This is a genomic window from Candidatus Nanosynbacter sp. TM7-076 (genome assembly GCF_022828325.1).
Classification (GTDB): Bacteria; Patescibacteriota; Saccharimonadia; order Saccharimonadales; family Saccharimonadaceae; genus Nanosynbacter.
Map to the genome: position 1 here is coordinate 287,216 of NZ_JAJQJS010000002.1, position 57,671 is coordinate 344,886.

General features: G+C 39.9%; 51 protein-coding genes, 1 tRNA gene and 1 pseudogene (2 of these 53 running past the window's edge). 18 read left to right on the forward strand and 35 right to left on the reverse strand.

The window, feature by feature from the left end; translation table 11 throughout:
* From LRM47_RS02180 to LRM47_RS02195, 4 genes are all read right to left on the reverse strand, one after another.
* Positions 1 to 1,181: the 5' portion of a hypothetical protein gene (locus tag LRM47_RS02180; RefSeq protein WP_243822651.1), read on the reverse strand. It extends 403 nt beyond the left edge of the window; only the first 1,181 of its 1,584 coding nucleotides appear in the window; the start codon lies at positions 1,179 to 1,181; the stop codon falls past the left edge of the window.
* Positions 1,182 to 1,306: 125 nt separating this feature from the next.
* Positions 1,307 to 2,296, reverse strand: a complete 990-nt coding sequence (locus tag LRM47_RS02185) for a sensor histidine kinase (protein ID WP_243822652.1) — start codon at positions 2,294 to 2,296, stop codon at positions 1,307 to 1,309.
* On the reverse strand, positions 2,293 to 2,964 hold the full coding sequence (locus tag LRM47_RS02190; protein WP_243822653.1) for a response regulator transcription factor: 672 nt from the start codon (positions 2,962 to 2,964) through the stop codon (positions 2,293 to 2,295). Before LRM47_RS02190 ends, LRM47_RS02185 begins: the two co-directional genes overlap by 4 nt.
* A gap of 38 nt (positions 2,965 to 3,002) precedes the next feature.
* The gene (locus tag LRM47_RS02195; protein WP_243822654.1) at positions 3,003 to 3,278 is read right to left on the reverse strand and encodes a MarR family winged helix-turn-helix transcriptional regulator; all 276 of its coding nucleotides are present in this window, start codon (positions 3,276 to 3,278) and stop codon (positions 3,003 to 3,005) included.
* A 140-nt stretch (positions 3,279 to 3,418) separates the two neighbouring features.
* On the opposite strand from LRM47_RS02195, the gene LRM47_RS02200 reads away from it, so the two are divergent.
* Positions 3,419 to 4,666 carry a glycoside hydrolase family 16 protein gene (locus LRM47_RS02200; protein ID WP_243822655.1) on the forward strand — a complete coding sequence of 416 codons (1,248 nt, stop codon included), beginning with the start codon at positions 3,419 to 3,421 and terminating at the stop codon, positions 4,664 to 4,666.
* A gap of 187 nt (positions 4,667 to 4,853) precedes the next feature.
* The gene (locus LRM47_RS02205; RefSeq protein ID WP_243822656.1) at positions 4,854 to 6,572 is read left to right on the forward strand and encodes a family 16 glycosylhydrolase; all 1,719 of its coding nucleotides are present in this window, start codon (positions 4,854 to 4,856) and stop codon (positions 6,570 to 6,572) included.
* 64 nt (positions 6,573 to 6,636) lie between these two features.
* Here LRM47_RS02205 and LRM47_RS02210 read toward each other — a convergent pair whose 3' ends face one another.
* The 6 genes from LRM47_RS02210 to LRM47_RS02235 all read right to left on the reverse strand — a co-directional run bounded on the left by LRM47_RS02210 (position 6,637) and on the right by LRM47_RS02235 (position 10,534).
* On the reverse strand, positions 6,637 to 7,068 hold the full coding sequence (locus LRM47_RS02210; protein WP_243822657.1) for a hypothetical protein: 432 nt from the start codon (positions 7,066 to 7,068) through the stop codon (positions 6,637 to 6,639).
* 29 nt (positions 7,069 to 7,097) lie between these two features.
* Positions 7,098 to 8,792, reverse strand: a complete 1,695-nt coding sequence (locus LRM47_RS02215; protein ID WP_243822658.1) for an ArnT family glycosyltransferase — start codon at positions 8,790 to 8,792, stop codon at positions 7,098 to 7,100.
* Positions 8,776 to 9,540, reverse strand: coding sequence for a dolichyl-phosphate beta-glucosyltransferase (locus LRM47_RS02220; RefSeq protein ID WP_243822659.1), 765 nt, complete (start codon positions 9,538 to 9,540; stop codon positions 8,776 to 8,778). The genes LRM47_RS02215 and LRM47_RS02220 overlap by 17 nt, the downstream gene beginning before the upstream one ends.
* A 65-nt stretch (positions 9,541 to 9,605) precedes the next feature.
* Positions 9,606 to 9,983 carry a hypothetical protein gene (locus LRM47_RS02225; RefSeq protein WP_243822660.1) on the reverse strand — a complete coding sequence of 126 codons (378 nt, stop codon included), beginning with the start codon at positions 9,981 to 9,983 and terminating at the stop codon, positions 9,606 to 9,608.
* A 102-nt stretch (positions 9,984 to 10,085) separates the two neighbouring features.
* Positions 10,086 to 10,160, reverse strand: a tRNA-Asn gene (locus LRM47_RS02230).
* Between the two features lie 41 nt (positions 10,161 to 10,201).
* Positions 10,202 to 10,534 (reverse strand): LexA family protein, encoded by a 333-nt coding sequence (locus LRM47_RS02235; protein WP_243822661.1) that lies wholly within the window; start codon positions 10,532 to 10,534, stop codon positions 10,202 to 10,204.
* A 34-nt stretch (positions 10,535 to 10,568) separates the two neighbouring features.
* On the opposite strand from LRM47_RS02235, the gene LRM47_RS02240 reads away from it, so the two are divergent.
* The 4 genes from LRM47_RS02240 to LRM47_RS02255 are packed head-to-tail and all read left to right on the forward strand — an operon-like array spanning position 10,569 to position 15,594.
* Positions 10,569 to 11,966, forward strand: a complete 1,398-nt coding sequence (locus tag LRM47_RS02240; RefSeq protein WP_243822662.1) for an O-antigen ligase family protein — start codon at positions 10,569 to 10,571, stop codon at positions 11,964 to 11,966.
* Positions 11,950 to 13,371 (forward strand): sugar transferase, encoded by a 1,422-nt coding sequence (locus LRM47_RS02245; protein WP_243816713.1) that lies wholly within the window; start codon positions 11,950 to 11,952, stop codon positions 13,369 to 13,371. The genes LRM47_RS02240 and LRM47_RS02245 overlap by 17 nt, the downstream gene beginning before the upstream one ends.
* Complete coding sequence (locus LRM47_RS02250; protein WP_243816712.1) at positions 13,371 to 14,513, forward strand: glycosyltransferase; 1,143 nt, start codon at positions 13,371 to 13,373, stop codon at positions 14,511 to 14,513. Before LRM47_RS02245 ends, LRM47_RS02250 begins: the two co-directional genes overlap by 1 nt.
* A complete protein-coding gene (locus LRM47_RS02255; protein ID WP_243816711.1) occupies positions 14,497 to 15,594 on the forward strand; it encodes a glycosyltransferase family 4 protein in 1,098 nt (365 codons plus the stop codon). The genes LRM47_RS02250 and LRM47_RS02255 overlap by 17 nt, the downstream gene beginning before the upstream one ends.
* Positions 15,595 to 15,596: 2 nt before the next feature.
* Here LRM47_RS02255 and LRM47_RS02260 read toward each other — a convergent pair whose 3' ends face one another.
* On the reverse strand, positions 15,597 to 16,034 hold the full coding sequence (locus LRM47_RS02260; protein WP_129631885.1) for an adenylyltransferase/cytidyltransferase family protein: 438 nt from the start codon (positions 16,032 to 16,034) through the stop codon (positions 15,597 to 15,599).
* A 47-nt stretch (positions 16,035 to 16,081) separates the two neighbouring features.
* Between LRM47_RS02260 and rfbB the strand changes: the two genes are divergently transcribed.
* The 3 genes and pseudogenes from rfbB to rfbA all read left to right on the forward strand — a co-directional run bounded on the left by rfbB (position 16,082) and on the right by rfbA (position 19,455).
* On the forward strand, positions 16,082 to 17,095 hold the full coding sequence (gene rfbB / locus LRM47_RS02265; RefSeq protein ID WP_243816709.1) for a dTDP-glucose 4,6-dehydratase: 1,014 nt from the start codon (positions 16,082 to 16,084) through the stop codon (positions 17,093 to 17,095).
* Between the two features lie 2 nt (positions 17,096 to 17,097).
* Positions 17,098 to 18,520, forward strand: a pseudogene (locus LRM47_RS04205) (sugar nucleotide-binding protein).
* Between the two features lie 89 nt (positions 18,521 to 18,609).
* Positions 18,610 to 19,455 (forward strand): glucose-1-phosphate thymidylyltransferase RfbA, encoded by an 846-nt coding sequence (rfbA, locus tag LRM47_RS02280; protein WP_243816707.1) that lies wholly within the window; start codon positions 18,610 to 18,612, stop codon positions 19,453 to 19,455.
* A 131-nt stretch (positions 19,456 to 19,586) separates the two neighbouring features.
* Here rfbA and LRM47_RS02285 read toward each other — a convergent pair whose 3' ends face one another.
* A complete protein-coding gene (locus tag LRM47_RS02285; RefSeq protein WP_243816706.1) occupies positions 19,587 to 20,036 on the reverse strand; it encodes a GtrA family protein in 450 nt (149 codons plus the stop codon).
* 32 nt (positions 20,037 to 20,068) lie between these two features.
* Here LRM47_RS02285 and LRM47_RS02290 point away from each other — a divergent pair, with 32 nt between their 5' ends.
* Complete coding sequence (locus tag LRM47_RS02290) at positions 20,069 to 21,025, forward strand: glycosyltransferase family 2 protein (RefSeq protein WP_243816705.1); 957 nt, start codon at positions 20,069 to 20,071, stop codon at positions 21,023 to 21,025.
* A gap of 9 nt (positions 21,026 to 21,034) precedes the next feature.
* On the opposite strand, the gene LRM47_RS02295 is transcribed toward LRM47_RS02290, so the two are convergent.
* Genes LRM47_RS02295 through LRM47_RS02315 form a run of 5 tightly spaced genes read right to left on the reverse strand, consistent with a single transcriptional unit; the run spans position 21,035 to position 25,746 of the window.
* Complete coding sequence (locus LRM47_RS02295; protein WP_243816704.1) at positions 21,035 to 21,691, reverse strand: HAD family hydrolase; 657 nt, start codon at positions 21,689 to 21,691, stop codon at positions 21,035 to 21,037.
* Positions 21,675 to 22,568, reverse strand: coding sequence for an NAD-dependent epimerase/dehydratase family protein (locus LRM47_RS02300; RefSeq protein WP_243816703.1), 894 nt, complete (start codon positions 22,566 to 22,568; stop codon positions 21,675 to 21,677). The genes LRM47_RS02295 and LRM47_RS02300 overlap by 17 nt, the downstream gene beginning before the upstream one ends.
* Positions 22,569 to 23,654 (reverse strand): ATP-grasp domain-containing protein, encoded by a 1,086-nt coding sequence (locus LRM47_RS02305; protein WP_129636461.1) that lies wholly within the window; start codon positions 23,652 to 23,654, stop codon positions 22,569 to 22,571.
* Between the two features lie 9 nt (positions 23,655 to 23,663).
* Positions 23,664 to 24,659 carry a Gfo/Idh/MocA family protein gene (locus LRM47_RS02310; protein ID WP_243816702.1) on the reverse strand — a complete coding sequence of 332 codons (996 nt, stop codon included), beginning with the start codon at positions 24,657 to 24,659 and terminating at the stop codon, positions 23,664 to 23,666.
* Positions 24,652 to 25,746 carry a DegT/DnrJ/EryC1/StrS family aminotransferase gene (locus LRM47_RS02315; RefSeq protein ID WP_243816701.1) on the reverse strand — a complete coding sequence of 365 codons (1,095 nt, stop codon included), beginning with the start codon at positions 25,744 to 25,746 and terminating at the stop codon, positions 24,652 to 24,654. The genes LRM47_RS02310 and LRM47_RS02315 overlap by 8 nt, the downstream gene beginning before the upstream one ends.
* 136 nt (positions 25,747 to 25,882) lie before the next feature.
* On the opposite strand from LRM47_RS02315, the gene LRM47_RS02320 reads away from it, so the two are divergent.
* Genes LRM47_RS02320 through LRM47_RS02330 form a run of 3 tightly spaced genes read left to right on the forward strand, consistent with a single transcriptional unit; the run spans position 25,883 to position 30,224 of the window.
* The gene (locus tag LRM47_RS02320; protein WP_243816700.1) at positions 25,883 to 27,886 is read left to right on the forward strand and encodes a DUF7657 domain-containing protein; all 2,004 of its coding nucleotides are present in this window, start codon (positions 25,883 to 25,885) and stop codon (positions 27,884 to 27,886) included.
* A gap of 53 nt (positions 27,887 to 27,939) precedes the next feature.
* Complete coding sequence (locus LRM47_RS02325; protein WP_243816699.1) at positions 27,940 to 28,530, forward strand: hypothetical protein; 591 nt, start codon at positions 27,940 to 27,942, stop codon at positions 28,528 to 28,530.
* Positions 28,527 to 30,224 carry an FG-GAP repeat domain-containing protein gene (locus tag LRM47_RS02330; protein WP_243816698.1) on the forward strand — a complete coding sequence of 566 codons (1,698 nt, stop codon included), beginning with the start codon at positions 28,527 to 28,529 and terminating at the stop codon, positions 30,222 to 30,224. Before LRM47_RS02325 ends, LRM47_RS02330 begins: the two co-directional genes overlap by 4 nt.
* 95 nt (positions 30,225 to 30,319) lie before the next feature.
* Here LRM47_RS02330 and LRM47_RS02335 read toward each other — a convergent pair whose 3' ends face one another.
* The 3 genes from LRM47_RS02335 to LRM47_RS02345 are packed head-to-tail and all read right to left on the reverse strand — an operon-like array spanning position 30,320 to position 34,110.
* Complete coding sequence (locus LRM47_RS02335; protein WP_243816697.1) at positions 30,320 to 32,128, reverse strand: glycosyltransferase family 2 protein; 1,809 nt, start codon at positions 32,126 to 32,128, stop codon at positions 30,320 to 30,322.
* A 6-nt stretch (positions 32,129 to 32,134) separates the two neighbouring features.
* Positions 32,135 to 33,295 carry an ABC transporter ATP-binding protein gene (locus tag LRM47_RS02340; protein ID WP_243816696.1) on the reverse strand — a complete coding sequence of 387 codons (1,161 nt, stop codon included), beginning with the start codon at positions 33,293 to 33,295 and terminating at the stop codon, positions 32,135 to 32,137.
* A gap of 5 nt (positions 33,296 to 33,300) precedes the next feature.
* Positions 33,301 to 34,110, reverse strand: a complete 810-nt coding sequence (locus LRM47_RS02345) for an ABC transporter permease (protein WP_243816695.1) — start codon at positions 34,108 to 34,110, stop codon at positions 33,301 to 33,303.
* A gap of 38 nt (positions 34,111 to 34,148) precedes the next feature.
* Between LRM47_RS02345 and LRM47_RS02350 the strand changes: the two genes are divergently transcribed.
* From LRM47_RS02350 to LRM47_RS04190, 3 genes are read left to right on the forward strand one after another with little or no spacing between them, the layout of a single operon-like run.
* The gene (locus tag LRM47_RS02350; RefSeq protein WP_243816694.1) at positions 34,149 to 35,162 is read left to right on the forward strand and encodes a glycosyltransferase family 2 protein; all 1,014 of its coding nucleotides are present in this window, start codon (positions 34,149 to 34,151) and stop codon (positions 35,160 to 35,162) included.
* 13 nt (positions 35,163 to 35,175) lie between these two features.
* The gene (locus LRM47_RS02355; protein ID WP_243816693.1) at positions 35,176 to 36,126 is read left to right on the forward strand and encodes a glycosyltransferase family 2 protein; all 951 of its coding nucleotides are present in this window, start codon (positions 35,176 to 35,178) and stop codon (positions 36,124 to 36,126) included.
* Positions 36,095 to 36,529: a GtrA family protein gene (locus LRM47_RS04190; RefSeq protein WP_353524826.1), complete on the forward strand. Its 435-nt coding sequence runs from the start codon at positions 36,095 to 36,097 to the stop codon at positions 36,527 to 36,529. The genes LRM47_RS02355 and LRM47_RS04190 overlap by 32 nt, the downstream gene beginning before the upstream one ends.
* Here LRM47_RS04190 and LRM47_RS02360 read toward each other — a convergent pair.
* Genes LRM47_RS02360 through rpmH form a run of 4 tightly spaced genes read right to left on the reverse strand, consistent with a single transcriptional unit; the run spans position 36,510 to position 38,458 of the window.
* Positions 36,510 to 36,971, reverse strand: coding sequence for a Jag family protein (locus LRM47_RS02360; RefSeq protein WP_129636891.1), 462 nt, complete (start codon positions 36,969 to 36,971; stop codon positions 36,510 to 36,512). The two genes, LRM47_RS04190 and LRM47_RS02360, sit on opposite strands and share 20 nt — an antisense overlap.
* A gap of 9 nt (positions 36,972 to 36,980) precedes the next feature.
* Entirely contained in the window at positions 36,981 to 37,889 is a 909-nt protein-coding gene (locus LRM47_RS02365; RefSeq protein ID WP_243822663.1) for a YidC/Oxa1 family membrane protein insertase, read from the reverse strand.
* A 24-nt stretch (positions 37,890 to 37,913) separates the two neighbouring features.
* Complete coding sequence (gene rnpA / locus LRM47_RS02370; protein WP_129631947.1) at positions 37,914 to 38,261, reverse strand: ribonuclease P protein component; 348 nt, start codon at positions 38,259 to 38,261, stop codon at positions 37,914 to 37,916.
* Positions 38,262 to 38,320: 59 nt separating this feature from the next.
* Positions 38,321 to 38,458 carry a 50S ribosomal protein L34 gene (gene rpmH, locus LRM47_RS02375; RefSeq protein ID WP_129635430.1) on the reverse strand — a complete coding sequence of 46 codons (138 nt, stop codon included), beginning with the start codon at positions 38,456 to 38,458 and terminating at the stop codon, positions 38,321 to 38,323.
* A gap of 223 nt (positions 38,459 to 38,681) precedes the next feature.
* Between rpmH and dnaA the strand changes: the two genes are divergently transcribed.
* Both dnaA and dnaN read left to right on the forward strand, forming a co-directional pair.
* The gene (dnaA, locus tag LRM47_RS02380) at positions 38,682 to 40,037 is read left to right on the forward strand and encodes a chromosomal replication initiator protein DnaA (RefSeq protein WP_243822664.1); all 1,356 of its coding nucleotides are present in this window, start codon (positions 38,682 to 38,684) and stop codon (positions 40,035 to 40,037) included.
* Positions 40,038 to 40,282: 245 nt separating this feature from the next.
* Positions 40,283 to 41,380: a DNA polymerase III subunit beta gene (dnaN, locus tag LRM47_RS02385; protein WP_243822665.1), complete on the forward strand. Its 1,098-nt coding sequence runs from the start codon at positions 40,283 to 40,285 to the stop codon at positions 41,378 to 41,380.
* Here dnaN and LRM47_RS02390 read toward each other — a convergent pair.
* The 11 genes in view from LRM47_RS02390 to LRM47_RS02440 are tightly spaced (at most 47 nt apart) and all read right to left on the reverse strand, a layout consistent with a single transcriptional unit that may run on beyond the window.
* A complete protein-coding gene (locus tag LRM47_RS02390) occupies positions 41,370 to 42,020 on the reverse strand; it encodes a hypothetical protein (protein WP_243822666.1) in 651 nt (216 codons plus the stop codon). The two genes, dnaN and LRM47_RS02390, sit on opposite strands and share 11 nt — an antisense overlap.
* Before the next feature lie 2 nt (positions 42,021 to 42,022).
* Positions 42,023 to 42,631 carry a hypothetical protein gene (locus LRM47_RS02395; RefSeq protein WP_243822667.1) on the reverse strand — a complete coding sequence of 203 codons (609 nt, stop codon included), beginning with the start codon at positions 42,629 to 42,631 and terminating at the stop codon, positions 42,023 to 42,025.
* Positions 42,631 to 43,851: a phage tail tip lysozyme gene (locus LRM47_RS02400; RefSeq protein ID WP_243822668.1), complete on the reverse strand. Its 1,221-nt coding sequence runs from the start codon at positions 43,849 to 43,851 to the stop codon at positions 42,631 to 42,633. The genes LRM47_RS02395 and LRM47_RS02400 overlap by 1 nt, the downstream gene beginning before the upstream one ends.
* Positions 43,844 to 44,302 carry a hypothetical protein gene (locus LRM47_RS02405; protein ID WP_243822669.1) on the reverse strand — a complete coding sequence of 153 codons (459 nt, stop codon included), beginning with the start codon at positions 44,300 to 44,302 and terminating at the stop codon, positions 43,844 to 43,846. The genes LRM47_RS02400 and LRM47_RS02405 overlap by 8 nt, the downstream gene beginning before the upstream one ends.
* On the reverse strand, positions 44,302 to 47,343 hold the full coding sequence (locus tag LRM47_RS02410) for a M15 family metallopeptidase (RefSeq protein WP_243822670.1): 3,042 nt from the start codon (positions 47,341 to 47,343) through the stop codon (positions 44,302 to 44,304). Before LRM47_RS02410 ends, LRM47_RS02405 begins: the two co-directional genes overlap by 1 nt.
* Positions 47,344 to 47,360: 17 nt before the next feature.
* Positions 47,361 to 49,220, reverse strand: a complete 1,860-nt coding sequence (locus LRM47_RS02415) for a VirB4-like conjugal transfer ATPase, CD1110 family (RefSeq protein WP_129631974.1) — start codon at positions 49,218 to 49,220, stop codon at positions 47,361 to 47,363.
* Positions 49,220 to 50,095 (reverse strand): TraC-like domain-containing protein, encoded by an 876-nt coding sequence (locus LRM47_RS02420; RefSeq protein WP_243822671.1) that lies wholly within the window; start codon positions 50,093 to 50,095, stop codon positions 49,220 to 49,222. The genes LRM47_RS02415 and LRM47_RS02420 overlap by 1 nt, the downstream gene beginning before the upstream one ends.
* A 9-nt stretch (positions 50,096 to 50,104) precedes the next feature.
* Positions 50,105 to 51,019 (reverse strand): PrgI family protein, encoded by a 915-nt coding sequence (locus LRM47_RS02425; protein WP_243822672.1) that lies wholly within the window; start codon positions 51,017 to 51,019, stop codon positions 50,105 to 50,107.
* Between the two features lie 29 nt (positions 51,020 to 51,048).
* Positions 51,049 to 53,586 (reverse strand): type IV secretion system protein, encoded by a 2,538-nt coding sequence (locus LRM47_RS02430; RefSeq protein WP_243822673.1) that lies wholly within the window; start codon positions 53,584 to 53,586, stop codon positions 51,049 to 51,051.
* A gap of 46 nt (positions 53,587 to 53,632) precedes the next feature.
* Entirely contained in the window at positions 53,633 to 56,557 is a 2,925-nt protein-coding gene (locus LRM47_RS02435) for a TrbL/VirB6 family protein (protein ID WP_243822674.1), read from the reverse strand.
* Between the two features lie 47 nt (positions 56,558 to 56,604).
* A protein-coding gene (locus tag LRM47_RS02440) for a hypothetical protein (RefSeq protein ID WP_243822675.1) crosses the window boundary here: on the reverse strand, positions 56,605 to 57,671 show its 3' portion. 142 nt of this gene lie beyond the right edge of the window; only the last 1,067 of its 1,209 coding nucleotides appear in the window; its start codon lies off the right edge, out of view; its stop codon occupies positions 56,605 to 56,607.

Consider the following 57,671-nt stretch of genomic DNA (forward strand, 5'->3'; position numbering starts at 1 on the left):
TATACACCGGTATTATTTAGAGAGAAACCTTCCAGTACAGTAATTTTACCTGGTGAGTTGCCCGGAGAAACAATACCTGATACATAAAGACCCTTTACCGTGGCATCACCGCCAAATACACCACCTTCACGAACGGTCACATGAGAGCGACTACCATTTAGTAAAACTGTTTCACCTTTTTTAACAGTCACAAACTCATCAGGCTTGTCGCCGTCTAATTGTATTGTTTTAGCCTCGTTAGTATGACCAATCTGACCGTTCGGGGTGCCACTAGTGTTATTTGAAGACTCAACCAGTACTGTACCTTCATTATCTTTATGAGCAACCAGTTTACCTGGACCACTAAGTTTACCAGTAATCTTCAATGTGACATTTGGTGCCAGCTGATACTCAACGTCACCATTAAGTGTAATGTCGCCAGACAGAACCGTCGTCACATTCTGATGACTTGCAACGTAATAACAACGTATTCCACTAGAAATCATCGAGCCATTTTCAAAAGTGATTTTACTGGAACTTGTCTCATCGCTATAATAACTAATGTCTAGTTGACCTTTGTTCTTAATAGTAACACTGTTAGCGTTTTTTGGCCACGCACCGGCGTTCTCTCCGACAATTATCTCTGAAGCTTTCACACCAGCTATGTCATTACAGCCAGAATTTGCAACCTCAAAACGATTTATAGTCGACCTATTTTTTTCTTCAACTCCCTCCTCAAGTCCACCATCAAATCCATTAGACTTCAAGTTTGATAAGCCATTAATAGTGCCAACAATATAAACTTTAGGGATTTTACGCTCATCTTTACTATCGCTACTGGTATGATCTCCAGTAAATTCAGCATCTGACGTAAACCGCATCGTATCAATATTATAGTCGGCGCACGACTTACCGTCAGGAAGACTATCCAGCTTTTTAACCTCTAAGCCTGACAGAGCTACCGTTAAATCGTTCTGAATATTTTCAGTAGGCCCATCAACACACTTAAATACCAACTTAGAGCCTTCTGTTGGTACTTGACCTTCTTTCCAGTTGCCAGCGGTTGACATTTTATGGTCACCAGCAGAGCCAGTCCACGTAAATGAAGCTGGCGCAGCACTTACCGGCGAATGAAGCGCCACTATGCCAACAATAGCCGCCACCGACGCGGCGCCGATTATTTTAGTATAAGAAACACCCATTTTGTTTCCCTCCCGTACACGTTTGTGTTTTTATTTAATTTGTGACCTCACAATATCATTACTAAATGAGCTTTACAAGCATAATTGTATAAAATACAACAAAAAACTATATATTCTATCTGTTATTAGTTTGGAATAACTAGTATAAATTCCGCGCCAGCTGACGGTTTACTTTTGATGCGAATAGTATAACCACAACGATCCGCCAGAGTTTTAGCAATTGCCAGCCCCAAACCATAGCCCGACGCGTCGGTTCGAGTCCGTGCTGCGTCTGCACGATAAAATCTCTCGAAAATGTGTTTTTGATCATTTGACGAAATGCCTGGTCCATTATCTTTAACTATAAATTCCACAGAATTTTTATTCAGCCTGACCCAAATCTTTACTTCGCCGACTTTTTGCGGCGCGTATTTAATAGCATTGTCCACCAAAATTGATAAAATCTGACGAGCCGCATTTACTTGCAAAGTTACCTTTTGACCATCTGGAATATCATGAAAAATCTTAACCTGCTTTGCTTTTGCAACCTGAGAATACTGTCTTATAACCTCTTTAATAATTTCAGAAATATCAATTGACTCTGGATCATTCAAAGCATTTTCCGACTTCGCCAAATCCAGCAACGAATTGCTAAGGTTAGTCAGTTTTTTAATTTCCTCAACGTTTTGGCTCAAAACCTGACGAGCTTTTTCGTCGGTCAGCACACGCTTACGCATCGCTATTTCATTGCTCAAAAGTAACGCTGCCAACGGAGTTCTTAGTTCATGGCTGGCATTAGACACAAATTGGGCTTGCTGCTCAATTGACCGTTCAATTGGCGCCAGCGTTCTTCGTGCCAACACTAGACTTAACCAATAGCCAAACGCCAACATCACACCATTTAACGCAATTAAAGATATTACCATCATTTCACGCGTTTCATTGTCGCGTCGCTCTAACCGATGATGAAATTGATATTCAATATCCGCAGATTGCTTAATATGGTCATCAGGTGGCAATTCTCGGTTAAGTTGCGTCGAGGTAACAGCATAAATAATCACACTAAATACCAACGATAACGTCATAATCACAGCCAAATAGCTCAGTGCTAGTCGCTTGACGCGTTGCTGTTTCATGATTTTTCCTCTAATTTATAGCCAAAACCAGAAACCGTGTGAATTAATTTCGACTTAAATGGCTTATCAATTTTTCGGCGCAAAAACATAATAAATAACTCAACATTATTCGGTAATACGTCCGCGTCAAAATCCCAAACGTGCGATATAATCTGTTCTTTTGATAAAACTTTACCTTTATTTCGCATCAAATATTCCAGAACACCATATTCCTTAGCGGTCAAGTTAATTTCCTGCGAAGCTCGCGTTACTTTTTTTGAGCTTGGATCAAGTTTCAAATCGCCCACCTGAAGAATTTCCTCCAATTTCTCATTCGGTCTACGAAGTAACGCCCTTATGCGAGCCAACAATACATCAAAGCTAAACGGCTTAGCTAAATAATCATCTGCCCCCGTGTCCAAACCTTCAACAATATCACGTTCTGTATCACGCGCAGTCAACATTAAAATCGGCGTTTTATCACCGTCATTCCTCAGGGTTCGACAAACTTCATAGCCATTCATTCCTGGCAACATTATGTCCAAAATAATAACATCATAATCATCAGCAGCAGTTCGATAGCCTTCACTGCCATCATTCGCCACATCAACTGCATACGACTCGTCTTCCAACCCTTCTTTTAATAGTCGAGCAATCGTAACGTCATCTTCAATCAGTAAAACTCTCACATATATATTATACCTTTATATCTCAATAATTTCATATACTAACACATCGATATCATTTGCGCTTCTGGCCAAATTTTCTGGACTAATCGTTTGCCGCGTGCTGTTAATCGCACCCACGCGTCACCGTATATCTGATCAATTGCCATCAAACCTTTACGACGCAAATCCACCAAAATATTCATTACTGTTCGACGCGACAAACCAACTTGCCCAGCTAAAACTACGACGTCATCACTACCATCTTCATAGATTTGTTGTAAAATTAACGCCTCGTTTGTTGTTAAATTAACTTCTTTTGCTTGAATTCTATTCATAATATTCCTTTCTCTGGTTAATGATAGTTATTATGATAAACGAGCATTCTTTAATTTTGCTGTAAAATTGACTATTCTACTTTTATTTTTATTATGCTTGTTGTTATAATTGGCTTCTAACATAAATTTAAGGGGAGTGTATGTTAATAAGAAAACGCTTTTTAAATACAAAAGTTAAAATATTAACTGGAGTGATAACCGCTGGACTAATCATTGGCGGGTCGCTACTTACCTTGCCGACTGGACAAGCTAAGGGTGTCGTCAGCGATGATTATCCATTAAATGATAGCACCCACTGGAACACAGAACCTGTTTGGCGTGACGAGTTTAATGGCACATCGTTAGATAAAGAGTCTTGGAATGTACGTAGCGGCGGATGGGGTGCAAACCACGTTCAAAGTTGCTATAGGGACAAGGAAGAAAACGTCAACGTTAAAAATGGTAGTCTAAATCTAGTTGGACTATACAAGCCAGGAGAAAGGTGTAGCGGCAATGAAAAAAGCGGCAACTTCACCTCTGGATTTGTAGAAACAAAGGGCAAAAGATTTTGGACTTACGGCTACATTGAGGCTCGTATAAAAATGCCAAATAATAAGAGTACTTGGCCGGCATTTTGGATGAGCCCTAACGAATCTACGTATGGCAGTTGGCCTCGCAGTGGTGAAATTGACATCGTAGAGACTAAAGGTTCTAATTTAGATTACGCGGCAGCAGATGCTCACTGGGGAATCTCACCAGGATACAAGAAGCATGCCCAAGGTAAAAAATTGCCAGCTGGATTTAAAGACACTACTCAGTGGCACACTTACGGCGTAAAATGGACTGAAGGAAAATTGGAATATTACATTGACGGCGTAAAATTCCATACAGTCAGTAGTTTTGGATGGCCAAACGCAGCAAATACACCTTATGGTCCGTTTGACAAGTCGTTCTTTCTACGACTTAACTTAGCAATTGGCGGTGATTACATTGACGGCCAAGGTAGTAAATGGTCAAACGCCTACAATGCCCTAGCTAAATATCCAGAGTCATTCCCAGCAACTATGTCAATCGATTACGTCCGCGTATACGAAAGACGAACAGCTAAAGAAGTCAATGTACCAGACAATAACTTGCGCGCTCAACTTAATAAAAACCTGTCAACAGCGCTTAGTACTGTTCGTAAAGACGATCAAAAAATTACTGACGTAGAGCTAGAAAAATTGACAGATCTTAACCTAGACGCAGCCGACAACGCATCAGAAGCAGAAAAAATTCACGATTTAACAGGCTTAGAGGCAGCTAAAAACCTCAAGTCCTTATCTCTTAAGAACAACTCTGTCTTCGACCTAAGAGCAGTCTCTAACATCAAATCTCTAAAATCAGTAAACTTAACTATTAATCGCTAACTAGCTTAGGCGTTTACAGAAAAATTGTCATCTCATTATGGGGTGGCAATTTTTTATTTCAACCTGAAACTCCAGCAACCAACACCTCTGTAATCATGTTGTTAAAATAGCTACATATTAAACTTTACTTTTATTCCGCTTATTGTTATAGTGGTGTTAAATATCAAAATATTGGGAGAGATAAAAAATGTTAATAAAAAAACGTTTTTTGAATACAAAGTTTAAGGCGGTAACTGGATTAATGATAGCTACAGCTATTATTAGTGGATCGATATTCACCCTGCCTATAGACAATGCCAAAAGTGCAGGAAGTCCATATCCGCCAACAGATAGTGAATATGAGAAAGTCTGGTCAGATGAATTTAATGGAGATTCACTAGATACGAACGTATGGTCTCCATACACAGGAGGCTGGAACGCTAGTGAGGTTCAGGGGTGCTATACAGAATCCGCGGAAAATATAAACGTCAGTGGAGGTAGCCTGAATCTGATCGGTCTATATAAACCAGGCGTAACCTGTAATAAGGGCAAAAATAAAGATTTTACCTCTGGATTTATAGAAACAAGAGACAAGAAAACCTGGACTTACGGATATTTTGAGGCTCGAATAAAAATGCCAAATAATAAGAGCACCTGGCCAGCATTCTGGATGAGCCCTAATGAAAAAAGATACGGCGACGGGTGGCCTATGAATGGCGAAATCGACATCGTAGAAACAAAGGGCTCTGATTTGGACTATGCTGCCGCGGATGCACACTGGGGAAAATCCATAACCAATAAGACACACAAGAACAGCCACAAATCGGACCTACCGGCAGGCTTTTCAAATACTACTGACTGGCATACATATGGAGTAAAATGGACCGAAGGAAAGCTAGAATACTTCATTGATGGAAAAAGCTATCATACAGTTGAAGGATTTGGTCAACCAAATGCCGCAAACACACCGCACGGACCATTCGACGTACCATTCTTCCTGCGTCTTAACATGGCAATTGGCGGTACTTATATCGACGGCCCTGGTGGTAAATGGTCGAATGCCTACAATGTCGTAGCAGAAGAACCAGGCACATTCCCTGCAACTATGTCAGTTGACTACGTTCGTGTATATCAAAAGCGAGAGCCTAAAGAGGTTGAAGTCAAAGACACGGAACTGCGCAAGCTGCTCAATGAAAAACTAGGAGAAAAACTTGGTACAACTCGTGCGGCAGATCAAAAAATTACTGACGTAGAGTTGGAAAAATTGACAGATCTTAACTTAGATAACTCAAACATTACCAACCTAACTGGAATAGAAGCCGCCAAGAATCTTAAGAATTTGTCGTTAAATCACAACTCAATCTCAAATCTAAGCCCACTGGCTGGACTGACTTCTCTGAAAACTCTATCACTTAAAGAAAACAAGATTACAGATATAAGCCCACTGGCTGGACTGACTTCTCTAACTTCACTGAATCTTGAAGACCAGCGAGCTAATGCTAAACCTAACGACAAATCGTTTGCTTCACCATTGAGAGATTTGGCAGGAAACGTAGTTTCCGTGACCAACTCAGCAGACGTTATTAACGACACAGCGACTCCTGGAAACATTCAGTTGCTATCACTGCCAGCCAACGGAGCATCCACTATCATGAATACCCCTTGGACAAGAAGCGTAACAATCGGGGCAGTTTCAGCTACGTTTAGCGGTACTCTAGCCATTGACACATCAGCAATCCCTAGAGCGGTTCAGCCACAACCTCAGCCACAGCCACAGCCTGCTAGTCCATCAGCTGCCGCCCACAATCCAGCTAATAAGCCTCAAAATGCTGTAAGTGGTCTACTCGCAAACACAGGATTTAATGTCTTCTTAGGTGTTGTCGCCACTCTAGCATTAGTTGCTGCAGGACTATTAATTCTACGCTAACCTGCAACTACATAAAATTACCACCCCGTGATGAGGTGGTAATTTTTTATTGAGGAGTTGGTTTTTATTGTCGAGAGGATTGAGAAGTTGGTTGCGGTGCTACGCCAGACTGTGAAGCGTCTGATGGCGGCGTGTTAGTTGTGTTATTTCGAGCTGACGGAGTTTGCCCAGCTGAAGATGAACCCGATTGTCCTGATTGATCAGATTGAGCTTGGGGCATACTGCCATTTCCGCCAGATTGTTGCCTAGATCCGCCAGGACCGCCTTGAGATTGGCTCATTCCTGGAGGACCGCCAGCTTGCCCGCCCATTTGGCTTCCGCTGGAGCCGCCAACTTGCATACCCGCAACAAATCCTAGTCCGCACAAAACCACGCCACCAATTGCTATTCCTATTGCCGCGCCGACGCTAATTGAGCGTTTTTCGTTCGAAGTGCTTTCCGAATTGTTAAAGATATTTTCTGGTGTTGTTTGAGATTCTTGGTCTAATCTTTTCATAATATTTCTCCTTTGGCTAAATTTATTTCCTATGCAGATAGTTCGTATAATGTTACATCACTACCTCCATAATTAACGACTTTACCGTTTTTCTTAATCCAATTTGTGATTTCGCTATTTCCACCGTTTGGACCACCGCCATGACCGTGCGAGCTGGCGGCGTAATATTTCAATTTGCCGTCCGCCACCAACTGCTTAAATTGTTCAAGCGTGAGTGGCGTGTCGCTGCCGTTGAATCCGCCAATTGCCATGACTGGCTGACCGCTAGTTAGCTGAATTGCCGCTGATTCATTCGCGCTATCCACCGCCACCAACCAAGTCGCACCATTTTGGTTTCGTAAAAGATATTGAACCAACGCGCTGTCTGCCTGAGATTTTTCATTATTGCTTCCCTGCATCGCTGTTGAACTTGGACCTGCCGTCGGAATACTGCCCGTATGCGTAACGTTGACGGTCGACAGAGTGTAAACAACCGGAGCGGTCATACACGCAGCCACGGAGGTGATAATTGCCAAGTTCTGAAGCCAACGTTTCGGCGTATATAGATTGACCAATAGCCCAATCATACCGATAGCCCCCAGAATGCCAACCGTCCACATTAGCCAAGTCATCGTACCAGCGTAGCTAAGAATAATTATCACAATCGCCGCCGTCACGCCGACCAGCATAGGCAAAATCCAAGCATACGATTTTCGTCTAATGTACGCGCCCCACAGAAATGGCACACCAATCCCAACCAGAGCCGCGACAGCCGGTGCCATAACCACCACGTAGTACGGATGAATCACGCCGCTAGTCATACTAAATATTACGATGTGAATGATCAGCCAAAGTATCCAGAATATAACCGCCGCTCGCCCGCGATTAGTCCGCGGAGTCTTGCGCAAAATCCATAAGAGTAGTCCGCCGCTCGCTAATGCTAAAATTAGTAGCCATGCGATGTTCGGTCCGAAATCATTATTGAATATCCTAAATACTCCCGTTTGCCCACCAAATCCAGTACCTCCAGGACCATGACCGCCACTGGGAGCGCCGCCGCCCATTCCGCCAGGACTTGCCATTGCCATACCAGTACTATTCGGAGGAGTTCCGCCACCTCCGCCGCCGTGGCTTCCTAATAGCCGACCAAATCCGTTATAGCCAAAAATCAAACTCCAAATACTATTGTCATTCGTACTACCAACCCACGGTCGATTACCAGACGGCGTCAGCCAAACAAGCACGCTCCACCATAAAGTCGACACCGTCGTAATCACACCCGCAAACATCAAATGTAGAAATCGCGTAACAATTGGCGGCTTAGCGAACGCTAGATAGACAATTACCATCGCAGGCAAAACCATCAAGCCCTGGAGCATTTTCGTGTTAAACGCTAGTCCCGTAAACAGCCCCGCCAGACCAAGCCATAAAAGCGGACGCCTACCTTCCAATGACCTGAGAAATGCGTAACCGCTGGCGGTGAGCATAAAGGTCAAGATAGCGTCTGGATTATTAAATCCAAACATCAACGCCGCAACAGGAGTTAACATTAGTGTAACTGCGGAAATCATCGCACTAGCAAAGCCGAATTGCCGTTTCACTGCCGCCGCGTAATAACTATTTGCCATGCCATTATGCATCGCGCCAAACATATACAATGCGCCCGCCGCAATCAACAGAATCGGAAGAGCCATTTTCTCAAGCCACGAACGATTGTCCAATTCTTTATTAACTCGATGAATCATCGACCGCAGTTTTTACAATCTTCACACGACTATCAGTGTCTTCAATCCAAGTAACGGGTTGCTCGTGAATCGGCACGCCCGCGCGCTCCGTTTTAATCAAAAGCTCTGTGTCGAAGAACCATTCATTGTCCTTAATTTTTGGCAAAAATCTCTTCGCCACGTCGCGACGAATTGCCTTAAATCCGCACTGCGCATCGCTAAATTTGGTTCGCGACGTCAATTTGATAATCTTGTTGTAACACCGTGAAATAAACTCCCGCTTAAAACCGCGGCTGGTCTTTGATTTTTTCATCAATCGAGAACCAATCGCCACGCCCGCTTCGCCCGCCACAAGCGGCTGAATCATCGGCAGAAAATCATCCAGGCTAGTGGACAAATCGACATCCATATACGTCAGAACGTCCGCCTGACTGCTTTGCCAGACTTGCTTTAATGCTCGCCCGCGACCGCGTTCAGCCAGCCTTACGACACGAACTGATTTATGATTTTGCGCCAAGCTTTTCGCTATTTTTAAGGTGTTATCTTGACTGCCGTTATCCGCAATCGTTATCTGATAGCGATATGGCAAATTTTCCATCATGTATTCGTCAAGCGTTTCAATGCTGCTTTGAAGAATTTTCTCCTCGTTCAGCACCGGCACAACTATGTCGACAAATGGATTAGCTATCGCCCGAAACGGCGATGGACTAGAATAGGACGTAATAAGTCGCGACCTAGCTAATGGTTGGGGTGTGGTTATTGCTCTCATGCAAACCACTATAAACAAGCGTTCTGTAAAAATGCTTTAAGACATCTGCAAATATCTCAGAGCGTTTACATACCATCAAAGACCAATAAAACTACATCGCCATCTACATTATTAACGCTCAGCTCTATAAACCTCATCAAATCATCTATTTGCATGACGATATCAGCCTCTCGCCTCTCTTCCGCTAACTTTCGTATCTCTGACAATTCATTTTTTACCAGCCGAACATATGAGTAGCCGTCTACGACAGTATGTCCATAAAGATCAATATGCGCAATCACTGAAAATCGCTGCTCAAAATCTTCAGCGTCATCCACCAAGTCATAAGCAAAGTTAAAAATATCCTTTAAGTCATTACTCTTTGAGCTACTCTTAAAATCATCCCGTAAACATTGACTAGAAAGAAATCTAGCCCACATACCATCGCAATAAGTGTTATTCATAGTCATTATTATCTCACCTATTCCGCGTTATTAGAAACATATAACTGCAAAAACAATAAAAAAAGACCTCAACTATACTTGTTGAAGTCTTAAAATTCGATTTGGCTCCGGCAGCTGGGCTCGAACCAGCGACCTATTGGTTAACAGCCAACCGCTCTACCACTGAGCTATGCCGGAATATGTCTTGTATTATAGCGAGTTTTTGAATAGTTGTAAAGTTACTGACGGACAATTTCCAATGCTTTTTTTAAAATCTCCACTTCCGAACGTGATTTTTCGTCGTCCTCGGCTTCTCTCTTCTTAATTTCTTTCGCTAAATTTTGCCACCAAACTTCTTTTTTCTCACTACTCAGCGTCAAAGACCTAGCTTCGCCGTCCTGCTTCTCCAAAAATCCCGCAGCCACCAAATTATCAACATGTTTTGCCACCGTCGACACCGATTTATAGCCTAAGGCGCGCATAATTTCCCGAAGCGTCGGACTATAGCCATTACCCTTTATAAACCCATCGATAAAATCCAACATTATTTTTTGCTTTTTCGTCAGTTTCATATCTAAAGTATACACCATACGCTATACTTAAAATATGGCAAAAAAATATATTAACGACGTTCGATTCTGGCTATTGGCTATTATTATTTTTGGCGGCGGCTTCGCCCTGCATCCCAGTGTCGGCTTATCAATTCTGGATTTCCCGTCACTGCGGGTAGGATTATATCAAATCGTTGCCGTAAGCCTACTGTTATTTTCCTTGCCATTACTACTTAAAAAACGCCAAGAATTGTTAAAAAACCGATGGCTAATCGGCGGATTTTTAGCAATTTTTATCGCCATCGTCGTCGGCATATTTTTCGCAGAAGCACGCCTGCGCACCGCGTTATATTCGTTATCGCTATTATTCTTACTCGCCGTCGGATTATCCGCTGGCTTAATTTACAGCGAATTGTCAAAATCAGAAAAGCGCAAACTCATCAATGTCGGATTATGGAGCGGGCTAGTTTTTGGGATTTTAGCAATCATTCAACTCATCATCGCCACTTTTGAACCGACGGGATTTGGCACGCTTTGCGCTGGTTGTAAAGCCGACGTTTTTGGATTTCCACGAATCAATTTATTCGCCGCCGAACCACAATTCTTCGCCAATTCTCTACTTCTAGCGTTCTTCCTTGCACTCTTTCAGTCAAAATCTCGCTTAGCCGAATTTAGCCTATTTTTCACAACTCTTGCCATATCTTTAACATTTTCCCGTGGCGGGTTTTTGGCAATTTTTATCGCCATAATAACCTTATTTATAATCGCTTTCGTAAAACGAATTGACGCATCTTTTGTGTGTAAAAAACTTCCAATCATCTTCGCAGGATTACTGTTTGGATTCATCTTATTATTCTCGTCAGCCAACATTAAATACGCCAATACACCTTTTATTGCACACAATACCTTCGTTAGCATGGTCGATCAATTATCTCTCGGGAAAATTAAGATTCCGCAAAAATCCATCGTCAAAAATCCGTCACCAAAACCCACCGAAAACATTCCGCCAAGCAACAATTCTTTCCAGCCTGCCGGTTTTGTTGAAGCTTCCGCCAACGATAGACTTAGCGCCAGCGATTTAGCCATAAAATCTTGGCTGTTATCGCCACGAACGTTCTTCTTCGGCGTCGGACTCGGCAACCTCGGAAATTTCATCCAAAAACACCTTCACGTAAACGTCCCGGCAGACCAAACGGTCTACGTTTTTTACATATTATTACTCAGCGGCTTAGGAATCATCGGGCTATTCGTCCTCCTAATTGCCCCGTTAATAATCATATTTTTCGCCATAAAAAACATCCGTAAAATTAAAGCTCAATTTATCTTGTCGCTGACTGTCGCGATATTTATGCATTTTTGGTTTTTTGGCAGTTTCATAAATACGATTCATTGTTTTGCTATAATTGGCATATTTTTGTATAATTACCCCAGAGATTATGCGGAAAAAGTCTGATTTTTACTTCAAAATTGTTCTAGTCGTTCTTGATATCTTAGCTTTATTGAGCGCATTTACTATTGCCTATATTTTGCGAATTTCCCTGGATCCTAGACCATTTCATATCAGCATCAACGCTATAGATTTTATCACTTCCATCTTTATGACGTTGCCGTTGTGGATCGTGATGTTCTATTTCTTTGGCTTATACGACCGAGAGATTTACACGCACCCATTGCGAAACTTCGGACGAATACTTTTGGCGTCAATCACTGGAATTATGATTATGATTTCTGTGACGTTCTTTACCAACACTCCGTTATTTCCAGCCAAACTCGTCGCTGGTTATGCCACTGTAATTGGCTTCATCTTACTAATGATTTTCCGCAGCGCTGCCAATATTGTTCGCCTGAAGCTATTAAAGCGCGGTTTGGGTGCGCGTCGTGTTATATTAATTGGCAATTGTGATTTAACTCACGTTTTGGCTGATTTTATAGAGACTAATCCGTTAACTGGCTTTAAGATTAGCGGAATTGTTGCGCAAACCCAGTTCATTCCTATTGAATTAAAAAAGCTTCGACGCTTGTCATTAGAATCGGCGCTCACCAGGGATAAAATTGACGTCATCATCCAAACCGACTCAAAAAACGTTAGCGAACATTATCAAATTGCCCAGAAACATTATCTGGATTTTTATCAAGCACCAGAATTTGACGGAATTATGACCACCAAACACACTATTGATATCATCGACTCCGTGCCGCTAATTCACACTCATCCGACACCGTTAATGGGCTATGGGCGAATTGTTAAGCGGATTATGGACATTGTAGGTGGGACAATTGGAATTATCATCACCTCGCCAATTATGCTTTTGGTGGCAATTGCCGTAAAAATCAGCGACCCGGCGGGACCGATTTTAATGCACGGCAAACAGCAAAAACGCCTCACTCGCTACAATCGACCGTTTAAGGTCTACAAATTCCGCTCGCATTACGCAAAGTTTGATGGCAAAACCGACGAAGAAGTGTTTCGAATGGTCGGTAAGCCCGAACTAATTGAAGAATACCGTAAAAACGGCGACAAACTTGATCATGATTTTCGCGTGACGCCAGTTGGTCGATTTATTCGTCGATTTAGCCTTGATGAATTACCGCAGTTATTCAACGTCGTTAAAGGAGATATCAGCCTGGTCGGACCGCGAGCGCTGGTGCCGCACGAATTAAGCGCCTACGACAAAAAACACGTTTTATTAGCGGTCAAATCAGGACTCACTGGACTGGCTGTAGTATCCGGCCGACGCAGCATCAGCTTTGAAGAACGGCGACGAATTGACTTATATTATGTTCAAAACTGGAGTCTCTGGCTGGACATCACGATTTTATTAAAAACCTGCTTGGTTATTTTCCAGAAAGATAATTGATGAGTAAGCCAAAAATTGTCATAGTTCACGACTGGATTTACGGAGGCGGAGCCGAAAAAGTCGTCTTGGAAATTCACAAATTATACCCAGATGCGCCAATTTACACTTCTTTTTGCAGCGATGAATGGCGAGAAAGATTAGACAACAAAGTCGTTACCGGCTATTTACAACGATGGCCATTTTCAAAAATTCGACGATTACTGCCGCTTCTTAGACAGTGGTGGTTCGCTAAGCTTGATCTTAGTGAATTTGACATTATTATCTCCAGTTCGGGAAATGGCGAGGCAAAATTCGTCCGCAAATCCAGACCAGATCAACTTCATATTTGCTATTGCCACACACCGACGCATTTTTATTGGCGACATTATGACGAATATATCAAACGACCAAGTTTTCGCCCACAATGGCTGGCGCGACTAGGCTTAAAAATCCTAGTCCGACCACTGAAAAAACGAGATTTCAATGCCGCTCAGCAAGTTGATGTTTTTATCGCCAACTCTACGGGAATTCAGGCTGATATTGAAGAGTTTTACCAGCGAAAAAGTACGGTTATTTTTCCGCCAATTGACGTATCGAGCTTCTCGCCACTTGCTAAGAATCGCAAGCAAACGTCCATCCCAAAGAATCCTCGCTGTCTGATTTGGGGGCGAATTGTGCCGATGAAACGACTTGATGTCGCTATTAAGGCTTGTCAGAAACTTGGCTGGCAATTAGATATTATCGGAAAAGGTCCAGACGTTGACAGCCTGAAGAATATCGCCGATAAACATACTAATTTCTTAGGATTCGTTGATAATGCCACGCGAGAAAAATATATTAAAAAAGCAGATTTGTTTATTTTTTGTTCACACGAAGATTTCGGAATTGCGCCAGTCGAAGCGTTGGCATCTGGTATTCCAGTGGTTGCATATGAAGCTGGCGGCGCGCTTGATTATATAAAATCTGAGAAAAATGGTTGGTTCTTTTCTGAGCAAACAGATTCTTCACTGATAGAAACCTTAGAGAAACTCCCAGGGAAAAAAGTTTCACCAACAAGAATCTCAGCCACAGCAAACGAATTTTCAGCTGCAATTTTCCATAAAGCGATAAAAAATATAGTTGATAAATCATGGAAGGAACATTATCGTGAAAATCGTAATTGACGCCCGAACATTAAGGACTAGCACTGGTCGCTACATCGAACGGCTGATTCATTATTTGCAGAAAATTGACAATAAAAACGATTATGTTATCTTACTCAAGCCAAAAGATTTTGATAGTTGGCAGCCGAGCAATCCGCGCTTTAAAAAAGTCGTTTGTCCCTACAAAGAATACACTTTCGCTGAGCAAATCGGCTTTAAAAAACAACTTGAAAGCCTCCATCCAGACTTAGTTCATTTTGCGATGGTTCAGCAGCCTGTTTGGTATAATTCCAGTCCAGTTGTTACTACAATGCAAGATTTGACTACTGTTAGATTCAGGAATCCAGATAAAAATCCTGTCGTTTTCTGGATTAAGCAACAAATTTACAAATGGGTCAATAAAAAAGTTGCCAGAAAATCTTCGCACATCATCACAATTTCTAACTTCGTAAAAAATGATTTGATTAAATTCACCGGCGTAAACCCAGAGAAAATTACTGTAACTTTGGAGTCTGCGGATGAATTACCAAAAGGCAACGAACCTGTTGATGAGTTGATTGGTAAAAAATTCATTATGTATATCGGTAGACCAACGCCACATAAAAACCTTCGACGACTAATTGACGCGTTTGCCTTGTTGCAGAAAAAATATCCAGATTTAACGCTGGCTTTGGCGGGTAAAAAAGATAGTAATTACGCTCGCCACGAGACATATGTAAATGAGCACGGAATTAAAAACGTTGTGTTTACAGGCTTTATATCAGACGAGCAATTGCGCTGGATGTATGAAAATACGGCAGTTTATTGCTTCCCTTCGCTCAGTGAAGGATTTGGTCTGCCAGGGCTAGAGGCAATGCTACACGGCGCGCCAGTCGCTTCGAGTACGGCCACTTGCTTACCAGAAACTCACGGCGATGCTGCTCACTATTTTGATCCTTTCAGCGTCAAGGATATAGCAAAATCAATCGACGACATCTTATCTGACGACAAATTGCGCAATGAACTCATTAAAAAAGGCAAGAAACACGTTAAGATATTTTCATGGCAGCGCATGGCCGAGCAGACTTTGGCTGTATATGAAAAATATGGTCGAAAAAGTTGAGATTAGCTTTCCTGTCCGGTAGCTTGATTAATTCGAGTAGACGAGTCTGCTTTATTTGAGCCGCCAACTCCATAGACCATTTCAATGTTGTACTTTTCGCAAACATCACGCTCTGGAACAACTTCCGGTGCTGACCTATCGCCACCATTTGCAAACACCAATTGACATCCCGGATATTGCCGAGCAATCATTTCTAAGGTTTCCGTAACCGGAGGATTCTCATCAATAGAAAGCATCACCTGATCCACGCCTTTTAATGCTCGCATTAAACGGAGTCGATTTTCTTCATTAAGGATAATTTTTCCTTTTTTTAGCAATTGCTGTTTGTCGTTATTCACCACTACAATCAAATAATCACCCATTTTTGCAGCTGCCTCGATCATATCTAAATGCCCACCGTGTAATGGATTAAAATAGCCGCTAACAATTACAACTTTCATAATATCCTCCTCTATAACTTCTCTATTATACCTGATATACTATACTTATGACAAAGATGCTAGTCACGGGAGGCGCGGGATTCATTGGCTCGAATTTTGTGCATTACACCGTAAAACACAAGCCAGAATATGAAGTCACTGTTATTGACAAATTAACCTACGCCGGAAATCGTGCTAATTTGGAGGCTGTAGCTGACCAAATTACATTCGTAGAAGGCGATATTTGTGACGCCGAATTAATAGACAAATTAGTCGCTGAAAATGACATAGTTGTACACTTCGCCGCCGAAAGTCACAATGATAATTCTTTACGTAATCCATGGCCATTTGTTGAAACAAATATAATTGGCACATATACCATTCTAGAGGCTATTCGAAAACACAATAAGAGATTACACCACATCTCAACTGATGAGGTTTTTGGCGACCTAGAGCTTGATGATCCAAATCGCTTCACAGAAGACACTCCATACAAACCTTCCAGCCCCTACTCTAGTACTAAAGCTTCCAGCGACATGCTAGTTCGTGCCTGGATTCGTAGTTTTGGTATTAAAGCAACTATCTCAAACTGCTCTAACAATTACGGACCATATCAACACATTGAAAAGTTTATTCCGCGTCAGATTACCAATATTTTAAGTGATATCAAGCCAAAACTTTACGGTACCGGCGAACAAGTACGCGACTGGATTCATGTTGATGACCATAACTCAGCGGTTCATTTAATCCTAGAAAAAGGCGTTCTAGGAGAAACCTACATCATTGGCGCGGATAATGATCACGTTAATAATAAGATGGTGATTGAATTGATTTGCGAGCTAATGGGTAAAGGTAAATATTGGTACGAACATGTCAACGATCGTCCAGGTCACGATATGCGCTACGCAATGGATTCCAGCAAGTTACGCCGCGAGTTAGGATGGCAACCGCAATACACAGATAATAAAACCGGCATGCACGATGGATTAATGCAAACTATTAACTGGTATCGCGAACACGAAGACTGGTGGCGCGCCCAAAAAGACGCCGTTGAAGCAGCTTATGCAAAACAAGGACAATAATTATGTTTGACCCAACTGACTACAATGAACTTACAGTCACTGAATCGTCAATTCCAGGGTTATTTGTCATCAAATTACCCGTACATGGCGACAATCGCGGCTGGTTCAAAGAGAATTATCAAAAAGAAAAAATGGAAGCCTTAGGTTTGCCATCGTTCAATATCGTACAAAACAATATCAGCTTCAATGACAAAACTGGCGCCACACGCGGTCTTCATGCTGAGCCTTGGAACAAATTCATTTCAACAGCCAATGGGCGTGTTTTTGGGGCTTGGTGTGACCTTCGTAAAGGAGATAGCTTCGGCCGAGTTTTCACTCACGAGATTAATCCGGGTACGGCAATTTTCGTTCCTAAGGGTGTAGCTAACGGCTATCAAACACTTGATGATAATGTCGCCTACACATATCTAGTTGACGCTCATTGGTTCCCGGATACTAAATATACTTTTGTTAATTTATTTGATCCAGAACTAAAAATCAACTGGCCAATTGATAAAGATCAAGCAATTATTTCTGAAAAAGATGCCGCACATCCACTATTAAGTAATGTAATTCCTATGGAGGTATAAAATTATGGACGATAATAAAATTTTCATTATTGGTGCTAACGGACAACTAGGATTAGCCCTACAAAGACAATATCCTAACGCCAAATCTGCTGACATTGACACTCTTGATATCACAGACTTAGAGTCAGTTGAGTCTTTCGACTGGTCCAACATTGATATTGTACTTAACGCTGCTGCCTTTACTAATGTCGATGGAGCAGAAACCGAAGAAGGTCGCGTAGCGTCTTGGAAGGTTAATGCGTCTGCGGTGTCTAACCTTACTCGAGTATGCCGAAAATATGATATGACAATGGTTCACATTTCCAGCGATTACGTATTCGACGGAACCCAAAAACCCCACACAGAGGACGAGCCACTTAGTCCGCTTAGTGTCTATGGTCAGAGTAAGGCTGCGGGAGATCTATTAGTTGAACAATTAGACCGCTTCTATCTACTTCGATCCACATGGGTAATTGGTGAAGGCAAAAATTTTGTTCGCACCATGCTAGGATTGGCGGAAAAAAACATCTCGCCAACCGTTGTTAATGACCAAATAGGTCGCTTAACGTTCACTAGTGAGCTAGTGCGTATTATAGATCATTTATTGTCAACTAAGGCTCCATTCGGAACTTACAATGCAACGAATGACGGACCACTCGCTTCTTGGGCAGACATTACTAGAAAAATATTTGAATTATCTAATCATAAAGACTTAATCGTTTCTAATACAACTACCGCAGAATATTTTGCCAACAAGCCTGGAGTTGCGCCACGACCGCTCAATAGTGATATGAGTCTAGATAAACTACACTCTACAGGATTTCAAAGCCGTAACTGGGAGGAAGACTTAAGGCAATACATCTCAAACAACGCCTAAAAAATACAACCTCCATTAATCTCAAAACCGTTTAACCTTGATACTGTCGAACCATAGATATATAATCATACAACACAAAGGAGAATATGATGAAGGGAATAATTTTAGCGGGTGGATCAGGCACGCGTCTATGGCCAATTACAAAAGCCATAAGTAAACAGTTGATGCCCATTTATGACAAACCGATGATTTACTATCCGCTAACCACGTTAATGCAAGCAGGAATTCGTGATATTTTAATAATCACTACTCCAGACGATCAAAACGGCTTCAAAAAACTTCTTGGCGATGGATCACAGTGGGGCATAAATTTAGAATACGCTGTTCAACCTACACCAGACGGTCTAGCACAAGCTTTTATTATCGGCGAAAACTTTATCGGCAATGATAAAGTGGCATTAATACTTGGCGACAACATATTCTACGGAGCCGCCCTTGATAATTCATTACAAGAATGCACAGACCCCGACGGTGGCATTGTATTTGCATATAAAGTGCTTGATCCCGAACGCTATGGAGTGGTTGAATTTAACGGGAATAATCAAGCTGTTTCCATCGAGGAAAAACCAGTGCATCCAAAATCCCACTTCGCAGTTGTCGGCTTATATTTTTATGACAATGACGTAGTAGATATTGCTAAAAATGTAAAGCCATCCGACCGAGGAGAACTGGAAATAACATCCGTAAACGCTGAATATCTAAATCGCAAAAAACTCAAAGTACAGACTTTAGACAACGGTGATGTATGGCTTGATACTGGCACAATAAATAGCTTAACCGATGCCGAAGATTTTGTACGTGTAATCCAAACAAGGACTGGACAAATAGTCGGATCACCCGAAGCAACTGCCTTTCAAAACGGTTGGATTTCCAAGGAGCAGTTAGAAATACTTGCCGAACCATTAAAAAAATCTGGATACGGCAAATATCTATAAACTCCTACAAGCACTGACTACATCGTTCGTAGACAATCCGTCCACAGTCACAACCACAACTCTGTCATAGCCGAGGGTGTTATATACAGTATTCTTAATTAAATCATCCCTGGTTAAAATAAGCCATTTTTTTATTCCACATTTTTATTATTATCCTTTGAAAAAATAAATAAATTAAAAACCAGAAAGTTCCAAATTGCAAATACTGCAGTCACTATAACTTTCGCCCATTGGATATCCAGTATGTTAGAGTTTACTAATGTAGCAATAATTACTGAAGTTGCCACCATATTAAAAATACTAAGTAATGTATAGAGAATAATTTGCGATCTTAAAGAAAATCTATCATATTGACTATGATTAAAAACTTTCTTACGATTCGCAGGAAAGTTAAAAACAAATCCCGACAAAAAGCCGATGCCACTAGCCAAAAAAGCCGGCAAATGTATATTGTGATATAAAATATACGATATTGACGCATCTATTAGCAGTGTAATACCACCTACGGCAAGAAATAAAAAGATTTTTAAAAATATACCATTTTTCATATTATCTTTATTAAGAATATCATATTCGTTCATAATGTATATATGATTGTAGTATAATTGATTACATGTACAGAAAACTAGAGACCGCAGTTGTTATACCTTGTTATAACGAAGAGAAAATGATTACTCAAACAATAAAGAAAATACCAGAATACATAGATCACATTATAGCCGTTAATGATGCTAGCACTGATAACACTATTGGAGTCTTGAACAAACTAAAAAAACAATATAGCAAGCTTATCATTGTTGACAATAAGGTAAATCAAGGCGTCGGAGGAGCTCTTATCGCTGGATATGATTATGCGATAAAAAATACTAAAGCAACAGCTATCGGTATAGTCGCAGGAGATGATCAGTTTGATTCATCATATCTAAAGGCAATGCTGGATGACTTCATAGATCAATCAGCAGACTACGTAAAAGCAAGTAGATTTTTCCATCGAGAAGCCTTCAAGACTATGCCAAAATATCGCCAATTTGGAAACATATTCATATCTCTACTCACCAAATTTTCTACTGGGTATTATTCTATTACAGACATCACTAACGGGTGTGGTTGGCTACGTCGTGAAATAATCGAAAAAATCGATTTTTCTATAGTAGAAAAACGTTATGATTACGAAACTAGTATGCTGACTGCTCTGTCTATAGCTAACGCTAAAGTTATTGATCATGCCGTGCCAGCACATTACGGCGACGAAAAATCAACCATCAAGCTAATCCCGACAGCCTGGAGAAATCTAAAGGCTGTATGGAAAGGATTCTGGCGCAGGATTTATTACAAATATGTATTATATGGTTTTCATCCCGTAGCACTATTCTTATTTACAGGTATGTTTTTCTTAATAATATCGCTATTATTGGCTATATTTTTGTTATATGTTAAGTTATTTGCCCACCAGTCACCGACCGCAGGCAGCGTAATGTTAGCTGTACTACCGTTTATACTAGGAATACAGTTAACGTTGACAGCCCTTACAATCGACGTATCCAACGAAAATAATAATTTTAAGAAATAGATTACCAGATTAAAGATTAATGTTAGATACGTCACCAATACCGTCAACTAAATAGTCTGGCTCCATTGATTTCAAGAATTCCTTACTACGAATTCCACTCAAAAGAGCAATACTGGTCGCATTGAGCTGCTGAGCCGCAGCAACATCAGCTTCAGTATCTCCAACAATAATAGAGTCTTCAGGATTATCTATTGTTTGCTTAATTATATCTGCCTTTTTTAATAATGTACCTTCTTTTGTGTCACTATGCCCTGATAAAATTTTTTCAAAAAAGCGCCCAATCCCCAACTTTTCAATCTGCTTATCTAGAGCGTCTGAATTTCGCCTTAAACTAAGTAGATATAGCTTATTATCATTCGAGGATAGCTTTTTTAGCGCAGACAAGCTATCTACAAAAAGCTCATCTCTATACAACTCCTCCAATGATTCTATGCGATCAATAAATAATTTGAGATAATCATCCCTATTATTTACCTCAAGCCCACTTATCAACAATAATTCATTCCAGGAAATATTATCACGTTTCAATTCCCAATATTTCTTCTGATCAAGAGGTGTGCCGCCCATTTTTTCGACACACTTCTTATATACTCTATAATGACGAGGAGCAATATCGACCAAAGTACCGTCAAAATCTATAAATATATTTCTATTTGCAATTTTCATAGAGATCACCCATCTCCTTAATTTTATCTGGAAAGAACACTTTAGGATGATAATCAAGTAGACTCTCTGCCTTTGATATATCAATCACTATATCGCAACCACCGCTATCGGACATAATATTTATACTGCTACTCGATCGCATACTTTTAATAATTGACTCCGCTGTTTCTTTAATAGAGACTCCTCTACCCGTCCCAATATTGATTACCCCAGCGCCCGCCGAATTAACTGCACATATAATACTACTAGCTACATCGTCAATATGCACATAGTCGCGAAGAACTAGTGGACCATTGATAGTCAGATTACCTCCAGACTTAGCCGCCCTAATGAAGTTAGGGATAGCCCTAGCAATTGGGTCATATCCGCCATACATTATTGAAAATCGCAGAATGGTAAGCTCTTTGTTATTTTTTTGCGCAAATGATTGAGCAATTACTTCGCTAGCTATCTTAGTGGAACTATAATATGAACTACCAGACACAACATTATCTTCCGTAATTGGACCACTAATTTTTGTTTTATCATAAGCTTCTACAGTGCTGCCGATAATAATCTTTTTTGCCTTTTTACCAAAATACGTTAGAAGATTAATAATCCCATCTATATTGCCTTCTTTACACTTCTCTAAACTATCTTCAATAGTTTTTTTTGGCACAAAAGCCGCCAAATGAACTATAGCGTCAAACTCTTTATCAGCCAATACATCAGCAGCTATCTTTGAGCTCTCCTTACTAGACAGGTCGCATTCAACCCACTTAACATCATCATAATCAATATTAGATCTGCCTAAACAAATTATCTCCCAGCTGGCAGGCGCCATTTCCAAAAAACGCCTGCCAACAAAACCAGATGCACCAGTAACGAGAATTTTCACCTATGATATTTCCTTAAGGATACGATCACGCTGAGCAACACTCTCTTCTACAACTCCCATATCCGACAAAACTGGTCGGAAGTCCATTCCTCGAATCCATACTAGACCGTCTGGTAGAGGATTAGTGTTATTATCAATCGCAGGAATCTCTTCGCCATAGCCAAGCTTAACAAACATTTCAGGCATATTAAGACCCGCTTGTGTAAAGAATTCGTGAGTTGTAAAGAATCGGCCAATATTAATTTCTGTTGGATTCGGTACACCATTTTTGTCGTAAGCCATATCCACACCAAATAGACCATCCGGCCTACTATCAACAGCCAACACAGCCCTACGAGCAATATCATCAAGTTCGGCATCCGAATAAGTTAATCCCGTTCCAGTAGCGCCGGTGACACCTGATGGAGAAATTTTTGACAACTCCCAATATAAGCGCTTGCGTCCCTGGGCAACAACTAACTCGCCATCTTTCCATAACGACATCCAAGTAACCGTCTCTGGTTCAAGCAATTCTGATACTGTAAAATTACCAGACCACGAGCCATTTTTCTCTTGGAAATCTAACCAGTTCTTAGCAGTCTTAACATCGTGAACTGGAAGAGATCCACGACCGCCGGCTCCTGATATTGCGCGAATCCACATAGACCCACCCATCTCTTCTAATAGAGCATCTAAATCAGTATCTTTACCTTCAATTAGTTTAGTCTTAGGAACTTTAATACCGGCCTTTTCCCATAGTTTAAACGACTCAAACTTATCTTGAAGGATCTTAACGGTTTCTTTGGCTGGAAAGAATGTTTTGGCTTTAATTTTCTCTCGATTCTCGCTCAAAAACCCAACCTCAACATCGTTTTGCGCGTGTACAAACTCAATATTTTCCTTCTCTATAATGTAATTCAAAAAATCAATGTACTTTGGGTCGTTTGCCAACGGTGCTAGATATTTAACATCAACTTCAGCACGCTGTAAATAATATTTATCAGCATCTGTGCCAACAATGTAATATTCTTCATCCGCAGCTCTAAGGGATCGAATAAAGTTTGCAGAAGGTGATCCACCAGCACCTGTTACTAAAATTCTTTTCATATTATCCTCCTATTTAACGTCAAAAGGCGCAACAGCCTCTAATGATATTTTTAACGCTTCGCGCGCATCTACCGGATCAACAATTGATGCCGTCCTGCCCATAGATTTAGCCATAAAAGCTTTCAATTCAGCGGCTAAAGGCTCTTCAAAATCAACTTTTATCACGCGCTTTTCTGGATCACCAACCTGCAAAACAAATTCAGTAAATCCATCTTTCTGAATTTCTTTCATATTATGTTTATAATACGTAAGTTCCTGTGTTATATAATTAGCCTCTAGATAACCTAACGACCCAGTCAGTGCAATGGTACGAATTTTTACTGGAGTCAGCCAATTAGCCTGAATAAATCCTGACGCTCTACCATAATCCATTAATATTTCTGCTGAATCAATTTTTTTACTATGACGAGTACGCGATCCGTGGCTATGAATAGCTTTAGGTTTTTGTCCCAATAGATAATTAACTATATCAACGTCATGAACTGCAAGGTCAATAATCACATCCGTTTTTGGCTCAACAGCAGGAAAACCACCAACACGCTTACATACTACCGATGTTATGTCACCTATAGCATTGTCATCGATCATCTGCTTCAGCTTCTTAATGACTGGATTAAACCTCTCTATATGACCAACTGTAAACGTAACTCCATTTTCCTCAGCACAAGCAATTAGCTTATCAGCCTCTCCCACCGAAGATGCAATTGGTTTTTCAAGCATACAATTAATACCTCGAGACATCACCTCAGTTGCAACTTCAAGATGAAATGGAGTAGGCACAACCACAGACACGGCATCTGGATGAACTTTCTCAAGCATTTCCTTGTAATCAGTAAAGAATTTTGTTTTGTATTCGTCAGCTAACGATTTTGCGGCTGGATTAACGTCTGCTATTGCCACTAGCTCAGATTCTGGAAGCATGAAATAATTACGCACATGATTGCGCCCCATATTTCCAGTACCAATGACAGCAACCCTTATTTTACCTTCTTTATTATTAGTCATTTACGGCTTCCTTAATTGCGCTAGCAATTACTTCAATATCAGCATCTGTAACTTTTGGATGAACAGGCAAAGACACAACTCTTGCAGCCAAATCTTCGGCAACAGGAAAATCTCCCACTTTATATCCAAGTTTTGAAATATGTGGATATACGTGCAACGGTTTTGGATAATAAACTCCAGCACCAACTCCTTTTTCTCTTAATTTAGCTATAAAATCATCTCTTCGTATACTCTTATCTAGTAAAATAGTATATTGGTGATATACGTGATTTCTGTTACTTGCAATCTTCGGTAAGACTATCTTTTCAATTCCAGCCAACGCCTCATTTAACATATTAGCGTTATGTTGTCGCCTATTCGTAAAGTCTTCTACTTTCTTTAATTGCTCAACGGCGATAGCACCGTGCAAGTCTGACATACGATAGTTATATCCCAAATCAGCGTACTCGTAAGATGAAGTCATTCCGTGCTGTCTGAATGAGCGAATAGCAGCCGCAGCATCATCGCTATTAGTGGTAACAACGCCACCTTCACCACACATAATATTCTTTGTAGCATACAGTGAAAAACATCCAAAATCACCCAAGGCACCAGTTTTCACGCCGTCATATTCTGCGCCAATTGCCTGACATGCATCTTCAATAATTTTTAGTTCGTGCTTATCTGCAATTTCTCGCAATTCCTTCCAATCGCAAGGTTGACCATACAAATCAACTGGAATTATAGCCTTAGTCTTGTCTGTAATAGCTGCTTCTATTTTTGAAACATCGATATTAAATGTCTCCTCATCTATATCTACAAGAACTGGTCGAGCACCCAACATTAGTATAGGGTTGATCGTAGCAATAAAGCTATATGGCGTAGTGATAACTTCATCACCTTCACCAACTCCTGCTGCATATAAAGCACAGTGGATAGCAGCCGTACCGCTATTCACAGCTAAAGCATGTTTCACTCCACAATATTTAGCCCAACTTTCTTCAAGCTCAGCGACTTTCGGTCCCTGAGCCAGCATACCTGACTCTATAACTTCATTTACTGCCCGACGCTCTTCTTCCTCTATAACGGGTGATGCAATATTTATCATTACGTAGCCTCCTTATACTCTTACTACCTTCAACAATTATAGCACATTACTCATTTTTTATTTTTCGTTTTTTAGACTTGTTCTCAAAAAACACAATCTTTATACTTGCTATTTTTACTGTATACTAATAAATGTTATGCAAGTTCTACGTTCTATTTTTACAAAATTAAAAGACGATTCGTATAAAAAATGGATTTTCCCGTCTACTATTATCTTTTGTCTAATTTTTGCGACAGGATTTAAGATATCTGGATCTTCATTTGGCTTGTACTATGACTCTTTCCTTAATGGCAAATCATCTAATCTCATATCAGGCGAAGCTCGACCTATTCGCAGCGACGAGTGGCTGGTCGTTACACAATTCACAATTGCACAAAAAGAAGCTGGGTATCCACTAATAAATAAGAACTTTGGCAATTCTGGCAAGAATATGAGCCTTGTGTCTGATGCGCCATATAAAGAATGGTCAACAGTATTCCGACCTCAAAATCTTGCCTTTTTAATAATTCCTTTCGAGTTTGCTTTTGCCTTTAAGTGGTGGCTATTATTAGCATCATTACTATTAAGTATATACTTTCTATCGTTAAAATTTCTTCCCAATAAATACGCGCTGTCAGGATCTATCGCTATCATAGGCTCTTTCACTCCTTTTATATTCTGGTGGTATCAAACCATTACTATAATGAGTATCGTCTGGGGAATTGTCATACTGCTATTAATAATGAAATTAATAGAAAATAAATCTTTGTCTTTTTTAAAGAGATATAAACATGGTGATATAATATCGAAACTCATATTATCACTTTTATTAACCTATTCAATGGTAAGCTTCGCCCTACTATTGTATCCAGCCTTTCAGATGCCTGTTGTCATCACTGTATTTCTAGTGGCGATTGGCTATTATATAAATACTTGGAAAAAAGCACCCAAAAAAGTGCGAAAAATACTATATGTAAATACAGCATTCATAGCAGGATCTGCTCTAGCAGCGATCGGCATAGTTGGTATATTTTTAATCACCAGAATAGATGCCGTACAAGCCATTTCTGGTACAGATTATCCCGGGGCACGATTCGTACATTCGGGAGCTCCATCACAGGCTGATCTAATCGGTCTCACTGGCTATAGTCAATACCGACTTATGGATGACGCATCTATTTCATCGATAGATCCAAGTAAAGGATCCATTAATCAAAGTGAAATGTCTGCATTTATCATCACGCCTTTTGCATTTATCATTCCCATACTGTTTATTTTATATAGCAAATGGCGTAAAAATAAAACTATAGATTGGGTTGGAGTTGCTATTTTTGTCTCCTGCTTAATATTCATATCTCATTTATTTATTCCAGGATTCTCTTCAATAGCAAAACCTTTCATGATGCATCTTGTACCAATAACAAGATTGCAACTTGGATTAGGTTTTATAGGAATCTTTTCATTAATATACACGCTTGCCAATACTATAAAATTTTCATCACAATATCGCTATTTACCATATCTATATTCAACAATAGTGATTATCATTTATGTCTGCACCATCGTGTATGTCGTAAAGTTCAATCGTAACTTTGCCGGGGATCTTCGCTTATTATTACTAGCCGCAATAAGTCTTTCTGGTGGACTAGCCCTTATATTTATAAAAAAGGAAAAACTCGGACTGTTAGTGCTCTCTTCTTTATGTATAATGTCAACAATAACTATACAGCCGTTATATAGAGGTCTAGGAAGCGGGTATAACGATAATATTATAACCAAAAAGATTATCTCTACCTCGTCTAGTGACGATATATGGGGACTGTCTGGCACAAGCGTGCTAGAAAATTTTCCTCAAATGGCAAATAGAAAATCAATTACGGGAGTCAATACTTACCCTGATAAAGATTTCTGGTCAAAAGTATCAAAAGATAAGACAATTTATAACAGGTATGCACATATACTTCTATCTGATACCATAGATAAAGATCTCGTACTTAGTCAGCCGGACGTATTTATTGCAAAATTAAGTTGTAGTAATCATATGGGAAAATCTGTTACTCGTGTGTTATCTACGATGCCACTACAGCTACCTTGCTATGGACTAATCGATAAAGTCACTGTACATAATGGAGATATTTTATTCTATAAAAGAACTTTTTAAAGCTTTACCGTTTTATCTATATCTGCTATAGTAGTGTTGATTAGGTAACAATTATGAAAATACAGAAAAAACAAAATAAAAAAAATAAAGTATTGATTCTGATAGCTGTTATACTATTGTCTATAACAGGCTATGGCTTAATTTCCTATAAATTTAAGTTCTGGCCCTTCATCCATAATCAATTTAACGCGGTCACCGAGGAACAAAAAACAGCTGGTCAAGACATAAAAAAAAGATCATTAAATGATGCATCCAATAAGTCAGAAAAAGAGTCATCAGGTCAAAAATCTAAAACACTACAAGGAAGCGATCCTTCGCCAGAACCGACTCCATCATCCAACGGAAAAAAACCAACAGTTGGAGTAAGTATAACAACTACAACAGTCGATAAAGATTCAAACACACTTTATATCCGTAGTTTAATCCAAACTATATCATCAAGCGGAAGATGTACGTTATCAATGCGCAATACTAGCGGACAAACGTACTCCAATAGCGTAGAGCTGCAAGCTGGTCCAAGTACGTCTAGCTGTAAAGGATTTAACGTTCCGTTATCTCAATTGTCACCTGGAAAATGGACAATAAACATTCATTATGAAGACAACAACGTGACTGGAGATACTGAAGGAGAAATAACTATATGAAGAAATTAATATTAAAATTAGGCATACTTACGTCAATGTGCTTAGGAACGATATTATCTTCTACGCCAGCATCTGCAGTATTAAATGATTTTGACCCAGGCAATATTATGGATGATGCCGTAGCAACAAATTACGGATCCATGAGTGCAAACCAAATTCAGTCATTTTTAAATAGTAAAGTTCCCCAATGTGACACAAATGGCGCCAAACCAGCCAGTGAGTTTGGAAGACCCGATATAACTCACGCTCAGTATGCCGCATCGAAAGGGTGGCATAGCCCTCCATATACCTGTCTCCGTGATTATAAAACAAAAGATGGAAGAAGCGCTACTCAATTAATCTTTGATATCTCTCAAAAATATCATGTAAACCCACAGCTTTTAATAGTTTTGCTCCAAAAAGAGCAAGCCCTAGTTACTGACACGTGGCCAACTCGTGGGCAATTCAAAAGCGCAACTGGCTATGGATGTCCAGACACCGCCGCGTGTGATAGTAAATATTTTGGTCTAGAAAACCAACTAGAGTGGGCAGCGAAACACTTTCACTACATAATAACACGTAATCCTAATTGGTTTTCACCATATACAACAGGCGTAAATTTCGTTCAATGGAGTCCAAATGCTGCTTGCGGAGGATCTAATGTAAATATTCAGAATTGGACAACCGCCGCTCTTTATAGTTATACACCATATCAACCAAATGCCGCTGCTATGTCATCTGGGTATGGCGTAGGTGATGGGTGTAGCGCCTATGGTAATCGTAACTTTTATAATTACTTTACAGACTGGTTTGGAGATACTAGATCAAGCAGCTCATTCTCTTGTAAAAACGGACAGAATATACCTAACGTAGAAACTGGCGCTAGAATTATACCAACTAGGATAAATGGAAATAATGATACCTTAACTATATCTGTCCCTAATAATACTGGCAGTAAATGTGCCGAAATGCACACATGGGCCAATAGTAACTTACAGGCATGGTCTCAGCATACAGCGACAAACTCATACACCTTTAATCAGCAGTACAGCAAGGTTATATCAAGGAAGGTTAATAGCAAAAATACTGTATTAACAAAGGTTGACTATAATGGAACTGCAAGTGGTAGAGTAGAGTTTCATACGTGGACTCAAGATGGATTGCGTTGGCTAGCTCACACCGCAACATCTGCCGGACCTATTGATCCGCTATTTTCTGAAGTTATAACAGCAGATACTGATGGCGATGGGAATGACGAATATTATCTGATTAATTATGAGCAGACTAATTCTGGCATGATTGAAGTGCATGGTTGGAATAATAATGGAACTAGTTGGTTTAGGCACACAGCAACAAGCCACCCTTCAGCTAGCATGAACACAGGAAGAGTTATTGCGGCAGATCTTGATGGAGATAAAAAAGATGAATTCATATATGTTAAATACGACAATACTACGAGCGGTCTTATCGAATTTCACGTATGGGATTCTTCATTAAAAAACTGGGTACGTCACACCGCAAGTAATTACCCAGAATCTGGCTATGTGATAGGATCAAACGACATAGTAGCAGCCGACTTGCAAGGAAGAGGAAAAGATACCATCTATTATGTCAAATACAGGGGTACAACCAATAACACCGTCGAAGTACACGGGTGGGGCGACGGTCAACAATCATGGGCTAGCCACATATCTACATCATCAGGAGTATACTAAGCATAATAACTCGTATATCTTTACATCGTAAATAATATAAATAACCGCGATAGTAAGTTGTACTGTCGCGGTTATTTAATAATTAATTGTTAACGTTATTCGGGTAACCTATATCCCGGACCAAATTGCTCAAAATTATCATTATAGAATGGATCCCTCTTCAAGTATTCACCCCATCTCTTACGCATCTCTTTTTGAGCGCTCTCCAGTTCACTGGTATCTCTCTCACTCGTGTTTATGCGACCAACACTCTTAGATTCATAATGGAATAACTCTGCGTATGGAGTGTAGACATTATAATAGCCTTCTTTGCGTAATTTAAGGTTAAGATCTACATCGTTATACGTTATACGAAGTTTATTATCAAACCCGCCCACCTTGTTGAACTTATCACGACTAATCATACAACAAGCACCAGTTACTGCCGATACATTACGAATATTGGCGGTATAAATATACGTAAATATATCTGTACGCTCATCTTGACCATAAAACGGATGGAATGCGATATCTCTTTCAGATAAGACTATTCCAGCATGCTGTATTGTCTTATCCTCAAATATAAGTTTAGGTCCAACCATTCCTATTTCTGGACGCTGAGCATGCTCAAGCAATGACTGAATCCAGTCGTGAGTAATAACCTCCGTGTCATTATTAAGGAATAGTAGATATTCTCCACTAGAATTATTTACACCATAGTTACATGCATCTGAAAAATTGAATTTCTTCTTGTATTTAATAACATGCACATTGCTATTATTATCTATCAATTTTTCATAAAAATCATTTACTCGAGAATCTATAGATCCCGTATCTACAATTATTATTTCAAAATATGGATACGAAGTATTTTCAATAATTGAATCTATGCACTTTTTTATATATCTAAAATTATCCTTGGTTGGTATGATAATTGACACCAACGGGTTTGTCGGAATTACATATTTTTTACGCCAAAATCCTAACGCAACATGAGAATCTATATAAGCATTTTCTCCTCTTTGTCTCACACTACTACGAAGGACATTCTTTTGATTTATATAAGCATATGGTTTACTATCAGCATTCATAGCAGTAGATGTCTCAGATTTACGCCAATGATATAAAATTTTCGGAATATGATAAATATTATTAGTTTTAGCAGAAATCTTCAAAAATAAATCCCAATCTTGCGCGCCATGTGTTCCGACAGTGAATCCATTAACACTTCTAATCATACCTGCCTTTATGGTAGCAAAATGCGTTACCATGTTGCATGAATTCATAAAATCAGGACTCCAGTCAGGTTTAAAAAATGGTTCTATATGAATACCGTCACTATCGATCTTGTCTTCATCCGTATAAATAAGATCTACGTCAGGATTTTTATTTATAACATCAACCACTTCAAACAAGGCGTTGGGAGGTAAAATGTCATCATGATCGAGTAATGATATATAGTCACCCTTAGCCATCGAAAGAGCTGTATTAGATGACTTTGATATATGACCATTTTCTTTACGAAATGTAGCCTTAATATTATTATACTTTTCTACATATTCATTTATAACACTCTTTGTTTGATCGCTAGTAGAATTATCATCAGAAATACACAACTCCCAGTTGTCATAACTCTGAGATAAGACAGAGTCAATACAGCTACGCAGATATACTGGATTTGTATTATATGTCGGCAACAAAATACTAATCAATGGACGTTGCTTAAATTCCTTAGAACATTTTCTTTGTAACTTAAGTTGCTCATCGGTGACTTTATGCTTATCAAACCATTTAATATAATCTTCATATCGTTTCTTATTAATAAATCTACGATCGCGGAACAACTTTACTTGTTCACTGCCGTACGACGGATGTAATGCTGCTCTAATAACAAATTTAGTACTCTTTATAATCTTATTTTTCATCTGAGTTTATCCCCTCTTCTTTACACTCCACTTTCCCATTATTCTCATTGGACCATCACGAAAATCATCCTTACCTGTAATAATAAACGAAAATGCTCGTGGCAAATGTTTAATTATGCCATCATCAGCCCTGCGGTGCAATGACATATGAATATCATATTTGCCAGGATTAAAGCCATCCAAACTCTGATTGAAATTAATCCTTCTATTGTTTTGTATAAAGTCACTAGGAGTGTCTCTACAGTTGCGATCAGCAAATACAAACCCTCCGTACACAAAGGATATATTCACAAAAGCATCTTCAGTAATACCATCTACAGTCACACCAATATCAATCGAGTCTTCTTGTGTAAAATTTTTTTTACTAGGTATATCAACAGACATACTAACTGAATCGTCATGAGATTCTTCTTCTGCACTAGTAACCGCATCCATATTAACCTCCGTATATATATCGGCAATTTCCTGAGGTGATCCAATATGTTTTATCGTTCCATTTTCTATATACATAGCTCTCGAGCAAAATCTGCGCACGGCGTTCATATCATGCGTCACAAAAACCACAGTCTGATTACTACGTTTAACTTTTTCAAAATAATCAAAACACTTCTGCTGAAAAGCCGCGTCCCCTACAGCCAACACTTCATCAAGCATTAAAATATCACCACGAGCTTTAATAGCTACAGAGAAAGCTAATCTAACCTGCATCCCTGATGAGTAATTCTTAAGCTTCTCTTCCATAAAATCTGCCAACTCAGAGAATTCAACAATATCATCATACATCAGCTCCATCTCTTTATGACTAAATCCCAGTAAAGCTCCATTTAAAAATACATTTTCTCTACCTGTTAATTCTGGATTAAAACCAACACCCAGCTCGATAAATGGGACAAGAGATCCATTTACTCGTACTGAACCCTCCGTCGGAGAATAGATTTGAGCTATAGACTTCAATAAAGTACTCTTACCTGAACCATTTTTACCCACTATTCCAAAAAATTCACCCTTTTTAATATCAAAAGATATATTTTTTAATGGCGTAAATTCCCTGTAGCCTTTTTTGCCTTTAATATAATTAATAGTCTTCTGTTTAATCCCGTTACTAGACTCTGTTGGTATCTTAAAAGTCTTAGTAAGAGAGTTAACTTCTATAGCTACGTCCTTCATATATCCTAAATCTCCTCCGCAAATGTCTTTGACTGCTTCTTAAAATACCAAACCGCAAATAGAACCACTATAGCTATAGCTAAAAACGGCACAGACATCATTAGCGGACTTAATCTATTCCACATAATCATCGTATCTTTAGTTATAAGCACATATCTACTATCTTGAATAATTTGTGCAACAGGATTAAGAAATAACATATCAACAGCAAAATTGCTCTTCTGTGAAACCATCTGCATTGGATAAATAACAGGGGTAGCGTAAAATGCAGCCTGAGTAAATACCTCCCATAGATATCCAGTATCTCGCGACTTAACATTAAGGGCGGACAAGAAAAAAGCCACCCCTAAAGCAAATATATACAGTTCAATTATTAGTGGTACGATTAATAGCGACATCCATGATAATTGAACTCCATTTACTAACACAAATAAAAGCACCACTATCATATTAAATAGTAAATTTATCAATGATGATACAGTGCCAGAAATTACAACAATATACTTAGGAAAATTAATCTTTCTGAGTAGGTCACCTCGACCTACTATAGAGTTTAGACCTTGATTAGTTGCTTCTACGAAGAAGTTCCATAAAATTATCCCCAGTAATAAATACACTGGAAAATGTTCTATATTCCTTCCTACTCCTAAAAATTTATCAAAAACTACATACAATATCGAAAATAGAAAAAGCGGCTTAAGAACACTCCATACATATCCGAGAGCAGAACCCTGATATCTCAATTTAAAATCCGTAATAACTAACTCTCTTAAGAGAATCCTGTTTTTCCTATTAAAAACTTCTAGCCACTTCATAATATACATCACCTATTATACAATACAAAAAGAACATTATGAATAGACTTGCAATTATAGTTCTTAACTGGAACGGATCCGACGACGCCATAGAGTGTGTTGATTCATTAATAAAACAAACCCTAAAACCTACTATTGTTATAGTAGATAATAATAGTAGCGACAATTCTGTTGCCATATTTGAAGAATATATATCGTCGCACAAAAAAGAAAAAATTATTTTGCTCAAAAACTCAGACAATCTAGGATTCGCGGGAGGAATTAATACAGGATTAATCTACGCCCTAAAAAACAACTTTGAATATATTGGAGTGCTTAATCCGGATGCGATAGCTGATAAAAACTGGTGCAAATCTCTCATTTATCAATTATCAAAATACCCAGAATGCGGGATTGCGACTGGAATCTTACAAAGACGTAATAGTAAAACTCTTGACACAACTGGAGATTTTTACACAACGTGGGGACTTCCTGGACCAAGAAACCGTGATGAGCCCATAAAAAACGCACCAACTAAGCCTGGAGAAGTATTTGGTGCGACTGGCGGCGGGGCTATTTATCGTGCAAAAATATTTGATGATATAGATATGTTTGATGAAGATTTCTTCATGTATTATGAAGATGTCGATTTAAGTTTTCGGGCGCAATTAGCCGGCTGGAAAGTTCGCTTCACACCCAAGGCTATCGCTTATCATAAAGTCGGCGCTAGTAGTAAAAAAGTCCCCGGATTAGCTGTTTATAATACTTTCAAAAACTTACCATTAGTCTTCATTAAAAATGTTCCGGGTAAATTATTTTGGTATATTGGTGTACGATTTTTGCTGACATATTGGTTGATTTTTGCCAGCGCAATTCGTCACGGCAACGGTTGGTCTGCATTCAAGGGTGCTTTAGCATCAATTATTCACAAACCAGCAGCTTATAAAAAACGTCTTCATATCCAAAAAAATCGTAAGGTTTCCGTCGACTATATTCATAATATTATCCACGATGGACCACTGCCAAATCAAACTGGTTTATTAAAATTTAAGCATTTTTTCAGAATAAAATAATATATTTAATATCATGAAAACCATCACCCTTCTCATTCCTGTCTACAATGAAGAATCCGTTTTACCACAATTATTTAAGCGCTTGGACGAATTTACAAAAAACACGCCCAACTATCAATTTGAATTTCTATTCATAAACGACGGCAACACCGATAAATCTTTTTCAATCATAGCCGAGCAATCAAAAAAAGATTCTCGAATTAGCTACATAAATCTATCGCGAAACTTCGGTAAGGAAATTGCCATGATAGCTGGAATTGACCACGTAAAAAGTGACGCTCTGGTGATTATCGATGCAGATTTGCAAGACCCGCCGGAGCTCATCCAGGAAATGATTTCACATTGGGAAGATGGTTACGATGACGTCTATGCTCGCCGCAACAACCGACAAGGCGAAACCTGGCTGAAGAAAAAAACCAGCCAATGGTATTACAGAATATTACAGAAATCGACCAACATCCCCATTCAGGTCGACACTGGAGATTTTCGCTTACTGGACCGCCGATGCATTGAGGCTTTGCAAAAATTCCGTGAATCTCAGCGCAATACAAAGGCAATTTTCAGCTGGATTGGCTATAAGAAAAAAGAGATATTTTATAATCGCGACCCCAGATTAGCTGGTCAAACCAAATGGAATTACCGGAAACTGCTTAACTTAGCAATCGACGGAATTACCAGCTTTACTACCGCACCGCTACGCATGGCAACTATTTTTGGATTCATTGTTTCGTTTATTGCTTTTGTTTGGATAATCTATCTTTTAGTTCGCCCTTTGTTCGGAGTCTCCACCGGAGCTGGCTATTCTTCCTTAATGGCAGTCATCTTATTCCTCGGGGGAGTTCAGTTATTATCTCTGGGCATAATTGGCGAATATGTAGGACGGATATTTATTGAAACAAAAAATAGACCATTATATTTAATAGAGGAGTATCATGCAGGAAATATTAAAAAAACACGCCGATAAATTAAGATTTCTTATCGTTGGTAGTACTAATACAATACTAGATTTTGGCATACTTTTTAGCCTAACAATCTTCTTAAATATCCCAAAAGAGTTTGCTAATTTCATATCAACATTCGTTGCCTTTTTGTTCTCATTTTTTGCAAATAAAAAATATACTTTCAAGTCAACATCCCAAAACTTGAAAAAACAATTTCTTTTATTCGCCGCAGTTACACTATTTGGTTTATGGGTAATTCAGACAATTATTATCGCTATTATCACACCTATATTCATAAACTTTGGACTAAATAAATCACTCGCTCTATTAATTAGCAAGCTAGCCGCCACAGTAGTCAGCCTCGTTTGGAATTACGTTCTATACTCCAGAATAGTCTTTAAGGATGCTAAGAACTCTTCTGACTAATAATCAGACGTCGTTCGCGACCTTCACCTTCAGAATGCGTATCAATATCGCTATATTCACCAGCCAAGTGATGCACCGTCCAGCGATCAGCAGCATTCAAATCCACCACCTTTGACTCGCCAGTTCGTCGAACTTCCTCAATCCAACCACGCGCCTTTTCGGCAATTTTTTCAGCGTGCTGCTTTTTATAGTCCGCAATGTCCAAATTCACCCGAACAGTTGACGCTTCTTTATGATGAAGCGCTGTCGACAAAAGATTCTGAATACTACGCAATGTTTCTGCATTTCTACCGATTAAAATACTGCTTCGCTCGCTATGCGGAATTGAAGCCACAACAATTCCATCTTCGATTTTTACTGAAACTTCCAGGTTCAAGTCAAAGAACGTTAGCAAATCCTCTAAATATTTTTTTACAAATTCAACCGTTTCAATTTGGTCCATAAATCCTCCTTAATCCTTAGCCTTGATCCGAGTTATCCTAGCCTCTGTAGCCTTTTTAACACGTTTATCGATTTTTGTCGATGCTTTAGATTTTTTATTTGCAATTTCTTGCATTTCTTTAGAGTCTTGCTTGAAGATAATATAATTCTGGAGATATCCCACGGCGCTAGCTGTCGTCAAATAAAGCGCCAAAGCCGCCGGCAAATATACAATCACAAAGAACATCATTATCGGCATAAATTTCATCATTTTTCGCGTCATAATGGCATTTACTTCTGCCTGATCCGCCTCTTTTCCATCGCCAGCCTCAGCTAGAATATCTCGCAATTTACGGCTGCTGTCGGATTGAGGTGACAATTGTTTTGAAGTTAAATATTGCAAATACGCCGCAACTGCTGCCAAAATAACCAGGCCAATAACAATTCCATTCTTTGATATTGCGTGTTGCGTCAAATCTATAATTCCCAGGAAATTCTGATTAAATTGATCCGGGTTATTCACCAAATTATTAGCAACCGGCAGGTTTTTCATAAAATCATAAACATATTTTCCTAAGTCGGCGCGGCTAGAAACGAAAATCTGCACCACTCGATACATCGCAATCAAAATTGGTAGCTGAATAATCATAACGCCAATTGAGCCAAAGGCACTGACGTTGTGTTTTTTATAAAGCTCCACCATCGCCAAGTTACGCATTTGTGGATTTTTCGCGTACTGTTTTTTGATCTTCACTAGCTCTGGCTGCATCTTACGCATTGCCTTTGCTTGATGAAGCTGCTTCTTAATTAGCGGCCAAAGTAAAAGTCTTACAATAATCGTAAAGATAATGACGCTAACACCAAAATCCGGAATCAGACTATAAATAGCCATTAGCAAATTTAAAATCGGTCGAACGATAAACTCATCAAAAAAACTCATGCCTTAATTATAGCAAAAAATTGCCTATTTATACAGTTGAGCTTGAGAGAAAAGATTCTTTATTGTCTGCTTCAAGTCTTTATGCGGCATCGATAAAACTTCCGCCGAAAATATAATAACAGCCACGTCTTGGTCATTTTTCATATTAGGAAGTTCCAAGCGAATAATTTCATAAACACGTCGACGTATACGATTCCGACGCACCGCTGATTTTAGGACTTTTTTACTAACAACAACCGCAAACCTACTGTGATTTCGATACGGGTTTTTCACATATTTTATCGTGGCTATGGACGAACGAACCGCTTGTCCATTTTTATAGACAAACTTAAGGCTGCCATGACCATGAAACCGATTACATTGTTGTAACATATTTTACAATTATATCAAAAAATCCCGCCTTCATCGACGGGATAATTTTTAGCTATTAATTAAATAGCAATTTTAGCGCGGCCCTTTAGGCGGCGGCGCTTCAAAACCATCCTACCAGCCTTGGTAGAAACTCGTGCCCTAAAACCGTGCGTCTTTGCACGGTGTCGGGTGTGTGGTTGAAATGTTCGCTTTGGCATATCAACAAATAGTATATATTCTTTCAGTACTTTTTGCAAGTCGACAATGACTTTTCCACTATCGACGTATATTTTTCCACAGTTTTAACAGATGAGAATTTTAATTGTGGAAAACTCCACCCCTGTTTTGAATAGTAACATTTCTACTCCGTTCATACTTGTGGAAAACTCCTTATATTTGCTATAGTAAAGACAGTTAACAGAATTTGAGGGAGTAATTTTCGTGGATAGTCATGCGGTTTGGCAGGGTGTTTTAGGTGAGATTGAAGTAACTGTGTCGTCTTCGTCGTTTACTGCGTGGTTCAAAAATACCAAATTGGAAATAATCTCCGACAAAGAAGTTCTTATAATTGCGCCGAATATTTTTGCTAGAACTCAACTTGAAAAGCGATTTCACCCGCAAATATTAGAGGCCTTGGCTCACAATGGTATTAATGCTCCGTCTATTTCTTATAACGTCGAATCTAGTAATAAAAAACCGCGCGTTAATCGTGAAGTTGATAAAAGTGGACAAAAAGAACCAGCAAAGCCATTAATTCTGCCATCAAGGAAATCTCACTCTAGTAATCTTAATCCCAGGTATACCTTTGATAATTTCATCGTCGGTTCAAGCAATGATTTGGCCTATGCCGCTTGCCAAGCGGTCGCCGCACATCCAGGAGAAAAATATAATCCGCTCTATCTTTACGGAGGTTCTGGACTTGGTAAAACTCACTTAATGCAAGCTGCTGGTAACGAGATAGTTAAAAAACAACCTTCGGCGCGCGTGCTTTACATTACTACGGAAACGTTTGTTAATGAGTTTCTGGATTCTATTCGTTTCAAGAAAAAAGGTTTTTCTGATAAATATCGCAATGTCGATGTATTGATTGTCGATGATATGCAATTTATCGCTGGGAAAGAAAAAACTCAGGACGAATTTTTCCATACATTTAACGATCTTCATCAGAACAATAAGCAAATCATCATTAGTTCAGATAAACCGCCAAAAAGCATTCCTACTTTAACCGATCGTTTGCGTAGTCGATTTGAATGGGGTATGGCAATTGATATTCAGATGCCCGATTATGAAACTCGTTGCGCTATCGTTAAAGCAAAAGCCGAGCTCAGTAACACTGAACTAGATTCTGATGTTGTAGAATATCTGGCGACCAACTTTAAGACGAACATTCGCGAACTGGAAGGCGCTTTGAATCGACTGCTTGCTTATGCGGAAATGCAGAATTTCACTCCTGATTTAGCGGCAGCTGAAGGAATTTTGGGAGATATTAAACGCAATAGACCGCAACATATAACCGCCAAACAAATAATTGATAAGACAGCGCGCTATTATAATATTGACGTAAAAGATATGTGCTCATCCAGACGAGATAAATTTATTGCCATGCCAAGACAAATTGCGATGTTCCTTCTGCGTAGTGAACTGAAAATGAGTTTTCCGAAAATTGCCCAAGAGCTTGGACGAAAAGACCACACGACCGCTATGCATTCAATTGAAAAAATTACTAAAGAAAGCCTTACTAACGTCAGTATTCGCGAACAAATTAACGACATTAAGGATAAATTATATGTTCATTAATTGTGGAAAAGCTGTGCAGATATTGTGTTTTTGCGGTGACTTACTAACACACAGATATGTGGAAAGAAAATGACAAGTCAGCAGACAGTGGAATAATATACAAATATCCACTATAAAGTCCACAAATAGCACACAGGGTTTTCCACCTATTTTATCGCCACTTTACCCCTGTTTGAACACATTTTTTACCCAGTTTCCACAGCACCTATTACTATTAAGACTAATTAAAAATTAAGGAAAGTATAATGAAAGTATCAGTCACCCAAGAAAAACTTGCAAAAGCACTTAATCTAATCAAAGATATCGCATCAAGTCGCAATGAACTACCGATATTGAACAATATTTTACTTCGTACTGATGGAGGAAGATTATTGATTGCTGGAACAAATTTGGAAATTGCTTCTACGCAATATATTGGCGCGAAAATTGAAGATCATGGATCTATTACAATCCCTGCTCGATTGGTGTCAGAATTCATTACAAACTTACCAAGTGGTCCAGTGAAACTTGAAACTAAAAACGAACATTTGCATATAACTTCAGGAAAATTCTCATCAGTTATCAACGGCGTGGTGGCTGATGAATATCCTGAGCTGCCTACAATTGACGAAAAGATCGCTATGCAATATGAAATTGACGTTGAGGATCTTAAGAAAGCCATAGTCCAAACAAAGTTGGCTGTCAGCTCTGACGTTACGCGAGCGGTGCTCACGGGAGTTTATTGGCATAATTATGAAGGGTCATTGTATCTGGCTGCTACTGATGGCTACAGGTTAGCAGAAAAGCGTCTGATAAAGTCGGATAATGAAGTTTCAGCTATTATTCCCGCTTCTACTCTGGCGGAAGTCAGTAAGAGCGTCGGCGACGAGAAGAAAATTACGGTTCTTTTTGACGATTCTCAAGTTTGTTTTAAGACGGGAGATATGGAAATTGTCAGTCGATTGATTGACGGGAAATTCCCTGATTATCGTCAATTAATTCCATCAACTGCTGAAACTGAGATTGTTATTAAGAAGTCTGATTTTAGTCGAGTTACGAAAATTGCGGCGTTATTTGCGCGTGAATCTGGCGGTGGAATTACAATTACCGCGTCAGAGGAGAATTCTCTGCTTTCTATCCATTCGATTGCGTCTGAGCTTGGCGAGAATACTTCAGAGGCAACAGCCAAAATATCCGCAGACGGTCAAGTAACGCTTAATTCACGTTACCTAACGGAGGTTTTGAATATTATTGACGCAGATGAAATCGTATTTTCGTTCAATGGTAAATTGTCGCCGTGTGTAATTCGCGAGCAAGTAAAAAATCCTGATTATACACACATTATTATGCCGCTTAAGAGTTAGTAGAAAACGGAGATAATCTAGAGGCTGTTTCTGATAAAATATCTTCCGGTATATCTTTAGTGTTGTATATAGTATTGATTATTTGTGGTTTAGTTTTAATCACCCATTTGTTATTTTCTTTCTTCAGAATAACAGTATAGATATCACCGGAATTTCTATCTATAACACCTCTCTGATAACTGGCCGCATACCAGTCTGCGTCATTTCCTAGAATAATTTCTTTCTGGAGAATGAAAGACGATCTTAACTCTGGATATTTGGCAAATAATACCTCTGAAATATCACTTCTGTATTCATTTATTTTACTAGACATGAATTTTTGGCTATATTCAGTTTTTATAGATATATTTTCATCCGATCCTTTTACGGCAAATTCCGTGGAATTCTCATTGATAGAACCAGATTTAGATGATGTTTTTATTATGTATTTGCCGTCTGATAACTGTATCTTAGAATTACCGTTTATCGACGTAATTTTGGAAGTGCTTTTGCCTGTGTTGCGATATATTTTCGCTGATAGGTTTTCCTTATCGAAAGTTATAGATATAGTATGTGTTGGCTGGATGAACATAATCGCTAGCAATATTAACGTTAATATTGCTAATGTAATGCTACCGATGATAATATTCCTTCGATTCATAATTACTCCGTAAATGTATTAGCGTAGTTCCTAAATGTGATATTTAGTTTTGACGGGTCAAATCCCTGCTCTTTAATCTTATTGAGAGCAGCATTTCTATATCCTTCTATAGTATCGATTTCTACGATAACTCCATTCTTATGATTGGGGTCTGCTTTATATCCAATTGAATAAATTAAGTTTTTTATTGGTAATTTTTTAATTATAGGATTGGCGTCTTCTAGGTTTTTTTGTTCATTAGTAAGTTCGTCTGTTGTAGCCCTGTCTATTTCTGACGTTTTAGACGAAGACTGTAATTCTTTAATAGCTTTCTCTGTCGTGGGCATGAGCGTAAAAATTATCCTTAACGGATTGCCCTTCTTTACTTCAACATTAATATTCTCATCTTTAAAACCGCTTCTTGATGCTTTAAAATCGTATGTTCCTGGTTTTAAATATACGACTTGCGAGCCGATAAATTTTTGATTACCTGTAGTAATTTCAGCCTTATCAGGTGAGGTCAGTAGGTAAACTGGAGTGGTGTCATGTCTATTTACGTAAGTTATAATGCCATATACTAATGTACTGGCTGATAATAATATTAATATACTGCTAATTGCTTTTTTATTCATCATTTCTTCCTAAACCAAGTTACGCCTGGTGATGTTAAGCTTTCACCGCCTGCCTTTGGGGCGTATTCGCACTGTGAAGCAGATGCTATGTTTGAGTCAAATCCGTCTATACTACCAACATAAACAAATGTGTGTCCTTTACTGTGAGCAACGTCCCCAGGTTTAAGGTCCGCTACGTTGATTGAACTACCATTACCGAGAGTTTGCCAGTTAGCCTCTGCCCATGCCCTTTGTACGATAGTCGGTCCAGCTTTGCCGTTTTCACCTCCATAGTTGTAATTCTTGTCAAATCCACTGTCATTTAGTATTGTTGTCACAAAGGCACCACAGTCTACGCCACCTCCAAGACAAGAATCTCCAATGTATCTGTTCTCACTTTTTGCCTTTTCTATAGCTTCCGCGTATTCAGGTTTTTTATCTGTACGTACAGTTTTTTCTGGCCAGGCATAACGTTTGACGTAGTCAATAAAGTTGCCGCCGCCACTTGACGAAGAGCATCCTCCTCCACTTCCGCCTGTACCATTAAATCTTTCATAGATTTTTTGTGCAGCGGTACCGCGTATATTTTTAACCTGCTCTTTTGTCATAGCTGATTTTTCAAAATCGTCATGCCAAAAAACAGTGGCGTCATCAACTGTTTTCAGGGTTTTTAATAATTCCCATGAGTTCGAAGCAGTGCCAAATCCAGAAGCTGTAACCGGCCTTTCTGTCCCCTCTTGCACTAAATACTCCAATTCGAAGATTAATAGTTTATCGTTGTCTTCTACCGGAATAGAATCGACCATACCCTTATCATTAGGCGCACCGCCATACTCTTGGTTATAATACTTTTTTAATTCAGATGGTATTTTGTTAGCTATCTGTGTTCGCCTTCCGAACGTCCATTGAGCAAGACCCCAGCCTCCAGACTCCCATCCTTGACCTACCTCATGCCTAGTAGGGCTAAATCCTGACTCTGCTTGAATATTAGCCATCACGCCAGCTGTTTGTTCGGCGCTTAATCCTGCGTTACGTAGATATCCCCAAATCTTTTCTTGGTTATCAGATCCTGACACTCCATTAGAAGACGATCCAGAGCAAGTTGTTGAATCATTTCCTTTATACCAAAGAATATCGTTTGTTACATATGAATCGGGATATCCTGCCGCCAAAGATACTGGCTGCATAGTAATAGCGAAAGATATAGCAAAGCAAAGAGTGATAGATAACTTTTTATACATCAGATCGGTTCCTTTTATATTCGTTTATAATATCTGTGGGAACACCAATACTTTTTAAGGCGTCTGGAGATTTTCTATCATTAACACCTGTTATGACCGAATTATTTCTTAGAATTGCATACGAGTCATAAGTAGATTTGATTTTCTCGCTATAAATTTCTAAAGTAACCAACTTGAATTCGCCCTGCTCTTTTACTATTGAATACTTTTTTAATTCACGATTACCGTAGGTGCTGGAAGTAGAGTTTAGTAATTCAGTGATAACTTTTTGCTCTGACGATTGCTCATGGATATTATTTTGGCTGCTTGGATTTTCATTGGTGTCTTGAGATGATAACAGAATGGTAGTATATTGATTGCTGTCAGGATTTTTAATAATAAGGAAGGTTGCCATAATACTTATTAAAAATAATACGAATGATATTAGTATAACTTTATTTTCTTTATCCATTAGACCTTCCTCGCGTACTCCCAGTGCCAAGCTTCTGATTTTTTAGTCCCTGGTTCAGCCCAAGCTGGATGCACATACCCATATTTATGAGCGTTAGCCTTTAACCACTTATACACAGAAGAATCAAATCCTCCAACATTAATGTCTACGGCTAGCCCCCAACCGTGATTTGATTGACATGGAGGATAGTCTGCTGCGTTGCCGCCTTGATATAGAGGGTTTCCAGGAGTCGCATAAGCAGCCTGTGTTGCACAATCCCGATACGCTTCATTAATGGTTAAGTCAGATCCGTTATCGGCTTTATATGCTTTATTCATTTCTTCCATGGCCACTGCAGCTTTCTTATTCATTTTATTGCTTGGCGAGAAAGATAGAGTTTGCAATTCTGAATCTGGAATTTCTCCGTTACTATGGCCTCCCCATCCGTCTTGTTGTGCTTCTTCTAATTGCGGTTCACCAACTGCCCCACCATTGTCTGGAGCTTTAGCTGTGGTTGAAGGAGCGTCTTCTTCGTCGTCTTCACCGTTAATCGACTGTGCGATCTGGAAGTCAATTAGTAATACCGACATAGCAGAAAGTTTTCTGTCATCGTATTGCTTAGCGGAATTTTCAGCTCCGAAAGATTCGCTAGTAACATCTTTACCTTCTGCGTCTTTATAAGTAGCACTTGTAGTAGTTGTCGCCGCTTGTTTTGAATTTGTCGGTGCTACACATCCGCCACTATTAAACCAGTAATTCCCGCTACTTGCGTCACTACAATCTTCAATGAAATCATAAAGAGGTGTATCTTTAACTATATATCCATTATTCATGAGATCGGATATATCTGCACCATCTGGAATGTCCATATCTTTCTGTATCCATCCTTCATCTTCGGCAATCTGTATAGCTTCCTCTACCGACATATTATCCTGGCTTTTAGTTATACCCGTACATGGTAACCCTGCTAAATTTATAGCCGGATCTTCGGATGACCCACTTCCCATATAAAAGTCTTTTGCGTATCCGCAATATTTATCAGAATACATACCGCTTGCTGCTTTTGCAGTGGATGAATAAGACAACGCCATAGAAGGTAATCTGAGAATATTAGATAGCATTGCTACTGGAGTTTTACTGTAAGTTCCATTAGCTATCATCATATTGCCCATATTATGGAATATACTACCTAAGAATGTATATTTACTGGATATATCAAATGGACTTAAGGAGGCGATATCCATTTCTTTTTGGAACTCTTCATTCGCTATTTGGATTCCATTGAATTCTGCTAATTGGCTCATTTTAAGCCCTGGTAGCATCTGCCCCATAGATCCGCTTGCAAAGAACGCCGCCGCTCCAACACCAAGTGAGTCGCCTAAATCCTTATATTGAGCATTATTTGGTACAAGAAATTTCTTTGCTAGTTCTTCAAGAATTGTTTTAACTTGGTCGCCTACCGCTACCTCTGCTACCTTTGTAACTATTGCACCGAGAGTTTGGCTTCCTGCCCAAGTTAACAATTTAGGCCATCCACCGGCGGCGGCGGTAGCTACACCCTCTATAGCCATAAAAGTGTACATTGTAATTGGGCTAAGTATAAAGTCACATGCTCCTTGAGTAGCACCTTTAAGGTCATTTATTTTGCGAATTATGGGATTTGTAACTATTGAATATCCTGGCACATAATTTTTAGCAATTCCTGGCTTGTCATTATTGACACCCATTGCTGCAAGGAGAAATGGAGAATCCAGAGCTGACCCTTCGGTGTTTTCAGAATCTTTCATTTTACCCCTTTGAGTAAGCATGTCGCCTATAGTTTCCATCGTTTCTTGAGAGAACCCACTGCCTGTAGATTCGGCAGCTGAAGCCTTCTGACCTAATAATAATGCTGCGGCAGGTTGACTGTCTAACCCAGAAGCTTTAGCCTGCGATCCGGGAGATAGTATTACATCCATAACTAAGCCAAGTAGAGGAGCTAGCTGAACTGCAGTAACTCCTGCTGCGATAATATTTGGAATTTTTACAGCTAAGCAATAACCGGCAGCAATAGTGTAGGCTAGTGCTCCTTTTTTTAATTTGCCTCCCATCTTATTAATTCCGGTCTTAACGTTATTGATGGCTGTGCTGTTATTAAATTTTGGCATCCTCTCTCGGAATTTTTTTACCCTCTCTGTTACTTTAAGTTTTTTATCGATTTTTGACATCGCATTATTTCTTTTAAGGCTGAACTTATTGTAGAGCTTACTCATATGCTTTCCTGTCCAGGCACGGAAACGCATTTTCAACAGACCTGTTCTTCCGTAGACTTTACTGGCAATTTTACGATTCTCTTTCTTCAGTAATTCGTCTTTTAATTTTGATGCTTCAATAGGTTTTCCGCCGTTTACTCCTTCTATCTTCCAATGGGTTGGATTTTTTTCTGGGTAACCGGTTCTCTTTAGCTTCATTTCGTTTCCATTGGCGTCAACCGGAGTTAGACCAGATTTCTTAAGTTTATTGAGAGCTCTATTAGAGAATCGCCCTGTTTTACAGCGTATCTTTTTGTTTTTGCAGATTCCTGCATCACCACTAGCTTCGACCATGTTATTCATGACTTTTTTCGCGCGGGATTCTTTAACAATTGAGGCGGAGTCGTTTTTCCAGGTGAAATTCTCCATAATATTTTGTATCATCGTAGCTGAACTGGCAATCATTCCCAGTATTGCGCTGATTATACTTAATATAATAGAAATTATTGCAATTGGTCCGCGTTTTTTCAGCAAAGACTTGAATGTTACTGGACTTTTCTTTTTTCCCACAGACGGCTGATAAAAACCGTTGCCCGGAACGGAAGATTCTTGGTTATTAACGGCAGCGCTGGCGGAATCGTTTTGGTTAGGATTCAAGTCCGAATCTTTATTGTCAAACTGAGATTCAAGATCATTAATGGCGTCTCTTTCCCGATTGCTTAGTTCCGATCCGCTATCGACGTCGGCTGCGATTTGATCAAATTGAGCCTGCTCAGCAGGATTTAATCTGCTGTCAGTTTCGGAATCCGTCGTGTAATCAACTCGTGCCATATTTTCTCGCTATTTTTCTACACCGCTCCGTAGCCGCCGATTGGTGAATCTGACGGTTTTATTTGTTGCGATACGGGATTTGTATTGATCAAATTATATTCGGTATCGCTAGCCTGAATCTGAATGTGAACGTGATTTTGTCCAGCAAAGAATAATCCTTGCCCAACTGGGAAATTGGCTAGTCGCTTCTGCTCTTCATCTGTCAATTTGAACACTTGCGCCAAAACGTCAACGGCGCTGGCGGACTGTTTCAAAAGTAGCTGCATTGAGGAGTTGGAAACGATTGCTCGCCCCATTTTACTTCCAACGAAGTCTTCCACGTCCTGCGTGATTGTCGTTAGTCCTAATTGATATTTGCGGGCGCGCTTGGCTAACGAGAATAAGAAATTGGCAGAATCGTCATACTTCATCAATTGCCAAGCCTCGTCAACAATCAACATACGTTTCCTCTGGTCGGTACGCGTAATATTCCAGATGTGATTCAGAACAATATACATCGCCGTTGGTCGCAGCTCATCTTCCAAGTCGCGAATGTTAAAGACAACCATATTATTATTAATATCAATATTACTCTGTTGCGAGAATATTCCAGCAAAAGTTCCAGAGGTAAATTTGCGAAGTCGCTGAGCCAGACTTGGGCCAGTTCCGCCCATATGAAGCAAAGTGTCGTATAAGTCGGAAATCGTAGGTGGCGTAGAATTGTGTGTTAGTGGATCCGAAGTAATACCGACGCGTGCGTAAGTGTCGATTAATGCTTGATCAATGTCGGCCTCTTCCGCTGGTGATAGTCCTGCTACGACTTGCCCGCCAGCCCCTACTCCTGCGCCGCCCAGCATTTGCCTGAGTAGTCCATGTAGTGTAACTAAGTTAGCACGTAGTGCGTCATCTGCCTCATCAGTATCAATAACACGCGGCAAATCGAACGGATTAATCCTCGTGTCGCTACTTAAGCTCAATCGAATATAACTGCCACCAACCGCGTCGCATAGTTTTTGGTACTCGTTTTCTGGGTCAATAATCACAATATCAGCACCGACCATCATACTTCTTAAAGCTTCCAACTTAACGGTAAATGATTTACCAGCACCAGACTTAGCGAACACGACCATATTGGCGTTTTCCAGAGAGAACCTGTCAAAAATCACCAAGCCATTATTATGCATATTAATTCCGTAAAGTACGCCCTTATTGTCCGTCAAATCAGCTGAAGTGAATGGAAAGCTGGTTGAAATTGCGCCAGTATTCATGTTGCGGCGAATCTGTAGCTCATCAGTCAATTGTGGAATAGAGCTATTCAATCCCTGCTCCTGCTGGCTGGAAGCCACTTTTGAGAACACCAATTGCTGACCAAAAATAGTTTCAATTTTATGCTGGATAAAATTCAATTCGTCCAAGCTGTCGGCGTAAAGCGTAATATATAAGCCGTAGCGGAAGAACTTTTCGGCACCAATCTGCAATTGATCGCGCAATTCTTCGGCGTCTTGCAAAGCTGCTTCCAAGCCTGGGTCGCGCACCTTTCCCTTTTCCATGTTTATATTCATGGTTGCTTCCAGCTGGGTAACTTTTTTACGCAGGTTATTCAGGACAATTTGTGTATCGACTGGATAAATAAACATACTAATATCCAGCACTTCATCGATGTTAATGATTGAACTAAGCCAGCCGGTGTAGATTTGGCGAGGATAGCCATAAACATACATCGTGCGGCCATATTTTGAGCCAAGTCGGAAATGGTCGGAATGAAGCTCAATACTACTTGGCGCGATAAAATCACGCAAAGTTCGAACACCAGTTAAGAAGGCTTGTTCGACTTCGGCTTGCTCCCTTGCTCGTTGCTGAGCAGCAATATCAACGGCATCTAATTTCTTCTTTGCCATTATGACCTTCCTCCTCTCGGTGATGGACCAGTTCCCTTAGTTACGTAAGTGGTCGTAAGCTCGCTTGGATCAATGTCCTCTAACGATTCACGTGACGACGTGTCGGGATTATATGAAGTGTAGAACAACTCACCCAATTGTCTGGTGTTTAATTGCCAACTTTTTACGCCCATTTGGAATAGTCCGTTCATAACCGAATCAATGCGGTTTTTAATTTCATCTTTGGCTTTGGTATAGGTAACTTGGTCAATTTTTGTTACGGTTGCCTCTTTTTTTCCACTAAAGAAACTATTGAACAATCCCTTAGTTTGCTGCTTGAAGGCATTTTCCTCGCCAGCTGGATAATATGGAACGACAACATAAAAACTCTTATCCATAATGTTTGCCTCTTGTGCCAGAATGTCAATGAAATCCATATAATCGTCCATTAGGACGTTGAGAAGCATATTATCTTGATTGCGGCGAATTTCAGCCAATCTGTCCAGATACGGACCAATGTCCACGCGGCGTGAACGGATAAGAACCTGAATTGGGAAATATAGAGAGTTGATGAAGTTTTGATAGCTAAACTCAATTCCCTCTCTTTCGCGTGAACTCATAAGGTCGAAGTTAATTGATTCGCATTCCACTACCGCCCGAAAACTGCCATCGCTCATAATGATCATATTTTCGCGCATTTCAGAGAAAAGCAGTGTATTCTGGGTGCTAATTGGTCCTTTTTGCTTCTTGTCGTCAGGGGTCTTATCTGGGTATGGTGTGGCTGGATTTGGTCCCGAACCAATTGCCCCTGATGGCTGCTGAGAGACACCAGGAAGAGCCGCATTGGTTTGCGGAACCTGCTGATAAGATTGTTGATTTTGTAACTCTGGTTGCATAAACCCCACCTAACGTAGTGAAATCACCACTTCCTCATCTGATAATTTATTTTCTTGCTGAATTCGATTTGCCTCACGCGCAATCGTTTCAATCGAGAGGTCACGGTTATTTGCCAGTTCTATTATAGCAGGTGACACCTCGTTTACGCTAGTTTGCGGCGTGGTTGTCGGTTGAGTTTGAGCTGGAGCGCTCGTGGCAGGCTGTCCGGATACTGGATTTAATACAGATTGATGCATTGTTGGGTACGGATTCATTTGTAGTGGTGTGGCTGGAGTAGGATTATCTGATTGAGATGGTTGAGGTGTTTGCGTAGGAGGCGGCGGCGTAGTAGATTGCCCTGTTTGCATCTTTTGGATAACTTCTTGTCGCCTACGAACATCGGACTGATTTATTAAGTGATTGATATTTTGCGCCGTAGCACTATTTTCATCCAATATGTCGTTAGCCGCTTGCCCTTCGTTGAATAAATCGGCACGCATCGAGCTATTCGGATTATTAACGCCACGAATTGACCAACCCTGACTGTCTACCAAATTCGCCAAATATGATAATCTTCGCTGGACTTCGGCTTGATCGTAATTATTGCCGTAAGTCTTCTCCTCGACTTTTGGCGCGATAACTTCGACTAATCTTTCAATCCCATCAGGCTGCCATAGCCGCTTTTTTGGTTTTAGCATAAAAGAAATAACTGCTGCCAAATAAACTTCCATCGGTTGATCTTTTTTAAGCGGTAAAGCCAGCGCTCCAAAGAATAAAATTATCGGCACAGGAATTATTGCCAAAGGTAGTAAAATTGTACTCAAACCGTATGCAATAGCGATTCCAATAACAGCTATAATTAAGAACACAAACTGTCGGAAACTAAACGGCCCGAGCAGTTTGTCCTCCGCCTCGACATCTTGAGGGACTTTATACACCGACATACTGCTTATATTATATCAAAATATGGAGATTATAACATGTTGCGGAAAATCTCAAATTGTTCTTTGGCGGCATCTGTTACGTTTGCAGATAATCTCCTGTCGGTAAGAATTGTATTGATAACTTTCTTGAGATCTTGACGTTTCTTATCAGTAATAATAGATGTATTTTCTACAGCTTCTATTAACAACTTAACGGCATCAGCATCCGTAGACGCTAAGGTTTCAGGTCTGTACTTACCACCCTCTAGCCATTCAGCAAAGTGGTTCATGAGGTCACCTCTGTTATTAATATCGCCCTTCAGCATATCATCGATGAGCTTACCTCCCATAAAGGACGCCTTATTCCTTACACCAGATTCCGCTAGCGCTGAAGCTGCAGAAGAATAGAATTCTGGCGGCAATTCACTAAGAAGCTCGGCGACTTCCGCTGCGGTACCGTATTTAATCTGCTCCTCAATTGCGGCTTCACGTACAAATATACTATCCCCAGATAAATTAACTCCACCAGGAAGGGGTACGGATAATTTGTTTAGGGCTAATCCCTGCCTATGTTTTGCATCTATTTTGTAGTGCTTTATAATTTGACGAGCCTCGTCAATTGACTTAGCATACTCGCTACGGCTGGTTGCTATGGCTGAAGCTAAGGCTGCATTTGCACCAATCAAATTGCCATTTGCATCTTTGAATACGTTGCCGCCAGCCCTCTCTTGAAGTTCCTTGCTGTTTATCAATTGTTCTGCAAATTCACTATGCTGCTGGCGTTGAGCGTTATTCTTAATTAGTCCAGACACTGCAATTTCGGTTTCTAGGTCTTTAATGTCATTCATGAATGCAGTTTGCTGCTGATGAGCTTTCAAATCTCGTCGAGTTGCATAGGTAGCTGACACGGCTCGTAGAGCGCGATCGTACAGAGGTCTCTTCCCATATGTATCAGTTGGTGCATGGCCCAAAGTCGCTTCGAGGTAGCGATTATCATCTTGTGCGGATAACAGATCTGCACGCCTGGAAGCCTGTCTGGCGTCTAAGTCTAACTTCTTATACCTGGCTGTATCTCTAAATGAATTCTCGGCATTTTTCTGTGAAGTTTCCAGATCTTTTTTGAGTGCTCTACCTTTATGATCTGCCCAACGGCGTAAACGATTTGGGTTGAATCGCGCCATATTGGGGTTAGCTAACTTCTTGTTTTTAATGGTCTCACGACGATCTTTAGACCAGTTCTTAGACCTGTCGTATAAGCCTTTATTCTTATCATTAACAAACCCAGCAAATTTGCCTAATACTCCGCCGCTGAACTTCATAATTAGAGGGGTTATAGCCAAAGGTATTATTTGAACTAACATTCCTAGTACGTGCATTATTGCACCATTTGAGCCAGATGCATTTTGGATAATTAGTATTCCTGCCAGTTGAGCTCCACCGAATACTACAGCGAATGCTGGGAAAAATACTAGCATTGTTAAGAATAAGTCTCGCCATTTTTTAAACCACTTTTCTGTTCCGGGTAGCAAGTAGCAAACAAATGCTAGTGGTGAAACTATGATTAATATAATAATAAGTGCTTGACGAGCCGCCATAATTAGGAGTACGAAGAGTAAAGTTAAGCCAGCTAATGTTGCGGCAGGTACTAGCATCGGCAATAATTCCGTAGTAAGTGCTAGTGATACGGCGTATCCTGCTCCTACCGCCAGCGCTCCGTTTGACAGTGCTGTACTGATAACTTCTGACCACGTCCATGTACTTGTATTTTCCCCTACGGTGGATATTGTGTTTTTAATTCCCATAAAAGCGTCCTGGAAAGCGTAGCCAGTTACGTTTGATAAATCCAGCAATACAGCACAAAACGTGAATGATAAGTTAACCAACACCGCCGCAATTACTAACCTAGGGAGCATTTTTTTAACGCCGTAATTGCTAATTCCTACGGAGGTCAATTGCGAGTAGATAATTACCAAAAACGCCACGATAAACGCCACGTTGCTAATGTTTCGCATAATGACCCACGCCAGATAAATTCCACTGTTTTGGTTGGTTGTTTCTAACGGCTTAGTTTTTAAGAATTCCTGAAGCGCACTGTACATATAATCTATGCCATCAGCCAGCCAGTTGGAGAGTGGACAGATAATCCACCCTATTCCCTGCACATCACAGGAAGTACCTGTTGAATTTTCTGAGGGAGATTCAATTGAAATAGTTGAGGTGCTGGTTTGCTCATAGGTGTTTGGTGGCGTAAATGAATAAACCGCGTAAGTTGCCGAGCTTAGCGAAGATATTTCGTTTGCTGGGAAATAAATAACCTTGGTTTCTTTTTTATTCTTATCTTCATTAACATAAACAAGCGAATTATCAGGTAGGTTAAATTGTTTGATCTTTTTATCATCACTTACCTTTGTATATTTTTCTTTGTTGTAAGTTAAATTATGACCGCTCCATTCTGCGTCTACAGCATAAACAGAAGTCGAGTGTGTTAGGGTATTAAGAAAAATGCCTACTAGCATTCCCGCTATCAGCAATACAAACCATCGCAACGCCACACTAAGAGGTTGCTTACGTGAAATCAACCACTCCATCTGCGGTTATATTAGCATTTTTGATGGAAAAAGTCAAGAGAAGGGATTAAGCGCCAACTTTACGGAATGTGCTATCTAATTTTCCGTTTATATTCTTTGCGGTGTTCGGGTTAGATCTGGCTGTACTAGCTGTACTTTTAATTTTTAATACAGCAGCCGCAGCGTTTCCGTTGGCTCCATCTGTTGCCGCATTTATGGATGCTTCAACTAGCCATTCAGTACCCGCTGCATTTTGCACGAGATGTTCTGCTTGTAAATTGCCATCTGCAGCGTTATTTATGGCCATATTCTCTAGATCAGTCATGTCTTTAATTTTATCTTCTAGGATAGCATCCCCAAATCCGTTACCTAGTATATTATTATCTCCCTTAGCAAATGAAGCTTTGATGGCACGATTCTTTATGACGGCGTCTTTCCCCGCTAAGCTACTGAGCACATTAGCACGATCGCTAAAGCCTCCATTAGCCATAGTATGGTCTATTGCGGCTGCATACATACTTCGTGAGACTTTTTTATCCGTAGAGGTTTTACCCGTACGGGCAATAGTAGCTATTTCACTCGATGTCATGCCTCTTAGGGCTAGAGCTTGACCCTTAACTTCATTCTCGAATAATTCGTCAGATATAGCTTGACTGCGGGCGGCACCCTCAGATAATCCCGTAGCTCGTCCGAGCCAACTATTGTCCAGTGCTCTCCTAGGATTGAGCATAATTCCTGCCCCTTTAGCTAATCTACTATTACTGCCTCTGAGTGCGTCAGCTTTTCTTCCGAGCCAAGTGTTGCCAGATCTACGATTAGCCTGTCTTTTAGCAGAGTTTTTTTGCCAGCCTTTTTTAAGGTCATTTAATCTAGAATTACCAATAGCTCCACCCAGCTTCTTATTAGCCAAACCGCTCAATCCGCCAATTTTTCCTGCAAAACTACCTAGTGAGTTTAATGAACTCTTTAGCACGAAAGGTGTGGCGCCTAATGGCAAAATAGACGCCGCCAAGGCTGCAAGTTGCATGGTTTCTTTTGGATTGTTTGGGTCGTCTGTAGCTGATGCGGCTAATATAGTTCCTGCTAACTTTCCGGCTCCGTACAGAAGAGATATTACGGGAAATACGATTAACAGACCTCTGAACATAGACACCCATTTTTTGAATAAGTTTTCAGTATTTGGCAGAAGCCATGCTGCAAATGCTAATGGAGATATCGCTATTAATAATATGACAGCAGCCTGTCGAACGATTAATATGACCAGCACTACAATCAATGCTAGGAGTAGGGCTAAAAGAGTAGGTATGCTTACGGCAAGGAATATAAATAGACCTACTCCGACTAATACTAACCCACCCGTTACTAAGGCGCTGAAAGTACCAGTTGCTGTTGCTTGAGTACCAACTTTTGATGCTGCCCCCTCCAGAGCCTCTTTAAGAGAAAAACCGAGGATATTAGACAAGTCTACTGCTATTTGACAGAGATAGAAAGATAAGTTTACGAGCAAAGCTCCTATTATTAACCTTGGTAGAATTTTCTTAATTCCATAATTACTGACGCCGACATTACTTATTTGGGAAAATATTACCCACAGGAATATTACGGCAAATACGGCGTTTGCAACATCTCGGAAGAACTTCCAAGCTTGTGCTAATCCTCCATTTTCTTGGTCCTTAAAGATTTCGTTATCGATAGACAGAAAATACGATATTGCAGAGTAGGAGGCATCTCCCAAACTTCCGGCAAAACTCATCAAAGGACAAACAAACCACCCTACAGCGCTTAGGCCGCATGAATTTTTTCCCTCTTCTTCGCCGCCGTCACCTTCCGATGGGGTCTCTATTTCGGCAGACTGACCTTGTTTACAGGCGCTTATCTCTTTGTCTCTACCCTTGTATTGTGTTTCGCAGTATGTAGGATCATCCTTATGTTCTATTCCGGCTTTACAGGCGTCAAGCTCTTTTCCTGTAAATGTTGAGCAGGCGTTTTTTATTGCAGCGTCTTTTAAGGATTTAGCATATTCATTGGCTGCTGTTTTTAATTGAGATATAATATCCGTACACAAGAATTTTTGTTTACCCTTGTACCCCACCGTAGTTGAATCCCACATGTAATCTAAAGATCCCTTTATTTGGTAGGTATCTACGACTTTGCCATCCTTTGAGACAGTAGGAATAGTCCATGTTCCGTTTGAGGGTTTAGAGACTTGACCTCCATTAACACATCCTGCAATCCAATCTTGGTATTTGCGATATTTTATATAAGGGTCATTATTTTCTAAATTAGTAGGATATCCTGTTAATGCAGAGAGGGCGTTTATAAAATTAGCACGACCATCTCCTCCTGGTAGAGCTTCTTGGGTAAACCAAGAATTTCCCGCCACACACTCTTCCTGTGATGCATTCTTATGGCCATCTTTTCTGTAGCCCATTTGACATAGTAATTCATTTGGTGATATTTTGAATTGTCCGAAAGCCGCTTGTTGGAATTCTTGAGAGGTGCACCTAACAGATCCTTTATCATATCCTTTTATTGTTTCGTCTCCTGTCATTGTTCCCGTAAATACGTAGACAGTGCTGTACTGGTTTATTTCCGCGGTGTTAACAAAAAAACTAGCAATACTCAATCTGCCAGCCATTCTTACTGGATCAACTAGATTATCCCATTTTTTATCGTTGAATATTATGTTGTCTTTAAGTTCCTTACTAGGGTTTCTGTGGACTTTGAACCCTAGTCCAATGCCGCCATCGGGACCGTGAGATTTCCCACTAAAGCAGTATGACATTGCTGTAGCGTATTGAAAAAATTTATATTTATCTTCTGGCTCTAAACGTTCAAATATTCCCGGATCAGCAGCTAAAGCTGGGTTAACTGACAGGATATTAGCAATTGGCATTATAAAAAATGCTAATAAGCATAAAAACATTACAGAATTCTTAAACCACCCTGTCCAGCTAGACGATTGTTTTTTGATAAACATAAGCACCTTCATTTAATCACATATGAAGGTGCTTATGCAAGGGTTATTAAGTTTAGAATTTAGTTGTCTTCGCTATCTTTCCAAGCATTCCGTATCTCAGGGATTTCGTATGCTGGTACGTCTTTACCATTTATAGTGAATGGCATCGGGCTTCCTTGTTTATAAAGACTACTGGGTCCGTCGATTCCTCGGAAATCAATTATCACAGGAGCTACTCTAACCTTTACTGTGCGGTCCGCTGTCCCATCAACAGCCTGCTTCTTTGACGGGTCAAAGTTTAGATATTCGGCACTTCCGCTTCTTAGTGTGTCGACAGTATTAACAACAGTCATTATTTCTGTAACCCCATCTCCTGTTAGATAAGCTGCTTGATATTTAGGAATCTGACCACTGTAATTTAGACCATTGCATCGTGTAAGATCTCCTTCATCAGAACAAGGATCTGCGTTATTAAGGTTGTTTCGGACTAGCTTTGGATAAAGACCATCTTTTCCCGTAGACTCAAATATTTTATTTGGCTGCCCATCTAGTGGAAATAGGTCGAAAGCGTTATATTGACGATATTTTGTCTCAGGGTATTTTTTATACCCTTCAAACAAATTAGCTATCACTTCTTGAGCATGTCCTATAGCCATACTGCTTAGGTAGGCATCGCGCATCTTGTCCGCTTCTTCCACCCTGCCTTCGTCGACTAGTTTAAAGTAGGATTTGGCCATTAAATTAATGCTGTAAGCGCTGTGTTCTCCGATATTTTTCATAACTTCAGGTAGTTCTTCGTCTGTTGTAATTATCTGACCAAACTCATCAATATCTAATTTTGCAGATTCGCTGTTAACATGCATGTTTGTATAATTAATGAAGTCTGCCCTCAGATCATTCGTGTCTTTTGCATTATCCAAAGAGCTTAGAAGATCATCCAGCCCCTCAATTTCTGGGATTTCTCTAACCTCTGGTGATGGAGAGCTTGTCTCTTCTGCTGAAGGTGTAGGATCTTGAGTTTCCTGCGAGGTAGATGTTGCATCTGGAGTTGGCTCGGTGTAAGTCTCACCGCAGGCTGACAGTGGAGCTACTGCAGCTAGCATCGCCATTGCAGCGATGCCCTTTAAGGCCTTTTTTCTAAGTAAAG

Coding starts and splice junctions, on each gene's coding strand:
- LRM47_RS02250 (WP_243816712.1), top strand. CDS start 13,371: ATGAGTAAGCCAAAAATTGTCATAGTTCACGACTGGATTTACGGAGGC.
- LRM47_RS02285 (WP_243816706.1), bottom strand. CDS start 20,036: ATGAACGAATATGATATTCTTAATAAAGATAATATGAAAAATGGTATA.
- rfbB (WP_243816709.1), top strand. CDS start 16,082: ATGACAAAGATGCTAGTCACGGGAGGCGCGGGATTCATTGGCTCGAAT.
- LRM47_RS02235 (WP_243822661.1), bottom strand. CDS start 10,534: ATGAAACTGACGAAAAAGCAAAAAATAATGTTGGATTTTATCGATGGG.
- LRM47_RS02355 (WP_243816693.1), top strand. CDS start 35,176: ATGAAAACCATCACCCTTCTCATTCCTGTCTACAATGAAGAATCCGTT.
- LRM47_RS02260 (WP_129631885.1), bottom strand. CDS start 16,034: ATGAAAGTTGTAATTGTTAGCGGCTATTTTAATCCATTACACGGTGGG.
- LRM47_RS02225 (WP_243822660.1), bottom strand. CDS start 9,983: ATGAATAACACTTATTGCGATGGTATGTGGGCTAGATTTCTTTCTAGT.
- rnpA (WP_129631947.1), bottom strand. CDS start 38,261: ATGTTACAACAATGTAATCGGTTTCATGGTCATGGCAGCCTTAAGTTT.
- LRM47_RS02305 (WP_129636461.1), bottom strand. CDS start 23,654: ATGAAAAGAATTTTAGTAACAGGTGCTGGTGGATCACCTTCTGCAAAC.
- dnaN (WP_243822665.1), top strand. CDS start 40,283: ATGAAAGTATCAGTCACCCAAGAAAAACTTGCAAAAGCACTTAATCTA.
- rpmH (WP_129635430.1), bottom strand. CDS start 38,458: ATGCCAAAGCGAACATTTCAACCACACACCCGACACCGTGCAAAGACG.
- LRM47_RS02295 (WP_243816704.1), bottom strand. CDS start 21,691: ATGAAAATTGCAAATAGAAATATATTTATAGATTTTGACGGTACTTTG.
- LRM47_RS02320 (WP_243816700.1), top strand. CDS start 25,883: ATGCAAGTTCTACGTTCTATTTTTACAAAATTAAAAGACGATTCGTAT.
- LRM47_RS02210 (WP_243822657.1), bottom strand. CDS start 7,068: ATGAAAAGATTAGACCAAGAATCTCAAACAACACCAGAAAATATCTTT.
- LRM47_RS02390 (WP_243822666.1), bottom strand. CDS start 42,020: ATGAATCGAAGGAATATTATCATCGGTAGCATTACATTAGCAATATTA.
- rfbA (WP_243816707.1), top strand. CDS start 18,610: ATGAAGGGAATAATTTTAGCGGGTGGATCAGGCACGCGTCTATGGCCA.
- LRM47_RS02315 (WP_243816701.1), bottom strand. CDS start 25,746: ATGATAAATATTGCATCACCCGTTATAGAGGAAGAAGAGCGTCGGGCA.
- LRM47_RS02400 (WP_243822668.1), bottom strand. CDS start 43,851: ATGTATAAAAAGTTATCTATCACTCTTTGCTTTGCTATATCTTTCGCT.
- LRM47_RS02200 (WP_243822655.1), top strand. CDS start 3,419: ATGTTAATAAGAAAACGCTTTTTAAATACAAAAGTTAAAATATTAACT.
- LRM47_RS02430 (WP_243822673.1), bottom strand. CDS start 53,586: ATGGAGTGGTTGATTTCACGTAAGCAACCTCTTAGTGTGGCGTTGCGA.
- LRM47_RS02420 (WP_243822671.1), bottom strand. CDS start 50,095: ATGCAACCAGAGTTACAAAATCAACAATCTTATCAGCAGGTTCCGCAA.
- LRM47_RS02395 (WP_243822667.1), bottom strand. CDS start 42,631: ATGAATAAAAAAGCAATTAGCAGTATATTAATATTATTATCAGCCAGT.
- LRM47_RS02345 (WP_243816695.1), bottom strand. CDS start 34,110: ATGAAGTGGCTAGAAGTTTTTAATAGGAAAAACAGGATTCTCTTAAGA.
- LRM47_RS02215 (WP_243822658.1), bottom strand. CDS start 8,792: ATGATTCATCGAGTTAATAAAGAATTGGACAATCGTTCGTGGCTTGAG.
- LRM47_RS02410 (WP_243822670.1), bottom strand. CDS start 47,343: ATGGCACGAGTTGATTACACGACGGATTCCGAAACTGACAGCAGATTA.
- LRM47_RS02425 (WP_243822672.1), bottom strand. CDS start 51,019: ATGTCGGTGTATAAAGTCCCTCAAGATGTCGAGGCGGAGGACAAACTG.
- LRM47_RS04190 (WP_353524826.1), top strand. CDS start 36,095: ATGCAGGAAATATTAAAAAAACACGCCGATAAATTAAGATTTCTTATC.
- LRM47_RS02195 (WP_243822654.1), bottom strand. CDS start 3,278: ATGAATAGAATTCAAGCAAAAGAAGTTAATTTAACAACAAACGAGGCG.
- LRM47_RS02245 (WP_243816713.1), top strand. CDS start 11,950: ATGCGGAAAAAGTCTGATTTTTACTTCAAAATTGTTCTAGTCGTTCTT.
- LRM47_RS02350 (WP_243816694.1), top strand. CDS start 34,149: ATGAATAGACTTGCAATTATAGTTCTTAACTGGAACGGATCCGACGAC.
- LRM47_RS02310 (WP_243816702.1), bottom strand. CDS start 24,659: ATGACTAATAATAAAGAAGGTAAAATAAGGGTTGCTGTCATTGGTACT.
- LRM47_RS02405 (WP_243822669.1), bottom strand. CDS start 44,302: ATGGATAAAGAAAATAAAGTTATACTAATATCATTCGTATTATTTTTA.
- LRM47_RS02330 (WP_243816698.1), top strand. CDS start 28,527: ATGAAGAAATTAATATTAAAATTAGGCATACTTACGTCAATGTGCTTA.
- LRM47_RS02325 (WP_243816699.1), top strand. CDS start 27,940: ATGAAAATACAGAAAAAACAAAATAAAAAAAATAAAGTATTGATTCTG.
- LRM47_RS02240 (WP_243822662.1), top strand. CDS start 10,569: ATGGCAAAAAAATATATTAACGACGTTCGATTCTGGCTATTGGCTATT.
- LRM47_RS02290 (WP_243816705.1), top strand. CDS start 20,069: ATGTACAGAAAACTAGAGACCGCAGTTGTTATACCTTGTTATAACGAA.
- LRM47_RS02205 (WP_243822656.1), top strand. CDS start 4,854: ATGTTAATAAAAAAACGTTTTTTGAATACAAAGTTTAAGGCGGTAACT.
- LRM47_RS02185 (WP_243822652.1), bottom strand. CDS start 2,296: ATGAAACAGCAACGCGTCAAGCGACTAGCACTGAGCTATTTGGCTGTG.
- LRM47_RS02220 (WP_243822659.1), bottom strand. CDS start 9,540: ATGAGAGCAATAACCACACCCCAACCATTAGCTAGGTCGCGACTTATT.
- LRM47_RS02335 (WP_243816697.1), bottom strand. CDS start 32,128: ATGAAAAATAAGATTATAAAGAGTACTAAATTTGTTATTAGAGCAGCA.
- LRM47_RS02415 (WP_129631974.1), bottom strand. CDS start 49,220: ATGGCAAAGAAGAAATTAGATGCCGTTGATATTGCTGCTCAGCAACGA.
- LRM47_RS02360 (WP_129636891.1), bottom strand. CDS start 36,971: ATGGACCAAATTGAAACGGTTGAATTTGTAAAAAAATATTTAGAGGAT.
- LRM47_RS02365 (WP_243822663.1), bottom strand. CDS start 37,889: ATGAGTTTTTTTGATGAGTTTATCGTTCGACCGATTTTAAATTTGCTA.
- LRM47_RS02340 (WP_243816696.1), bottom strand. CDS start 33,295: ATGAAGGACGTAGCTATAGAAGTTAACTCTCTTACTAAGACTTTTAAG.
- LRM47_RS02435 (WP_243822674.1), bottom strand. CDS start 56,557: ATGAAGGTGCTTATGTTTATCAAAAAACAATCGTCTAGCTGGACAGGG.